The 57671-nt window shown below is 61.2% G+C and carries 51 protein-coding genes (2 of these 51 cut by a window edge); 29 read left to right on the top strand and 22 right to left on the bottom strand.

The window, feature by feature from the left end; all coding sequences use genetic code 11:
- The 6 genes from ACGK9R_RS11660 to hemE all read right to left on the bottom strand — a co-directional run.
- Positions 1–220, bottom strand: partial view of an amino acid ABC transporter permease gene (locus ACGK9R_RS11660; protein ID WP_394581421.1) — the 5' end (the start) only. It extends 881 nt beyond the left edge of the window; the window shows 220 of its 1101 coding nt (coding positions 1–220); it begins with the start codon at positions 218–220; its stop codon lies off the left edge, out of view.
- Positions 221–236: 16 nt separating this feature from the next.
- Positions 237–1427, bottom strand: a complete 1191-nt coding sequence (locus ACGK9R_RS11655; RefSeq protein WP_394581418.1) for an amino acid ABC transporter permease — start codon at positions 1425–1427, stop codon at positions 237–239.
- An 80-nt stretch (positions 1428–1507) separates the two neighbouring features.
- The gene (locus tag ACGK9R_RS11650; RefSeq protein WP_394581416.1) at positions 1508–2533 is read right to left on the bottom strand and encodes an amino acid ABC transporter substrate-binding protein; all 1026 of its coding nucleotides are present in this window, start codon (positions 2531–2533) and stop codon (positions 1508–1510) included.
- A 252-nt stretch (positions 2534–2785) separates the two neighbouring features.
- On the bottom strand, positions 2786–3811 hold the full coding sequence (locus ACGK9R_RS11645) for an amino acid ABC transporter substrate-binding protein (RefSeq protein ID WP_394581415.1): 1026 nt from the start codon (positions 3809–3811) through the stop codon (positions 2786–2788).
- A gap of 97 nt (positions 3812–3908) precedes the next feature.
- On the bottom strand, positions 3909–4769 hold the full coding sequence (gene speE, locus ACGK9R_RS11640; protein WP_394581414.1) for a polyamine aminopropyltransferase: 861 nt from the start codon (positions 4767–4769) through the stop codon (positions 3909–3911).
- Positions 4766–5887 carry a uroporphyrinogen decarboxylase gene (gene hemE / locus ACGK9R_RS11635; RefSeq protein ID WP_394581412.1) on the bottom strand — a complete coding sequence of 374 codons (1122 nt, stop codon included), beginning with the start codon at positions 5885–5887 and terminating at the stop codon, positions 4766–4768. The genes speE and hemE overlap by 4 nt, the downstream gene beginning before the upstream one ends.
- 161 nt (positions 5888–6048) lie before the next feature.
- Here hemE and ribA point away from each other — a divergent pair, with 161 nt between their 5' ends.
- Positions 6049–6684, top strand: a complete 636-nt coding sequence (gene ribA / locus ACGK9R_RS11630; RefSeq protein WP_394581410.1) for a GTP cyclohydrolase II — start codon at positions 6049–6051, stop codon at positions 6682–6684.
- 32 nt (positions 6685–6716) lie between these two features.
- On the opposite strand, the gene ACGK9R_RS11625 is transcribed toward ribA, so the two are convergent.
- From ACGK9R_RS11625 to djlA, 3 genes are all read right to left on the bottom strand, one after another.
- The gene (locus tag ACGK9R_RS11625) at positions 6717–7364 is read right to left on the bottom strand and encodes a glutathione S-transferase family protein (RefSeq protein WP_394581407.1); all 648 of its coding nucleotides are present in this window, start codon (positions 7362–7364) and stop codon (positions 6717–6719) included.
- Positions 7364–7765: a hypothetical protein gene (locus ACGK9R_RS11620; protein ID WP_394581405.1), complete on the bottom strand. Its 402-nt coding sequence runs from the start codon at positions 7763–7765 to the stop codon at positions 7364–7366. Before ACGK9R_RS11620 ends, ACGK9R_RS11625 begins: the two co-directional genes overlap by 1 nt.
- 100 nt (positions 7766–7865) lie before the next feature.
- Positions 7866–8639, bottom strand: coding sequence for a co-chaperone DjlA (djlA, locus tag ACGK9R_RS11615; RefSeq protein ID WP_394581404.1), 774 nt, complete (start codon positions 8637–8639; stop codon positions 7866–7868).
- 185 nt (positions 8640–8824) lie between these two features.
- Here djlA and ACGK9R_RS11610 point away from each other — a divergent pair, with 185 nt between their 5' ends.
- The 3 genes from ACGK9R_RS11610 to ACGK9R_RS11600 all read left to right on the top strand — a co-directional run bounded on the left by ACGK9R_RS11610 (position 8825) and on the right by ACGK9R_RS11600 (position 12549).
- On the top strand, positions 8825–11149 hold the full coding sequence (locus tag ACGK9R_RS11610) for an FdhF/YdeP family oxidoreductase (protein WP_394581402.1): 2325 nt from the start codon (positions 8825–8827) through the stop codon (positions 11147–11149).
- Positions 11142–11414 (top strand): MarR family transcriptional regulator, encoded by a 273-nt coding sequence (locus tag ACGK9R_RS11605; protein ID WP_394581400.1) that lies wholly within the window; start codon positions 11142–11144, stop codon positions 11412–11414. The genes ACGK9R_RS11610 and ACGK9R_RS11605 overlap by 8 nt, the downstream gene beginning before the upstream one ends.
- A gap of 193 nt (positions 11415–11607) precedes the next feature.
- The gene (locus ACGK9R_RS11600; RefSeq protein WP_394581398.1) at positions 11608–12549 is read left to right on the top strand and encodes an aldo/keto reductase; all 942 of its coding nucleotides are present in this window, start codon (positions 11608–11610) and stop codon (positions 12547–12549) included.
- 72 nt (positions 12550–12621) lie between these two features.
- On the opposite strand, the gene dxs is transcribed toward ACGK9R_RS11600, so the two are convergent.
- The 3 genes from dxs to ACGK9R_RS11585 are packed head-to-tail and all read right to left on the bottom strand — an operon-like array spanning position 12622 to position 15801.
- Positions 12622–14562 carry a 1-deoxy-D-xylulose-5-phosphate synthase gene (gene dxs, locus ACGK9R_RS11595; protein ID WP_394581396.1) on the bottom strand — a complete coding sequence of 647 codons (1941 nt, stop codon included), beginning with the start codon at positions 14560–14562 and terminating at the stop codon, positions 12622–12624.
- Between the two features lie 58 nt (positions 14563–14620).
- On the bottom strand, positions 14621–15511 hold the full coding sequence (locus ACGK9R_RS11590; protein ID WP_394581393.1) for a farnesyl diphosphate synthase: 891 nt from the start codon (positions 15509–15511) through the stop codon (positions 14621–14623).
- Positions 15505–15801 carry an exodeoxyribonuclease VII small subunit gene (locus ACGK9R_RS11585; protein ID WP_394581391.1) on the bottom strand — a complete coding sequence of 99 codons (297 nt, stop codon included), beginning with the start codon at positions 15799–15801 and terminating at the stop codon, positions 15505–15507. Before ACGK9R_RS11585 ends, ACGK9R_RS11590 begins: the two co-directional genes overlap by 7 nt.
- 261 nt (positions 15802–16062) lie before the next feature.
- On the opposite strand from ACGK9R_RS11585, the gene serA reads away from it, so the two are divergent.
- Positions 16063–17307 carry a phosphoglycerate dehydrogenase gene (gene serA, locus ACGK9R_RS11580; protein WP_394581390.1) on the top strand — a complete coding sequence of 415 codons (1245 nt, stop codon included), beginning with the start codon at positions 16063–16065 and terminating at the stop codon, positions 17305–17307.
- Positions 17308–17358: 51 nt separating this feature from the next.
- Here the strand turns inward: serA and ACGK9R_RS11575 are convergent, their stop codons facing one another.
- Entirely contained in the window at positions 17359–18045 is a 687-nt protein-coding gene (locus tag ACGK9R_RS11575) for a pirin family protein (RefSeq protein WP_394581388.1), read from the bottom strand.
- A 225-nt stretch (positions 18046–18270) separates the two neighbouring features.
- Between ACGK9R_RS11575 and ACGK9R_RS11570 the strand changes: the two genes are divergently transcribed.
- From ACGK9R_RS11570 to ACGK9R_RS11530, 9 genes are all read left to right on the top strand, one after another.
- Positions 18271–19218, top strand: a complete 948-nt coding sequence (locus tag ACGK9R_RS11570) for a rhodanese-related sulfurtransferase (protein ID WP_394581386.1) — start codon at positions 18271–18273, stop codon at positions 19216–19218.
- A 163-nt stretch (positions 19219–19381) separates the two neighbouring features.
- Positions 19382–20200 (top strand): IclR family transcriptional regulator, encoded by an 819-nt coding sequence (locus tag ACGK9R_RS11565; protein ID WP_394581384.1) that lies wholly within the window; start codon positions 19382–19384, stop codon positions 20198–20200.
- Between the two features lie 26 nt (positions 20201–20226).
- Positions 20227–20658, top strand: a complete 432-nt coding sequence (locus ACGK9R_RS11560) for a YqaA family protein (protein WP_394581382.1) — start codon at positions 20227–20229, stop codon at positions 20656–20658.
- 196 nt (positions 20659–20854) lie between these two features.
- A complete protein-coding gene (ybiO, locus tag ACGK9R_RS11555; RefSeq protein WP_394581381.1) occupies positions 20855–23242 on the top strand; it encodes a mechanosensitive channel protein in 2388 nt (795 codons plus the stop codon).
- 122 nt (positions 23243–23364) lie between these two features.
- On the top strand, positions 23365–24180 hold the full coding sequence (locus tag ACGK9R_RS11550; RefSeq protein ID WP_394581379.1) for a flagellin: 816 nt from the start codon (positions 23365–23367) through the stop codon (positions 24178–24180).
- 186 nt (positions 24181–24366) lie between these two features.
- Complete coding sequence (locus tag ACGK9R_RS11545; RefSeq protein ID WP_394581377.1) at positions 24367–25620, top strand: aspartate aminotransferase family protein; 1254 nt, start codon at positions 24367–24369, stop codon at positions 25618–25620.
- A complete protein-coding gene (locus ACGK9R_RS11540) occupies positions 25617–28703 on the top strand; it encodes an FAD-binding and (Fe-S)-binding domain-containing protein (RefSeq protein ID WP_394581375.1) in 3087 nt (1028 codons plus the stop codon). Before ACGK9R_RS11545 ends, ACGK9R_RS11540 begins: the two co-directional genes overlap by 4 nt.
- A gap of 37 nt (positions 28704–28740) precedes the next feature.
- The gene (locus tag ACGK9R_RS11535) at positions 28741–30090 is read left to right on the top strand and encodes a VOC family protein (RefSeq protein WP_394581373.1); all 1350 of its coding nucleotides are present in this window, start codon (positions 28741–28743) and stop codon (positions 30088–30090) included.
- A gap of 51 nt (positions 30091–30141) precedes the next feature.
- Positions 30142–31380: an NAD(P)/FAD-dependent oxidoreductase gene (locus tag ACGK9R_RS11530; RefSeq protein ID WP_394581372.1), complete on the top strand. Its 1239-nt coding sequence runs from the start codon at positions 30142–30144 to the stop codon at positions 31378–31380.
- Here ACGK9R_RS11530 and ACGK9R_RS11525 read toward each other — a convergent pair.
- Positions 31366–31779 (bottom strand): hypothetical protein, encoded by a 414-nt coding sequence (locus ACGK9R_RS11525; RefSeq protein ID WP_394581370.1) that lies wholly within the window; start codon positions 31777–31779, stop codon positions 31366–31368. The two genes, ACGK9R_RS11530 and ACGK9R_RS11525, sit on opposite strands and share 15 nt — an antisense overlap.
- Before the next feature lie 217 nt (positions 31780–31996).
- Entirely contained in the window at positions 31997–33694 is a 1698-nt protein-coding gene (locus tag ACGK9R_RS11520; protein WP_394581368.1) for a thiamine pyrophosphate-binding protein, read from the bottom strand.
- Between the two features lie 119 nt (positions 33695–33813).
- Between ACGK9R_RS11520 and ACGK9R_RS11515 the strand changes: the two genes are divergently transcribed.
- Positions 33814–34314: an Lrp/AsnC family transcriptional regulator gene (locus ACGK9R_RS11515; RefSeq protein ID WP_394581366.1), complete on the top strand. Its 501-nt coding sequence runs from the start codon at positions 33814–33816 to the stop codon at positions 34312–34314.
- 140 nt (positions 34315–34454) lie between these two features.
- On the opposite strand, the gene ACGK9R_RS11510 is transcribed toward ACGK9R_RS11515, so the two are convergent.
- From ACGK9R_RS11510 to ACGK9R_RS11490, 5 genes are all read right to left on the bottom strand, one after another.
- Positions 34455–35174 (bottom strand): hypothetical protein, encoded by a 720-nt coding sequence (locus tag ACGK9R_RS11510; RefSeq protein ID WP_394581365.1) that lies wholly within the window; start codon positions 35172–35174, stop codon positions 34455–34457.
- 60 nt (positions 35175–35234) lie between these two features.
- The gene (locus ACGK9R_RS11505; protein ID WP_394581364.1) at positions 35235–36536 is read right to left on the bottom strand and encodes a TRAP transporter large permease; all 1302 of its coding nucleotides are present in this window, start codon (positions 36534–36536) and stop codon (positions 35235–35237) included.
- A gap of 12 nt (positions 36537–36548) precedes the next feature.
- On the bottom strand, positions 36549–37052 hold the full coding sequence (locus ACGK9R_RS11500) for a TRAP transporter small permease subunit (RefSeq protein ID WP_394581362.1): 504 nt from the start codon (positions 37050–37052) through the stop codon (positions 36549–36551).
- Between the two features lie 66 nt (positions 37053–37118).
- Positions 37119–38111, bottom strand: coding sequence for a TRAP transporter substrate-binding protein (locus tag ACGK9R_RS11495; RefSeq protein WP_394581361.1), 993 nt, complete (start codon positions 38109–38111; stop codon positions 37119–37121).
- An 85-nt stretch (positions 38112–38196) separates the two neighbouring features.
- Entirely contained in the window at positions 38197–39690 is a 1494-nt protein-coding gene (locus ACGK9R_RS11490) for an aldehyde dehydrogenase family protein (RefSeq protein ID WP_394581359.1), read from the bottom strand.
- A gap of 120 nt (positions 39691–39810) precedes the next feature.
- Between ACGK9R_RS11490 and gcvA the strand changes: the two genes are divergently transcribed.
- A complete protein-coding gene (gcvA, locus tag ACGK9R_RS11485; protein ID WP_394581357.1) occupies positions 39811–40698 on the top strand; it encodes a transcriptional regulator GcvA in 888 nt (295 codons plus the stop codon).
- Positions 40699–40851: 153 nt separating this feature from the next.
- Here gcvA and ACGK9R_RS11480 read toward each other — a convergent pair whose 3' ends face one another.
- A complete protein-coding gene (locus ACGK9R_RS11480; RefSeq protein ID WP_394581355.1) occupies positions 40852–42405 on the bottom strand; it encodes a BCCT family transporter in 1554 nt (517 codons plus the stop codon).
- 309 nt (positions 42406–42714) lie between these two features.
- On the opposite strand from ACGK9R_RS11480, the gene ACGK9R_RS11475 reads away from it, so the two are divergent.
- Genes ACGK9R_RS11475 through ACGK9R_RS11465 form a run of 3 tightly spaced genes read left to right on the top strand, consistent with a single transcriptional unit; the run spans position 42715 to position 45334 of the window.
- A complete protein-coding gene (locus ACGK9R_RS11475) occupies positions 42715–43779 on the top strand; it encodes an ABC transporter substrate-binding protein (RefSeq protein WP_394581353.1) in 1065 nt (354 codons plus the stop codon).
- Positions 43779–44561 carry an ABC transporter ATP-binding protein gene (locus ACGK9R_RS11470; protein ID WP_394581351.1) on the top strand — a complete coding sequence of 261 codons (783 nt, stop codon included), beginning with the start codon at positions 43779–43781 and terminating at the stop codon, positions 44559–44561. Before ACGK9R_RS11475 ends, ACGK9R_RS11470 begins: the two co-directional genes overlap by 1 nt.
- Before the next feature lie 11 nt (positions 44562–44572).
- Positions 44573–45334: an ABC transporter permease gene (locus ACGK9R_RS11465; RefSeq protein ID WP_394581349.1), complete on the top strand. Its 762-nt coding sequence runs from the start codon at positions 44573–44575 to the stop codon at positions 45332–45334.
- A 15-nt stretch (positions 45335–45349) separates the two neighbouring features.
- On the opposite strand, the gene ACGK9R_RS11460 is transcribed toward ACGK9R_RS11465, so the two are convergent.
- Positions 45350–46096, bottom strand: coding sequence for a YdiY family protein (locus tag ACGK9R_RS11460; RefSeq protein WP_394581347.1), 747 nt, complete (start codon positions 46094–46096; stop codon positions 45350–45352).
- Positions 46097–46256: 160 nt separating this feature from the next.
- Here ACGK9R_RS11460 and ACGK9R_RS11455 point away from each other — a divergent pair, with 160 nt between their 5' ends.
- From ACGK9R_RS11455 to urtB, 10 genes are all read left to right on the top strand, one after another.
- Entirely contained in the window at positions 46257–47960 is a 1704-nt protein-coding gene (locus tag ACGK9R_RS11455) for an ATP-binding protein (protein ID WP_394581345.1), read from the top strand.
- A 67-nt stretch (positions 47961–48027) separates the two neighbouring features.
- Positions 48028–48741, top strand: a complete 714-nt coding sequence (locus ACGK9R_RS11450) for a response regulator (RefSeq protein WP_394581344.1) — start codon at positions 48028–48030, stop codon at positions 48739–48741.
- A 145-nt stretch (positions 48742–48886) separates the two neighbouring features.
- On the top strand, positions 48887–49882 hold the full coding sequence (locus ACGK9R_RS11445; RefSeq protein ID WP_394581342.1) for a Bug family tripartite tricarboxylate transporter substrate binding protein: 996 nt from the start codon (positions 48887–48889) through the stop codon (positions 49880–49882).
- 147 nt (positions 49883–50029) lie between these two features.
- A complete protein-coding gene (locus ACGK9R_RS11440; RefSeq protein ID WP_394581340.1) occupies positions 50030–50512 on the top strand; it encodes a tripartite tricarboxylate transporter TctB family protein in 483 nt (160 codons plus the stop codon).
- A gap of 59 nt (positions 50513–50571) precedes the next feature.
- Positions 50572–52059, top strand: a complete 1488-nt coding sequence (locus ACGK9R_RS11435; protein ID WP_394581338.1) for a tripartite tricarboxylate transporter permease — start codon at positions 50572–50574, stop codon at positions 52057–52059.
- Positions 52060–52327: 268 nt separating this feature from the next.
- Positions 52328–53329, top strand: coding sequence for a Bug family tripartite tricarboxylate transporter substrate binding protein (locus ACGK9R_RS11430; RefSeq protein ID WP_394581336.1), 1002 nt, complete (start codon positions 52328–52330; stop codon positions 53327–53329).
- Entirely contained in the window at positions 53329–53781 is a 453-nt protein-coding gene (locus ACGK9R_RS11425) for a tripartite tricarboxylate transporter TctB family protein (protein WP_394581333.1), read from the top strand. The genes ACGK9R_RS11430 and ACGK9R_RS11425 overlap by 1 nt, the downstream gene beginning before the upstream one ends.
- Positions 53781–55310, top strand: a complete 1530-nt coding sequence (locus ACGK9R_RS11420; protein WP_394581331.1) for a tripartite tricarboxylate transporter permease — start codon at positions 53781–53783, stop codon at positions 55308–55310. The genes ACGK9R_RS11425 and ACGK9R_RS11420 overlap by 1 nt, the downstream gene beginning before the upstream one ends.
- A 406-nt stretch (positions 55311–55716) precedes the next feature.
- Entirely contained in the window at positions 55717–56994 is a 1278-nt protein-coding gene (gene urtA / locus ACGK9R_RS11415; protein ID WP_394581635.1) for an urea ABC transporter substrate-binding protein, read from the top strand.
- Between the two features lie 74 nt (positions 56995–57068).
- A protein-coding gene (urtB, locus tag ACGK9R_RS11410; protein ID WP_394581329.1) for an urea ABC transporter permease subunit UrtB crosses the window boundary here: on the top strand, positions 57069–57671 show its 5' portion. 1005 nt of this gene lie beyond the right edge of the window; only the first 603 of its 1608 coding nucleotides appear in the window; it begins with the start codon at positions 57069–57071; its stop codon lies beyond the right edge, outside the window.

Raw genomic sequence — 57671 nt, 5'->3', positions numbered from 1 at the left:
CCTCGCGGGAGCAGTCTTCGCGCGTAGTGCCCACCCAGTCAGCGTCGATCAGCGCCCACTGCACGGTAGGCACCACCAACAGGTAGAGAACATAGAGGCCGACTAGCGTGAAGAGCGTATTGATGGGGCCATTAAAGAGGTTGGCGCGCAGCCACGCTACGGGGCCGATGGTATTTTTCGGCGCCGGGCGCTGCTCGATCATGGTTTTATTGTGAATCATGGAGTGTCATCCTCGCCTAGCGTTCGACCAGCGCCACGCGGGCGTTGAACCAGTTCATGAACAGCGATACCGTCAAGCTGATGCTCAGATAGACCGCCATGGTCATGGCGATGACCTCGATGGCCTGGCCGGTCTGGTTCAGCGTGGTGCCGGCGAACACCGACACCAGATCCGGGTAGCCGATCGCGGTCGCCAGCGACGAGTTCTTGATCAGGTTCAGGTACTGGCTGGTGAGAGGCGGAATGATCACCCGCATCGCCTGGGGAATGACCACTAGCCGCAGGATCAGGTTGCGCGGCAGGCTTAGCGCCTGGGCGGCTTCGGTCTGGCCGTGGGAGATCGCTTGGACGCCCGAGCGCACGATCTCGGCGATGAACGAGGCGGTGTAGATCGACAGCGCCAGCCACAGCGCCAGAAATTCCGGAATGACGGTGACGCCGCCCCGGAAGTTGAAGCCCCGCAGTTCCGGCACGTCCCAGGTGATCGGCACGCCGGTCGCCACCAGCACCAGAAGCGGCAGGCCGAGCAGAAGGCCGAAGGCGGTCCAGTAAGCGGGCAGGCGCTTACCGGTGGCCTCGTGGCGGCGCTTGTTCCAGACGATCAGCGCGATGCTGGCGATGAGTGCCACGATGAAGGCCACGGGAATCAGCCCGAAACCGGACTCGAACAGCGGGTCGGGCAGGTAGAGCCCACGCACGTTCAAGAAAATTATCTCGCCAAAGGCGTAGCTTTCGCGGGCGCTCGGGAGCGTACGTAGAACGGCGAAGTACCAGAAAAAGATCTGCAAAAGCAGCGGGATGTTGCGAAAAATCTCGATGTAGGCGGCGGCCAGCTTGGCGATCAGCCAGTTGGGTGAAAGCCTGGCGATGCCGACGATGAAGCCGATGATAGTCGCCGCGAGTACCCCCAGACCCCCCACCAGCAGGGTGTTGAGCAGGCCGACGAAAAAGGTGCGCCCGTAGGTGCTTTGCGAGGAGTAGTCGATCAGGCTTTGAACGATGCCGAAGCCTGCGGTGTTGTCGAGAAAGCCAAAGCCCGTGGTGATGCCCCGGGCGGCCAGGTTCTGCTGGGTGTTGCCCACGATATAGAGCAGAAAGGCGGCAACGGCGGCCACCACCAGCACCTGAAAAATGAGCGCGCGCTTGGCGCGGTCTCGCCAGAAGGGGGGCTTGTGGCCCACCGGGCGAGCGGTCGGTCTTGCTGACATGAATGCGTCTCCGCGGTACGGCAGAATCCATCAAACGGCCCGCCGGGCGGTGCGCGGCGGGCCGGGGTCATGCGAGACGCTTAGCGAATCGGCGGTGCGTAGTGAAAGCCACCCTGGTTCCAGAGCGCGTTGACGCCGCGCTCGATCTGAAGCGGCGAGTCCATACCCACGTTGCGATCAAAGCTTTCGGCGTAGTTACCCACCTGGCTGATGATGTTGTAGGCCCAATCGGCTTCCAGGCCCATGCCTTCACCGTAGTTGCCGTCCTGTCCCAGGATGCGCGCGACGTCCGGGTTTTCGCTGTCCATCATCTCGTCGACGTTCTCGGAGCTGATGCCGTACTCTTCGGCGTTGAGCATGGCGAACAGCGACCACTTGACGATGTTGAACCAGGTGTCGTCGCCCTGACGCACCACCGGGCCCAGCGGCTCCTTGGAGATGATCTCCGGCAGGATCACGGCGCCGTCCGGGTCGTCGAGCTGGATACGCAGCGCGGCGAGCTGCGAGGTATCGGAGGTCAGCACGTCGCAGCGCCCGGACTGGAAGCCGCCCACGGTCTGCTCGGAGGTATCGAAGACGATCGGATCGAAGGCCATGTCGTTGGCGCGGAAGTAGTCGGCCACGTTGAGCTCGGTAGTGGTGCCGGACTGGATACAGATCGCCGCGCCGTCGAGCTCGTCAGCGCCGCTAAGGCCCAGATCGCGGTTGACCATGAAGCCGATACCGTCGTAGAAGGTCACGCCGGTGAAATTGAGGCCCAGAGTGGTGTCGCGGGTGGTGGTCCAGGTGGTGTTGCGCGAAAGTACGTCGACTTCGCCGGACTGCAGCGCGGTGAAGCGCTCGACGGCGTTGAGCGAGATGTAGTTCACCGCGTCGGCATCGCCCAGCACTGCAGCGGCGACGGCGCGGCAGATGTCGACGTCGAGCCCCTGCCACTCGCCGCTGTCGTTTGGCGCGGAGAAGCCCGGCAGGCCGTCGCTCACGCCACACTGGACGGCGCCTCGTGAGCGCGTATCTTCCAATACGTCCGCCTGAACGCTCGCAACGCCGGATAGGGTGAGAGCGCCAGCGGAGGCCAGCAGTACCGCGTTTTTCTTGTTGAACATGGTGGTTTCCCGTCTTCGTTATTGGAATATCGTTACAGGTGTCGATATACGCCACCCTAACGCTAGCAAGGAAGATGCCAGAAAGGGCATGTTGGCTCATTCAGCGCTTTTCAACGCAAGTGCGCCTACGTTAGGACCAAAGTGGTGCTGTAAAACGGTGCGTAATCGGCTACGCGGCGCCCTCTTTTGGGGCGCCTTCCAAACAGCTGTTTGAAAATCGTTCAGCAAAAACAGGTAAATAGCGCAACGAGCCTAGCGAATCGGCGGCGCATACTGAACGCCACCCTCTTTCCACAGGGCGTTCAAGCCTCGGCCGATATTAAACGCTGAGCCCGCGCCGACGGTGCGCTCGAAGACCTCACCATAGTTACCGACCTGCTTGACGATCTGATACGCCCAGTCCGCCTCGAGCCCCATGCCCTCGCCGAACTCGCCGTCACGGCCCAGCAACCGCATGATTTCGGGATTTTCGTCCTCGAGCTTTTCATCCACGTTGGCCTGGGTGACGCCCAGCTCCTCGGCATTGAGCAGCGCAAAAAGCGACCACTTGACGATGTTGAACCACTGATCATCCCCCTGGCGCACCGCCGGACCCAGCGGCTCTTTCGAGATCACCTCGGGCAGTACCACCGCCATGTCCGGATCCGTAAGCTGCATCCGCTGGGCGTAGAGCTGCGAAGCATCCGAGCTCAGCACGTCGCAGCGCCCCTCTTCGAAGCCGATGATCGATTGCTCCGGGGCATCGAAGACCACCGCGTCGAATTCCATGCCGTGGCGGCGGAAGTAGTCGGCGAGGTTGAGCTCGCTGGTAGTGCCGGACTGGGTGCAGACCGCCGCACCGTCGAGCTCTCGGGCGCTTTGCACGTTCAGGTCGCTTGCCACCATGAACGCCTGGCCGTCGTAATAGCTAACGCCGGTGAAATGGATGCCCAGCGTGGTGTCGCGGGTGGAGGTCCAGGTGGTGGTGCGAGCGAGCACGTCGATTTCACCGGACTGCAATGCGGCGAAGCGCTCGACGGAGTCCAGCGGCACGAACTCCACCCGCGCGCCCTCACCCAGGGCCGCGGCGGCCACCGCCCGGCAGATGTCGGTATCGAGTCCCTGGTAGGTGTCCTCGTCGTCCAGCGCCGAGAAGCCGGGCTGAGCGGCGTTGACCCCGCAGCGAAGCGACCCGCGCTCCTTGACCGTCTCGAGAGTGCTGGCAAGCGAAAGCCCCGGCAAAAGAAGCGCCGCCGCCAGTACACCGGCTGCGCCGTTGAATCGATACACGTTGTTCATTGTTATTTCCCTTGTGAAGAGTTCGTGTGATCCGCGAAAAGGACAAAAAAAGACCGGGCAGTGCCCGGCCTCGTCAGCGTACTGGCGGCGCTCGATATCAGGCGAACGCGGCGCGCATGAACGGCGGCAGTGCCAGGGCGCCACGATGGGCGTCCACCGTATAGTACTGTAGCGGCATTTCGTGGTCGGCGGCGGCCTCCTCGCGAAAGCGTTCAACGCTCACACCTTTACCGGCGAGCGTCACGCTCCACCAGCCGGAGGGATACACCGGCTGCGGGAAGGGCAGTGTGGCTACGCTCTGAAAGCCCGCCGCCAGCATGTCGCCGCGCAGTTCGCGAATGATCGAGCTCGAGTGATAAAGCGGCGACTCGCTCTGCTGCACCAGCACGCCGCCGGGCTTGAGAATCCGGTGGCAGCGCTTGAGGAAGTCGGTCTTGAATAGCCCCTCCGCCGGGCCCACCGGGTCGGTGGAGTCGATGATCAGCACGTCGATACTCTCATCTGCTGCCTCGTCGACCCACTTCACCCCGTCGGCGAACACAAGCTCCGCGCGCGGGTCGTCATTGGACTCGACCAGCGCCGGAAAGAAGCGCCTGGAAGCTTTGGTGACTTCCTCGTCGATATCGATCTGGGTGACCTTCTCCACGCCTTCGTGGCGCAGCACCTCTTTCAGCGTGCCGCAGTCGCCGCCGCCGATGATCACCACGCGCTTCGGGTCTTCGTGGGTGAAGAGCGCCGGATGGGCGATCATCTCGTGGTAGAGGAAGTTGTCGCGGTCGGTGAGCATCACGCAGCCGTCGAGCACCATCAGGTTGCCGTAGGTCTCGGTGGCGTACACCTCGAGATGCTGATAATCGCTCTGCACGTCGAGCAGCTTCTCGCTGATTTTCAGCGCGAAGGCGCTGCCGTGGCTGTCGAACACTTCGGTAAACCACTGGTCCTGATTCAAATCGCTCATCGAGCCTCTCCGTCGCTCTGGTTCTGATTCTGATGCTGATTTTGATGATACTGCGGGCTCAGCTCGTGCAGCGCGTCCATGAAGGCGCTGACGTTGTCCGGATTGGTGAACTGGCTGATGCCGTGGCCCAGGTTGAAGACGTGGCCGGGGCCGTGCCCGTAGCTTTCCAGCACGCGAGCGACCTCGGCGCGAATCGCAGACGGGCGGGCGAACAGCACGTTGGGGTCCAGGTTGCCCTGCAGCGCCACCTTATGGCCCACGCGTGCGCGCGCATCACCGAGTTCGGTGGTCCAGTCGATGCCGAGAGCATCGGCGCCGGCGCAGGCGATATCCTCGAGCCACTGGCCGCCGTTCTTGGTGAACAGGATCACCGGCACGCGGCGCCCTTCATGCTCGCGAATGAGCCCCGAGACGATCTGCTCCATGTAGCGCAGCGAAAACTCCAGGTACGCCGGAGTGGAGAGCGAGCCCCCCCAGGTGTCGAAGATCTGCACCGCCTGGGCGCCGGCGCGAATCTGGGCGTTCAGGTAGTCGGTCACCGCCTGGGCCAGGGTATCGAGCAACTGGTGCATGGCGTCCGGGGTGTCGTAGAGCATGGTTTTCAGGTGGCGAAAATCCTTGCTCGAGCCGCCTTCGACCATGTAGGTGGCCAGCGTCCAGGGGCTGCCCGAGAAGCCGATCAGCGGCATGCGGCCGTTAAGCTCGCGGCGAATGGTGGAGACGGCGCGCATCACGTAGTCCAGATCGCGTTCGACATCGGGCACGGCAAGTGCTGCGACCTCTTCCGGCGTACGCACGGTCTTTCTGAACTTCGGCCCTTCGCCGGTCACGAAGTAGAGCCCCAGGCCCATGGCGTCGGGAATGGTCAGAATGTCAGAAAACAGGATCGCCGCGTCGAGCGGGAAGCGCTCAAGCGGTTGCAGGGTCACCTCGCAGGCGAAATCCTGATTGCGGCACAGATCCATGAAACTGCCCGCCTGGGCGCGGCGCTCGCGGTACTCCGGCAGATAGCGCCCGGCCTGGCGCATCATCCACACCGGTGTGCGATCCACCGGCTCCTTGGCCAGCGCGCGAAGAAAGCGGTCGTTGTGTAAGACGGGGGGCGTGACAGAAGACATGAAAGCCGGCTCTTGAGAAATTTGCCCCATTGTAGGCGAGCGGCGGGGCTCGGGATAGCCGCCCTTGCCGCGAGACCGTGAGACCGGCGCGCCTTTTTGCTAAACTGGCGCGCCTTTCTACTCACATCGTTGACGGCCCACGCCGATTTGCGAGGTAATCCGTGACCATTCGCTTCATTGCCGCCTGCCGGCTGCCCACCCCCTGGGCCACATTCACCATGCACGGCTTCGAAGACGATGCGACGGGCAAGGATCACGTCGCGCTCACGCTTGGCGATGTCGCAAGCGATGCGCCGGTGCTCGGGCGGGTCCACTCGGAGTGCCTGACCGGCGACGGGCTTTTCTCGATGCGCTGCGACTGCGGCTATCAGCTCCAGGAGGCGCTCAAGCGGATCGCCGAAGAGGGGCGCGGGGTACTCTTGTACCTGCGCCAGGAAGGGCGCGGCATCGGCCTTTTGAACAAGATTCGCGCCTACCAGCTCCAGGACCAGGGCGCCGACACCGTCGAGGCCAACGAGCGCCTCGGTTTCGGTGCCGACCTGCGCCGCTACGATCTCTGCGTGCCGATGCTCGAGCACCTGGGCATCCAGGCGCTCAAGCTCATGACCAACAACCCGCGCAAGGTGGCCGCCCTCACCGATGACGGCGTCAACGTCGTCGAGCGCCTGGCGATCACCACCGGCCTCAACCCGCACAACGAGCAGTACCTGGCCACCAAGGCGGGTAAGCTAGGCCACATGATGGCGCTGGACGACTTTACCCAGGCCGATGACGTGGATATCGAGCGCAAGGAGTAAACGGCGCTCGGGCGCGGCCCCGGGGCTTCGCTCTACTCGGCTGGGTTATTGCCCGAGGGGGCATCGGTGGCGGTTTTCTCGCGCGCCGTTGCACGCGCCATGGCCGGGCGCTGGCAATGGTGTTGCCGGTAGTCCTCGAGCGCCTCCGGCAGACGGTACTTCATGCTTTGCGCCCAACCCAGCGTATGGGTCAGGAACAGGTCCGCCAGGGTGAAGTGGGCGTCGACCAGAAAGCGCTGGCCCTGAAAGCGGCGCTCCAGCGCATCAAGCGCACGTTGAAACTCCCAGGCGCAAGTGGGAACGATGGCAGGCACTCGCTTGGCTTCGGGCAGCGCGAACGTGTGCTTGGCCTGCTGCCAAAGCGGTTGCTCGAGTTCGGTGGTCACGAACGCCAGCCATTGATCGACCAGGGCGCGCTTTTCCGGAGTATCGGGCAGAAGCTTTCCGTCACCGTAGCGCTCGGTTAAATAACGACAAATCGCCGCCGATTCGAACAGCGTCAGCTCACCATCTTCGATGACCGGCACCTTGCCGCCCGGGTGGCGCGCCAGGTGCGGATCGGAGCGCCCCTCACCCTTGTCCAGCGCTACGTGATGGTACTGGTAGTCAACGCCCAGCTCCTCCAGCGTCCAGGCGACGCGCAGCGAGCGGGAGTGGGGGAAGCCGTAAAGCGTGATCATCACTGTTCCCCGTGGGGAGTGGCGTCTGCGTTTGAAGGCGCGTCGCCAAGCTCACCGACGCCCGCCACCGAGTCGTCCTCGTCGATCCACTCGATTTGGCCCTCGTCGTCCAAGCGGACGCCGTAGCAGGTGGGTTCGCCGTCGCCGTAGTCGAAGCACATGGTGTCATCGACGATGCTGGCCTGACCGGAATACCCCTCGCCGACGATTTCGCCGTTGGGCAGATAGAGCTCGCTATAGGCCTGGTCGCCAGCCATCGTGCCCGCGACCTGATGGCCCCAGATCAGCTCACGAATCTCGTTGCCCGATAGGCGCTCGCCCTCGGTTTGCGCCAGCGCTGCACCGGTGCTCCCAAGCGCAAGGGCAAGCGTAACGGCGGTGATCGGTGTTGATAAACGCATGGTGACTCTCCTGTGATCGGCCCGTAGCGGGCCGGGAAATATGGCGCTCAGGTCGGCGCCGAGCGGCATGAAAACGGGCGAGCCTTGGCGCGAGATCGAATCAGCTCGCCTCGCGGGCGCTCTTGATACGATCGAAGGCGTTGCTGATTTCGCTGGTGCGCTGCTGGGCGACCTCGCGCATGCTCTCGGGCAGGCCCTTGCCGGCGAGCTTGTCCGGGTGATTCTGGCTCATCAGGCGGCGGTAAGCTTTTTTAACCTCGGCGTCGCTCGCCTCGTCGCTCACACCCAATACCCGGTAGGCATCTTTCAACGAGGCCTCACTGGTCGCTTGGCCGTTACTGGCGGCGCGATCGAGCATCGCCTCGATCTGCGCGAGCTCGGTGTCGCTACAGCCGATGCCGCGCGCTACGCGCATCAGCATATCGCGCTCGGCGTCGTGAATTTCGCCGTCGGCGGCAATGGCATTGAGCTGCACCTGCAGAAAGACCTGGCGCAGCATCGGCTGGCGTTGGGTCAACTGGCCCACGCGGGCAAGCTCGGCGTCGAGATCGAACGACTCGGCGCGGCCGCGCTCGAAGGCGGCGCGCGCTTCGGCGCGCTGTGAATCACTAAAGCGCATCTGGGTAAACAGTCGCTCGGCGATGTCGCGCTCACCGGCGCTGACGCGCCCATCGGCCTGGCAAAGGCATCCCATCACGGAAAAGACCGACTGCAAATAGCCCTGCTCGATCTGTGCGCGCGCCACTAACAGCCGCCGCCGGGCGCGCTGGGCGAGCCAGAAGCCGACCCCGCCGCCAAGCAGCAATCCCAACGGGCCGAACAGGGCCAGGCCCAGCAGTCCAAACAGCAATATCGAAATAGTCAAAAACGCCATGGTTCTCTCGAAGCGGATGAAAAAAAGCGCGTGGATGCGCCACTATGTTGGGCATTGAGAGTCAGTATAGAAGGATTGGTTTCCCTCGCTTGACCTGACCGGGCTTTTGCCCAAACTCTAATGTAATGAATCGACAGGCGACCGCCTTGGCTGGCCGCCAGACACGCCTTGCAAGGAGACGCGCCATGACCTCGCCCAGCAGCCAATACCCCGCCGCCAAAAAGGCCCGCGAACACGACCCGGAGGTCGGCGAGTACAAAAGCCCGGCGGGCGGATGGGGCGCGCTCAAGGCGGTGAGCCAGCACCTTCTGCACAGCCGCTCGCCCGCGAGCAACGCCCGCTCGCTTTTGAAACTCAACCAGCCCGACGGCTTCGACTGCCCCGGCTGCGCCTGGGGCGACCCGGAGCACGGCTCCTCCTTCGAGTTCTGCGAAAACGGTGTGAAAGCGGTGACCTGGGAGGCGACCGCCAAGCGGGTCAAGCGCGACTTTTTCGCCAAATACAGCGTCACCGAGCTCAAGAGCTGGGACGACTACCGCCTGGAGGACCAGGGCCGGCTGGTTGAGCCGATGGCCTACAACGCCGAGACCGACCATTATGAACCCATCGGCTGGGACGCTGCGCTCGATCTGATCGCCGCCGAGCTCAAGGCGCTGCCCACCCCGGATGACGCCATCTTCTACACCTCCGGCAAGGCGTGCAACGAGTCCGCCTACGTCTTTCAGCTTTTGGCGCGCCTTTATGGCACCAACAATCTGCCGGACTGTTCCAACATGTGCCACGAGGCGAGCGGCGTGGCGCTCAAGGCGGCGCTGGGCACCGGCAAGGGCAGCGTGCTGCTCGAGGATTTCGAACACGCCGAGGCGATCTTCGTGTTCGGCCAGAACCCGGGTACCAACCATCCGCGCATGCTGGGCACGCTGCGCGAAGCCGCCGAGCGCGGCGCGATCATCGCCAGCTTCAACCCGCTGCACGAGCGCGGCCTCGAGAAGTTTGCCGACCCGCAAAAGCCGCTGGAGATGCTCCACGGTGGCAGCCACCGCATTAGTTCGCACTACTTCTGCCCCAAGCTCGGCGGCGACATGGCGGCGGTGCGCGGCATCGCCAAGGCGCTGTTCGAGCGCGAAGCCGCTGGCGAGTCGGTGCTCGACCACGCCTTTCTGGCCGACTACACCGAACAGTTCGAGGCCTACCAGGCGCGGGTCGAGGGTACGAGTTGGGCGACGTTGGAAGCGCAGTCCGGCCTTAAGCGTGAAGAGATGACGCAGGCCGCCGAACTCTACGCCCGCTCGAAGGCGACCATCATCTGCTGGGCAATGGGTATCACCCAGCACGAGCACTCGGTGCCCACGGTGCGCGAGATCGTCAACCTGTTGATGCTGCGCGGTAACCTGGGCAAGCGCGGCGCCGGCACCTCGCCGGTGCGCGGCCACTCCAACGTGCAGGGCGACCGCACCATGGGTATCTTCGAGCAGCCCTCGGATGAGCTACTCGACGCGCTGGAAGCGCGCTATAAAACGCCCATGCCGCGCGAGCACGGCGTGGACTCCGTGGCCGCGGTGGCGGCGATGCGCGACGCCCCGGGCAAGGTGTTCGTGGGCCTGGCGGGCAACTTCACCCGGGCGGTGTCCGATACCTTCGTCGCCGAGGCGGCGATGCGCCAGTGCCGGCTGACCGCGTTCATCAGCACCAAGCTCAACCGCAGCCACCTGATCACCGGGGAAAAGGCGCTGATTCTGCCGTGCCTGGGTCGCAGCGAAATCGACAAGACCGGCGGCAAGACCCAGCTGATCACCGTCGAGGATTCGATGAGCATGGTGCACGGCTCCGCCGGCATCAACCGCCCGGCAAGCGCTGATCTACCCTCGGAAATCGCGCTGCTGACGAAGCTAGGCGAGAAGCTGGTGGGCAGCGACGCTGTCGACTGGGCGGCGATGCGCGACGATTACGACGTGATTCGCGACCACGTGGCCGAGGTGATCCCCGGGTTCGAGAACTTCAACGAGCGGGTGCGGGTGCCGCGCGGCTTCTGGCTGGGTAACCCCACCGCCGAGCGTGACTTCCCCACCGACAGCGGCAAGGCGGTGTTCTCGGATGAAGCGTTGCCCGACGAGGTAATGCACCAGCGTATGGCGGCGCGCGAGGGCTGGCTGACGCTGCAGACCCTGCGCTCCCACGATCAGTACAACACCACCATCTACGGCTACAACGACCGCTATCGCGGCATCGAGAACGGCCGCCAGGTGGTGTTTCTGAACCCGGCGGATATCGAGCGCCTCGGCGTCGAAGCCGGGCAGTGGGTCGATCTGGTGGGCGAGTCGGACGACGGCATCGCTCGTCGGGTCGAGGGCTTCAAGGTCGTGGCTTACGACACCCCCGCCGGCTGCGCGGCGGCCTATTACCCGGAAACCAACCCGCTGGTGCCGCTTTCCCATAAGGGCGAAGGCAGCCATACCCCGGCGTACAAATCGATCGCCATACGCCTCGAGCCCAACGCCCGCATTGCCTGATACCGCGACGCTCGAGCGCGCGCTGGCCGAGCTGCAAAAGGCGCACCCGGCGCTCGATGGGCTGAGCGCCCTGGTGCTGCTGGCCCTCGATGAGCAAAACGAGGCCGGGCTCTCGAGCGCCCGGCTGGCGCGTCGGCTGGGCATCGAGCATGCGCTTGTTCGCCGCGCGCTGGCCGAGCTTGAAGCGCTTGGCTGGGTGGCGCTCTCGCCCGCTGGCGGCGCCTCACCGGCGCTGCGCGTTCGGCGCCTGTACCCGCTGCCCTGACCTTTTCGGGTCGTGATGAAGACGTGAAAGAGGCACCTGAACGGGGTAGCCAAAGGCGCCACCTGGCAGTCGCTCTATTTCAGACTACCCTAATCAAGGGTCGGCGCTTTTCGGCCACCGCGGCGTACATGGAGTACCGCCCGGCCGGGTTCGAGACCGACTTCGACACCTATCCAGTTAGGGAGAGAGGATAATGCAAAAGTACGCACTGGGCCGTTCCGGCATCGACATCGCGCCGCTCGCCTTTGGTGGCAACGTTTTCGGCTGGACCGCCGATGAGAAGCGCTCTTTCGAGCTTTTGGACCGTTTCGTCGAGCGCGGCTTCAACGCCGTGGATACCGCCGATGTCTACTCCGCCTGGGCGTCGGGTCACGAAGGTGGCGAGTCCGAAAAAGTGCTCGGCAAGTGGCTCAAGCAGAGCGGCAAGCGCGACGACATCGTGCTGATGAGCAAGGTCGGCATGTGGGAGAAGCGCAAGGGCCTTTCCGCCGCCAACATCGAAGCGGCGGTCAACGACTCGCTCAAGCGCCTGAACACCGACTACCTCGACGTCTACTTCGCCCATATCGACGACAAGGACGTGCCGTTCGAGGAGACCCAGGGCGCCTTCGATAAGCTGATCAAGGCGGGCAAGGTGCGCACCATCGGCGCCTCCAACCACAGCGCCGAGCGCCTGAAGCAGGCCCTCGACGTAGCCAAGGAGCACAACCTGCCACGCTACGAGCTGATGCAGCCGCTTTATAACCTGGCCGAGCGCGAGGAGTACGAAAGCGGATTGAGCGAGCTGGCGAACAAGGAGTCGCTGGGCGTGGTGAGCTACTTTTCGCTCGCCAGCGGTTTTCTGACCGGCAAGTACAAGACGTTTGAAGACGCCAAGGGCAGCGCCCGCGAGCCGTTTCTCGAGAAGTACTTCGACGAGCGCGGCCAGCGCATACTCGACACGCTTTTGAGCGTTTCGAAGGACGTCGACGCCAAGCCCGCCCAAGTGGCGCTCGCTTGGCTGCGCGCCCGCGACGGCGTCACCGCGCCGATCGCCAGCGCCACCAAACTCGAGCAGCTCGACGATACCCTCGACGCGGTACAGATGACGCTGCCGGACGAAGCGGTCAAGCGCCTGAACGAGGCGGGCAAGTAAGCCTGGAATACGTTCCCCGCAAGTAAAACGGGCAGGCCCAAGGGCCTGCCCGTTTTGCGTCGAGACGTCCGGTCAGCCGCTGGCGTTTTCCAGCGTCGCCAGGCGCTTTTCGATCGCCGCCTGGATGCCGGCAGCATCCAGCCCGCAGTCACTCAAGAGCTCCGCCGGGGTGCCGTGCTCGACGAAGCTGTCGGGAAGCCCCAGCATCAGCACGTTGGCCGCAACGTTCTCGGCGTGTAGAAGCTCCGCCACGGCGCTTCCCGCGCCGCCGGCGACCACGTTCTCCTCCAGCGTCACCAGAAGGTTGTGCTCGGCGGCGGCCTCCAGTACCGCCTCGCGGTCCAGCGGTTTGATGGTGCGCATGTTGATATGGGTCGCATCGAGCGCCTCGGCGACCTCTTCTGCCGGGCCGTTCATGCTGCCAAAGGCGAGAAGCGCCACCTTAAGGCCATCCCCGCCGGCGCGGCGGCGAGTCTCGGCGCGGCCGATGGTCAACGGCTCCAGGTGCTCCGGGGTGGCCACACCCGGCCCGGTGCCGCGCGGGTAGCGCACTGCCGCCGGGCCTTCATGCTGGTAGGCGGCACTCAGCATGGCGCGGCACTCGGCTTCGTCCGCCGGCGCCAGAATCACCATGTTGGGCACGCAGCGCAGAAACGAGATGTCCATGCTGCCGTGGTGGGTCGGGCCGTCTTCGCCAACGAGCCCCGCGCGGTCGATGGCGAAGGTCACATCCAGCCCCTGCACCGCCACGTCGTGGATCAGCTGGTCGTAGCCGCGCTGCAGGAAGGTGGAGTAGATCGCCACCACCGGTTTCATACCCTCGCAGGCCATGCCGGCGGCGAGTGTGACCGCGTGCTGCTCGGCGATCGCCACGTCGAAATAGCGCGCCGGGTACTCCTTCGAGAAGCGGATCAAATCCGAGCCTTCGCGCATCGCCGGCGTAATGCCCATCAGCCGTTGGTCGACAGCGGCCATGTCGCAAAGCCAGTGGCCGAACACGTTGCAGTACTTCTGTTTGGGCGCGGCCGGGGCGGCGGCGGGCTTTTTCGCCTCGGCCTGGGCGGCGCGCGGTTTTTCCAGCTTGGTGATCGCGTGGTAGCCGATCTGGTCGGCTTCCGCCGGTAGAAAGCCCTTGCCCTTGACGGTCTTGATATGCAGAAACTGCGGGCCGCTCTGGTGGCGCAGCGCGCCGAGCGTATCGGTCAGCGCTTCGAGATCGTGGCCGTCGATGGGGCCGACGTAGTTGAAACCGAGCTCCTCGAAGAGCGTGGCGGGGCTGACGAAGCCCTTCATGTGCTCCTCGGTGCGCTTGGCGAGCTTGAGCGCGCCGGGCAGATGCGAGAGCACCTTCTTACCCTCTTCGCGCATCTTGAGATACGGCTTGCTGGCGAGCATCCGCGCCAGATACGTGGCCAGGCCGCCGACGTTTTCCGAAATCGACATCTCGTTGTCGTTGAGCACTACCAGCATGTTGGCGTTCATGTGACCGGCGTGAATCAGCGCCTCGAAGGCCATGCCGGCGGTCAGGGCGCCATCGCCGATGATCGCGCATACCTTGCGATCGTCGTTCTGCGCCCGGGCGGCCAGCGCCATGCCGAGGGCGGCGGAAATCGAGGTGCTCGAATGGCCCACGCCGAAGGTGTCGAACTCGGACTCGGCGCGGCGCGGAAAGGCGGCCAGGCCCCCGTGCTGGCGAATGCCGGTCATCGCCTCGCGCCGTCCGGTGAGGATCTTGTGTGGGTAGGCCTGGTGGCCCACGTCCCACACCAGCCGATCCCTGGGCGTATCGAAGACATGGTGCAGCGCCACGCTGAGCTCGACCACGCCCAGCCCCGCGCCGAAGTGGCCGCCGGAAACCCCCACGCTATAGAGCAGATAGGCGCGCAGCTCGTCGGCAAGCTGGGCAAGCTGAGCATCGTTCATGGCCCGCAGCGCGGCGGGGTGATCAAAGGAGTCGAGCAGCGGCGTGGCCGGGCGCTCGCGGGAAATCTCGTCGAACAGCTTCATGGGCATGGGGTCACGGTCTTTTTTTTGACAAGCAATATAGATACAGCAGACGCTCGGGCGGCGTCTAATGGTCGCGCTCGATCATGTATGCGGCAAGCTCTGCAAGCGGCGCGGCGGCGTCACCCAGCGGCGCCAGCGCCTCGATCGCCTCATCGGCCAGCTCCCGCGCCTTTTGCCGGGCGCCTTCGAGCCCCAGCAGGCTCGAGTAAGTCGGCTTGGCGCGGGCGGCATCGGCGCCGGAGATCTTGCCAAGCGTGGCGGTGTCGCCGGTCACGTCCAGTACGTCGTCGTGAATCTGGAAGGCTAGCCCAATGGCGCGCGCGTAGCGAGCCAGTAGCGCCAGGCGTGGGTCGTCTTCGTCTACCGCGGCAAGCCCGCCCAGGCGCACGGCGGCTTCGATCAGCGCGCCGGTCTTGTGCGCGTGCATGTGCGCAAGCGCCTCGACATCCGGTAGCCCACCCACCGCGGCCAGGTCCAGCGCCTGACCGGCTACCATCCCCTGGCGGCCCGAGGCGACGGCAAGCGTGGTTACCATGGCCGCCAGGCGCGGCGGGCGGGGCCTGGCCAGCACCTCGAAGGCCAGCGCCTGCAGCGCGTCGCCGGCAAGAATCGCGGTCGCTTCGTCATAAGCCTTGTGAACGGTGGGCTGGCCGCGGCGCAGGTCGTCGTCATCCATCGCCGGCAGGTCGTCGTGGATCAAGGAGTAGGCGTGAATCAGCTCGATGGCGGCGGCCGGGGCGTCCAGCGTTTGTTCCTCTGCCCCCAGCGCCTGGCCCGCCAGATAGACCAGCAGCGGGCGCAGGCGTTTGCCGCCCACCAGCAGGCCGTGGCGCATCGCCGCGTCCAGGCGCGCATCGACGCCGCCTTCGGTGAACAGCGCCTCGAGCGTCGCGCCGACCCGGGCGGTGCTGGTTTCGCGGTAGGCGCTCAGGCGCTGATGGCGGGGGCTTACCATGGGGGGGTGTCCTCGGCGTTATCGTCCTTTGGGGCGTCGCCTGGCGCCGTCTTGACGGGCTCAAAGGGGGCGACGCTGAGCTTGCCGCTAGCATCCTCGCTGAGCGCACGAACCTTGAGCTCGGCGCTGTCCAGGCGCTTTTGCGCGTCCCGGGTCAGCGTCACGCCCTCCTCGAACGCGGTCAGCGCCTCTTCCAGAGAGAGTTCGCCGGACTCGAGCCGTTCGACCAGCGTCTCCAGACGGGACACCGTGGCGGCAAAATCCTGTGAAGGGGAGGTGCTTTCGCTCATTGGCCCAGCCTACCTGTTGGCGCCCGTGGCGGGCGGCGTGTGTACCTGCGAGTGTGCCTTTCAACGTGACCGCACAGTATACACCCAGACCCGGGGGTGGCGTCTGCCACGGCTCATCGGCCAATGTGCGCCGGGTTCATTTTGAAAACGCACACTTTTCATTCGCGCAAGGCGCCGAGAGGCGGCGGCGTTGTGCTATCATGACGGCCCTTCCCGTTAACCGACAACGGCGCTTCGCCGAGCACAGAGGTTGATTCCGTCATGGCCAAAACGTCCCTGGACAAGAGCAAGATCAAAATCCTGCTGCTTGAGGGCGTCCACCAGAGCGCGGTGGACAATTTTCGCAACGCCGGCTACGAGAACATCGAGCACCTGCCCACGTCCCTGGACGAAGAGGCGCTGATCGAGAAGATCCGCGATGTTCACTTCATCGGTATCCGTTCGCGCACCCAGCTCAACGAGCGGGTGTTCGCCGCCGCCGAGAAGCTGGTGGCCGTTGGCTGTTTCTGTATCGGAACCAATCAGGTCGATTTGACCGCTGCGCTCAAGCGCGGGGTGGCGGTATTCAACGCGCCCTACTCCAATACCCGCTCGGTGGCGGAGCTGGTGCTGGCGGAAGCGATCATGCTGCTGCGCGGCATCCCGGAGAAGAACGCCCGCGCCCACCAGGGCGGCTGGCTGAAGTCGGCGAAAAACTCCCACGAGGCGCGCGGCAAGACTTTAGGGATCGTCGGCTACGGCAGCATCGGCGCGCAGCTTTCGGTGCTCGCCGAAGCGCTCGGGTTCAAGGTCATCTATTACGATGTCATCACCAAGCTCGGCATGGGCAATGCAAGCCAGGTGGGCAGCCTCGAGGAGCTTCTGAGCCGCTCGGATGTGATCAGCCTGCACGTGCCGGATCTGCCCTCGACCCGCTGGATGATCGGCGAGAAGGAGATCGCGGCGATGAAGCCCGGGGCGATCTTCATCAACGCCTCGCGCGGCAGCGTCGTCGAGATCGAGCCGCTGGCCGCGGCAATCAAGGCCGGCCAGCTCAACGGCGCGGCAGTGGACGTCTTCCCGGTCGAGCCCAAGGGCAACAACGAGGAGTTCGAAAGCCCGCTGCGCGGTCTCGAGAACGTGATTCTCACCCCGCACATCGGCGGCTCCACCCTCGAAGCTCAGGAGAACATCGGCATCGAGGTGGCGGAGAAGCTCACCACCTACTCCGACAACGGCACCACCATCACCTCGGTTAACTTCCCCGAGGTGGCGCTGCCCGCCCACCCGGACAAGCATCGCCTGCTGCACATTCACGAAAACGTGCCCGGCGTGATGTCCGAGATCAACCGCGTGCTGTCGGAAAACGGCATCAACATTTCCGGGCAGTACCTGCAGACCAACGAGCAGGTCGGCTACGTGGTGATCGACGTCGACAAGGCCTACGGCGCCCAGGCGCTCGAGGCCCTCAAGCAGGTCGAGCACACGCTGAAGATTCGCGTGCTCTACTCGGCGCACAACAGCTAAGCCGACGCGGTGACGTGTTCAAGGCGGCCTCCTTCGGGAGGCCGTTTTGGTTCAGGCCAGATCGAATAGCAGTACGTGGGCGCCTTTCGCCTGGGAGATCTCCAGCGTCTCGTCAGGGCCGAGGGCGGCGGCGTCACCTGTGGTTAACTGCTCGCCGTTGACCGTCAACTCGCCGCTGACCAGCTGCAGCCAGGCGTGGCGATGCGGCGGCGGGGTGGGCACCTCGCCCTCGAACAGGCCGGTGTAGAGGTTCACGTCCTGATGCAGGCTCACCGAATCCTCACGCCCGTCCGGCGAGACGATCAGCCGCCACTGGTTTGTGCGGGCCTCGCTTGAGAACGCCTTCTGCTCGTAGCTCGGCGTGATTCCGGTGGCAGCGGGCTCGATCCAGATCTGCAGAAAGTGCAGGCCTTCGGTGCTCGAGGCGTTGTACTCGCTGTGGCGCACGCCGGTGCCGGCAGACATGCGCTGCACGTCGCCGACGCGCATGGTTTCGCCGTTGCCGAGGCTATCCTCGTGGGCCATTTCGCCGTCGAGCACGTAGGAAATGATCTCCATGTCGCGGTGCGGATGGGTACCAAAGCCCCGGCCGGGGGCGACGCGGTCCTCGTTGATGACCCGCAGCGCGCGAAAGCCCATGTGCGCCGGGTCCATGTAGTGGGCGAACGAAAAGGTGTGATACGAGCGCAGCCAGCCGTGGTCGGCAAAGCCGCGCTCGTTGGAGCGGCGAAGTTTCATCAAGACTCTCCCGTTAAAGACGTTGGCGATCACTATAAGCCAACGCTCAGTATGAGAAAGTGAAGCTTTTGGCGCTCTATCGTCGATAAAATCGAGCGGTGGGCGCGCCCCTGGCGTGATCTGCGTCAATCCGCCAGGCTGCACGCGGGGCCGGCTTTGCGCTAGAATGAGCGCGTTTTTTTACCCCGGTCCGCCCTTTGCGAGGGCGACTACCAGGAGAGTTCGATGACCCAACCTTCCTCGACGGCCCCCATCGTGGTGGCCGCGCTGTACAAATTCGTCACCCTCAACGACTTCGAGGCGCTGCGCGAGCCGCTGAGACAGACCATGGTCGATCACGGCGTGAAAGGCACGCTGCTGCTTGCCCGTGAAGGCATCAACGGTACCGTGGCCGGCGCCCGCGAAGGTATCGATGCGCTGCTTGGCTGGCTGGCTGCCGACCCGCGCATGGCGGATCTCGATCACAAGGAGTCGTACTGCGACGAGATGCCGTTCTACCGCACCAAGGTGAAGCTCAAGCGCGAGATCGTCACCATGGGCGTCGAGGGCGTCGACCCCAACGACGCCGTGGGCACCTACGTCGAGCCGGAAGAGTGGAACGACGTGATCTCTGATCCGGAGGTGCTGGTCATCGATACCCGCAACGACTATGAAGTCGAAATCGGCAGCTTCGAAGGCGCCGTCGACCCGAAAACCGCGACCTTCCGCGAGTTTCCCGACTACGTGCGACAGCATTACGACCCGGCCAAACACAAGAAGGTGGCGATGTTCTGCACCGGCGGCATCCGCTGCGAAAAGGCCTCGAGCTTCATGCTGGGCGAAGGCTTCGAGGAGGTGTTTCACCTCAAGGGCGGGGTGCTGAACTATCTCGAGAAGGTGCCCAAGGAGCAGTCCCTTTGGCGCGGCGAGTGCTTCGTGTTCGACAACCGCGTCACCGTGCGCCACGACCTGAGCGAAGGCGCCTTCGAGCAGTGCCACGCCTGCCGCCGGCCGATTTCCGAAGAGGACATGCAGAGCGCGGCCTATGAACCCGGCATCAGCTGCCCGCACTGCATCGACTCGCTGCCGGAGAAAACCCGCGCCGCCGCCCGGGAGCGCCAGCGCCAGATCGAGCTGGCGAAAGCCCGGGGCGAACCCCATCCGCTGGGGCACGACCAGCGTAAGCGTGCTTGAAAGCGCCGCACACTTTTAACGTCTTGCTCTCTTTCGATAGCGCCCGCGGGCGCTATCGTCGTCTCGTTTCAGAATGGGATTTATTTCCGCAAACGCGACATTCACCTGCGCCTCGCGTTATCCTGCTCGCTTTGCGCGTCGAGCACGTTAAGGAGAAGGGACGGTGAGTGAGGGTAAGCGCCGATCGGTAGGGCGCCCGGCAGGGGCCACGAAGGCAAGCGGCGGGCACAGTCAATCGCTGGTGCGTGGGCTGACGCTGCTCGAGCATCTGGCGGCGAGCCCGCTGGGGCTCGCGCTTTCGGAGCTTGCCGAGCTTGCCGAGCTTGCGCCCTCCACCACCCACCGGCTGCTTCAGGCGCTGCAGAGCCAGGGCTTCATCGTTCAGGAGAGCGAGCAGGGGCTGTGGCGTATCGACGTCAAGACGTTTCGCATCGGCAATAGCTTTCTCGAGGCGCGGGACGTGGTGGCTACCAGCCGGCCGTTTCTGCGTCGGCTCACCCTGGACACCGGCGAAACCGCTAATCTTGGCATTCGCGATGGCGGAACAGCGGTATTTCTCGCCCAGCACGAATCGACCCAGATGATGCGCATGATCACCAAACTCGGCTCGCGGGCGCCGCTGCACGCCTCTGGCGTTGGCAAGGCGCTGCTGGCGGGCATGAGCGACGACGAGCGCGCCGAGCTGTTGAAAGGCGATACGCTCTCGCGGGTCACGCCCAACACCTTCTTCGACCCGGAGGCAATCGAGGCCGAGGTGCGCACCATTCGCGCTCAGGGCTTTGCCTGCGACCGCGAGGAGCACGCCATTGGCCTGCACTGCGTAGCGGCGTGCATCTTCGACGAGCGGCGCATGCCGCTGGCGGCGATCTCCGTCTCCGGGCCCATGGCGCGCATTCCCGAAGAGCGCCTGACAAGCCTTGGTCAGCTCGTGCTTGATGCGGCGAACAACATCACCGCTCGGCTCGGCGGCCGGCTGCCCTGAGCCTCTTGAGCCGGTAGCGTCGCGCCATGATCAGCCTGTTCTGGATTGCGCTATTGAGCGCGACGCTACTGCCCGGCGGCTCCGAGGTGTGGCTTGCCCGCCAGTGGTGTCAGGGCGAGCCCGCGGCCGCGCTCTGGCTGGTTGCCACGCTTGGCAATACGCTGGGAAGTTTGATCAACGTGGTACTCGGGCGCTACGCCCGCCGGTTCCAGCACCGGCGCTGGTTTCCTGCCACACCGGCGCAGCTCGAACGCGCCAGCCGCTGGTACCGGCGCTTCGGCGCCTACAGCCTGCTCTTGAGCTGGGTGCCGGTGGTCGGCGACCCGCTCACCGTGGCCGCTGGGCTGTTCCGCCTGGGCTGGTGGCGGGCGGTGGCGCTGATCGCACTGGCCAAGGGCGCGCGCTACGCTGTCGTACTCGCGCTGGCCACTCAGTGGCTGGCGTCCTACTGCGTTTGACCAGCCGGCTTTGAGCAGTCGTTTTTGAGCCGCTTGGCGGATGACGCGCCCCGCTCGTGTTATCCTGAGCGGTTTTTCGCGAACCGCGTCACTGGACGGCGTGGGGCTCAAGGCTATGATTTGCATAACGCGGTTTAGCCGTTAGATTGAATACACTACATCACCCAACGTACATCAACCCAAGGGAGACTCCGGTGTGACGCCATCACGTTTATTACCCTGGCTGGGCGTTTGGCTGCTGGCGCTGTTTGCCGCCATCAGCCCGGCGCTGGCGCAGACGACGCTCAGTGCCGACGACGAAACCGCCAACGCCACGACCCAGGCACCACCCTCCTATGAAGCGCTGGCGGATCTGCTCGAGAACGACCAGGCGCGCGAGCAGCTCATCGAGCGCCTGCGTAGCGAGGCCACGACGCTGCCCGGTGAGCTTGAAAGCGAGCTTTCGCCGCAAGCCGCCGCCGAGGGCGGCAATCTCGCCCCGGAGGACGTGTCGCTTCCACGCCAGCTCGCCGAGCTGACCAGTCGGGTCGTGGGCGATATCGGCACCCAGCTCGATCAGGCGGCCGGCATCGTCACCGGGCTGTTCAACGGCCAAGGCGACGGCATGTTCGACAGCGCGGCGTTTATCAGCGCGGCGATCAATCTGGGTATCGTGATCGCGTCCACCTTCGTGGTCTTTTTCATTTTTCGTCGGCTGGCGAAGTCGTTGTTCACCAAGCTCAGCGGCTGGTCGCAAGGCGGTGAAAGTGCCACTTCGATTCTGCGTCTGGTGGCTTGCGTCGCCATTGCGGCGGTCATCGACGCTCTGATCGTCGGTGCGGCTTACGTCGTCGGTAATTTGATCGCCACTTTTGCCGTGGGCGAAACCGGCGAGCTCTCTACCCGTGCCTCGCTTTTCCTGAACGCGTTTCTGGTCATCGAACTGATCAAGGCGGCGTTTCGCATGCTGTTCTCCTCGAGCTACGAGGGGCTGCGGCTGCTGCCCATTTCCGCCACGGAGGCGGGCTACTGGAACCGCTGGATCGCGCGGCTGGTGGGCATGGTCGGTTACGGTCTGATGGTCGTGGTACCGCTGACTAACTTCTACATCACCCCGGCGCTCGGCCAGGCGGTGGGCACCCTGATCATGATTCTGGCGTTCATCTACGCCGTGGGCGTGGTGCTGAGAAACCGCGTTCGCCTGCGCGATAACCTGCAGGACATGGGCCGACGCAGCACGATGACGGCGAGCCGCATTTCGCTGAACCTGTTCGCCCGCACCTGGCACCTGTTCGCGCTGCTCTATTTCCTGATCGTGTTCGTGCTCGTTCTGGTGCGCCCGGGCGACGCGCTGCCCTTCGTGCTGTTCGCCACGCTCAAGACACTGGTGGCGGTGGTGGTTGGCATTCTGCTTTCCAGCTTCCTGACCCAGACCATCGGTCGTCGCATTACGCTCTCCGATGACGTGCGCCGTAAGCTGCCGATGCTCGAGCACCGGCTCAATAGCTACGTGCCCAACGCGCTGCGCGTCATTCGAACCATCATCCTGGTCGCCGTGGTCATGGTCGTGCTGGACGCCTGGGGCGCCTTCAACCTGGCGAGCTGGTACGCTTCCGAGCGTGGCGGTCTGATCGTCGGGCGTTTGATCAGCATCGCGGTGATTCTGATCGTCTCGCTGGGCATCTGGCTGGGGCTGGCAAGCCTGATCGAGCACAAGCTCAACCCGGAAACCGGCGGCGGCGAGCCCTCGGCGCGGGCCAAAACGCTCTTGAGCCTGTTCCGTAACGCTCTGGCGATCGCCATGGTGACGATCACCGGCATGATTCTGCTCTCCGAGATCGGCATCAACATCGGCCCGCTGATCGCCGGTGCCGGTGTGCTGGGTCTGGCGATCGGTTTCGGTGCCCAGAAGCTCGTGCAGGACGTGATCACCGGCGTGTTCATCCAGATCGAGAACGCCATGAACACCGGCGACGTGGTCACCGTGGGCGGCATCACCGGCACCGCCGAGCGCCTGAGCATCCGCTCGGTGGCGATTCGTGATCTCTCCGGCACCTACCACATCGTGCCGTTCTCGAGCGTGGACACCGTCTCGAACTACATGCGCGAGTACGGTAACCACGTGGGCGAGTACGGTATCGCTTACCGTGAGAGCATCGACGATGCGATCGATCAGCTGAAGCTCGCTTTCGAGGATTTGAAGGCCAGCGAAGAGCACGGCTTCAAACTGCTGGCGGACATGACCGTTGCCGGTGTGACCGCGCTTGCCGACAGCTCGGTGAACATCCGCGTGGTGATCAAGACCACGCCGGGCGATCAGTGGGGCGTCGGCCGGGCCTTCAACCGTCTGGTCAAGCTGCGCTTCGATCAGGCCGGTATCGAGATTCCGTTCCCGCATACCACGCTCTACTTCGGCCAGGACAAGACCGGCTCCGCGCCGCCCGCGAACCTGCGCGTCATGCAACAGAACTTCACCATCGACGGCAGCCCCGCCGGCCAGCCGAAGAAGGGGGACAGCGCGGTGGACGACCGCTTCGATCCACGCCGCAAGTTGAACGCTCCGGAAGTGGATGGGCACAATCTGCCCGACGAAGACGACGTTTAACCCTCGATCGTCATCCAGCAAGGCCGCCTTCGGGCGGCCTTGCTGCGTCGGGCTCATGTTTTTTCGCGCCGCGCCGATAATGCTATCGAGCGTTTATCATCGCGAGCGGCCCACGCCACCCCATGTACAGCCTCAGAACCAATCTCACCTCGCTGATGGTGCAAAGTAATCTGCGCACCAGCCAGCAGGCCATCCAGACCTCCATGCAGCGGCTCTCCTCGGGGCTGCGGATCAATAGCGCCAAGGACGACCCGGCAGGACAGGCGATCGCCAACCGTATGGGCGCGCAGATTCGCGGCATGCACCAGGCCATTCGTAACACCAACGACGGCATCTCGATGGTGCAGACCGCCGAAGGCACCCTCGATCAGATCAACGACAACCTGCAGCGCATCCGCGAGCTCAGCGTGCAGGCGGGCAACGGCACCTACAATGCCCGGGACCGGCGTTCGATCCAGGACGAGATCGACCAGCGCCTCGAGGAAATCGACCGGCTCGCCGGGCAAAGCCGCTTCAACGGCGTGGGATTGATGGAGGAGAAGACCCTCAACATCCAGGTCGGCGCCAACGACGGCGATACTATCGGCGTGCGCCTGACCTCCATGGACATCGAGGCGCTGGGGCTCACCGGTTTCAGCGTGCTTGAAGGAAGTGCCACCGAAAAGCCTACCGACCTGCTCGACGGCGCCATCAACACCCTTGATCGCCAGCGAAGCTACTTCGGCGCGGTGCAGAACCGCTTCGAGAGCGTGATCGATGGGCTGGACAACGCCGTCGTCAATCTCTCTGCCGCCCAGTCACGCATTCAGGATACCGACTACGCCCGCGAAATCTCGAACCTGATTCGCGCCCAGCTCCTCCAGCAAGTGGGTATCGCCATCCTCGCCCAGGCCAACCAGCAGCCGAGTCTCGTTTTGCGGTTGCTCGAGGGGTTGTGAGTCACCTTCCATGTCGGCACATTCCCTCCGGGCTTTAGTTCGCTATACATCGCGATTTTTCGGGCTTCCTGGGCGCCCTTCATTCCTTACGGGAATGCATTAAGCGTTTTTTTTCGTTTGTGAGCCAAGCCATGAATTTGCTTTGATAAGCCCATTCAACTCGCAACGACAAAAGAGGCGACGACGATGGATCTCCCCCACGTAAGTGCTGCACTGGGCGTTCTGCATCCGATCTGCATTGCTCGCGGGCGCAATGCGGAAGTCTGGGACGAAGCGGGTCAGCGCTATATCGATTTCATCGGTGGCATCGGGGTGCTTAATTTGGGTCACTGCCATCCTGCCGTTGTGCAAGCCGTTCAGTCCCAGGTGGGGCGCCTGATGCACACGGCATTCAATGCGGTTCCCCATCGGGGTTATCTGAAGGTGGTTGAGGCGCTGAATCGGTTCGTGCCGGTGTCCTACCCGCTCTCGTGCATGCTGACCAACAGCGGGGCGGAAGCGACCGAAAACGCGCTGAAAGTTGCCCGGGGGGTGACCGGTCGCCAGGCCGTGATCGCCTTTGACGATGCCTTTCATGGCCGCACCCTGGCGGCGCTGAATCTGAACGGCAAGGTGAAGCCGTACAAATCCGGTCTCGGCGCCTTACCCGGCCCGGTCTACCATCTGCCGTTTCCCAGCCGCGATAGCGGGGTGACGGCAGAGCAGGCCCTGGCGGCGCTCGAACGGCTGTTCGAAGTCGAGATCCCGGCCGAGGAAGTGGCGTGCATGGTGGTGGAGCCGATTCAGGGGGAAGGCGGCTTTCGTCTACTCTCTCCCGAGTTTGCCAGGGCGATGCGCGACATCTGTCGTCGCCATGGAATTCTGCTGATTTTTGACGAAATCCAGTCCGGATTCGGGCGCAGCGGAAAACGCTTTGGCTTTAGTCATCTGGACGTCGAGCCCGACCTTCTATTGATAGGCAAGAGTATCGCGTCGGGCTTGCCGCTAGCGGCACTGGCCGGGCGCGCATCGCTGATGGACGCGCTGCCCAAGGGCGCCCTGGGCGGCACCTATTCGGGCAATGCCGTTGCCTGCGCGGCGGCCCTGGCGGTCATGGACGTCATGCAGGAAGAGACCCTGGCAGCGTGGGGGCAACAACTGGAGACGCTGATCGTCAAGGCCCACCAGGCTTGGCGCGACAGCGGCCGCTTCCCCATGTTGGGGGCCATGACCGGCGTGGGCGCCATGCGCGGTATCGTTTTCGAGGATACCCCAAACGCCACTGGCGCCGAGCACCTGGCGGCGCTACTGGCGGCCGGGCGTGAGGCCGGCGTGCTGTTGATGCCCAGCGGGCGCAAGCGCAACGTGCTGCGCCTGTTGCCTCCCTTGACGACGGAGCCCGAGATTCTGCAAGAGGGCTTGAACCTTATCGAGCAGGCGCTGGAGACGCTAAAAGCATGATGGCATCGGTGGCCGGGCAAGGCAGTAGCGCTTTATATCGGCAGTTTCTCGACGACCTGAACGCCGACTGCTTCGAGGGCGAGATCGCCCTCGATCACGCCCAGCGTACCGTGCTGGCCACCGATAACTCGATCTATCAACGCTTGCCCCAGGCGGCGGTATTTCCACGCCGCGTCGAGGATCTCGAGTGCCTTGCTCGGCTGGCGAGCGCGCCTGCCTACCGTAACGTAGTGCTGACCGCCCGTGGCGGCGGGACCGGCACCAACGGCCAGTCGTTGACCGACGGCATCGTCGTGGACGTCTCGCGCCACATGAATCGAATTCTGGATATCGACGTGGAAAACCGCCGCGTGCGTGTTCAGGCCGGGGTGGTCAAGGACCAGCTCAACGCCGCGCTGAAGCCTCATGGGTTGTTCTTTGCGCCGGAGCTCTCGACCTCCAACCGGGCCACCATTGGCGGCATGATCTCGACGGATGCCAGCGGCCAGGGCAGCTGCACTTACGGTAAAACCCGGGACCACGTGATCGAACTCGATACGGTGCTGCTCGGCGGCCAGCGTTTGCACAGCCGGGCGCTTAGCGCTGAAGAAGAGCGAACTGAGTGCCAACGGGAAGGCACTATTGGCCGCGTGCACGCCACCGCGGCAAGGATCATCGATCAGCAGCGCGAGCTGATTGAAGCAACCTTTCCTCCGCTCAACCGCTGTTTGACGGGCTACGACCTGGCGCACCTGCGGGAAGCGCAAGGCCAACTGAATCTGAACAGCTTGTTGTGTGGTTCGGAAGGCTCATTGGGTTTTTTGAATGAAGCCGTACTCAATGTGCTACCGATCCCCGGGTACGCCACCCTGGTCAACGTGCGCTATGCCAGTTTCATGGACGCGCTGCGCGATGCCAAGGCACTGATGTCTTCAAGCGCGCGCCCTACCTCGATTGAAACCATCGATGACACCGTGCTGCAGTTGGCCATGGAGGACTTTGTATGGGATGGCATGGCTGCGTTTTTCCCCGCCAACGGTAATTCGCCGATTCGTGGCATTAATCTGATCGAATTTAACGATGACGATCCCGAGCGCTTGGCCAAGCGGGTTCGCTCCTTTACCGAGCACCTCGGGCGCGATGTAACCGTCGAGCGTTCGGGTTACACCCTGGCGGAAGGTCGTTCACAAATCCAGAAAGTTTATGCCATGCGCAAACGCTCGGTGGGATTGCTGGGCAATGTGAAGGGCGAGAAACGTCCGATTGCCTTTGTAGAAGATACCGCTGTGCCACCAGAGCATTTGGCTGATTTCATTACGGAGTTTCGCGCTGCGCTGGATGCCCGCAAGCTCTCCTACGGCATGTTTGGCCATGTGGATGCGGGCGTACTGCACGTGCGCCCGGCACTGGATATGAAAGATCCTGAACAGGAAAAACTGATTCGTGAGATTTCTGATGAAGTGGTGGCCCTGACTCACAAGTACGGCGGGCTGTTATGGGGGGAGCACGGGAAAGGCATGCGTTCGGAGTATGCTCCCAGGTTCTTTGGTGAAATGTATCCCAGCCTGCAGCGCATCAAAGCCGCGTTTGACCCGCATAACCAGCTGAACCCGGGCAAGATAGCGTCTCCCCTTGAACACCATGAATTGATCGCTAAAGAGAGTGATCCAGCGCTGTTAACGGTCGATGGTGTCACCACGCGCGGTCAGTTGGATCGCACCATCGATGAACGGGCGTGGCAGGCCTATGACGCTGCGGTGCATTGCAACGGCAACGGTGCCTGTTACAACTACGATGTCGACGACCCCATGTGTCCTTCCTGGAAAGCGACGCGCGATCGTGCCCACTCACCCAAGGGGCGCGCCAGCCTGATTCGTGAGTGGCTGCGCCTGCAGTCCCGGGCGGGTATCGACGTGGTCGAAGAGGCTCGCCGGCAGCGAACCGAGCGGCCCTGGGGTTTCGTCAGGCGTTTGCCCCGGCGGGCGCTCAACACCTGGCTGCGCCCACCCTCCGAGGATTTTAGCCACCAGGTGTACGATGCCATGGCGGGGTGCCTTGCGTGCAAGGCGTGTGCCGGACAGTGCCCGATCAAGGTCAACGTGCCTCAGTTTCGTTCGCAGTTTCTGGAGGTCTACCACGGCCGATATCTGCGCCCCCTGCGCGATTACGTGCTTGGCGGGGCGGAGCGAATGCTGCCTGTATTGAGCAGCTTCGCGCCGCTCTACAACGCCATGATCGCGTCCTCGTGGGTGGAGGGGTTTTTGTGCAAGGGGCTTGGCATCAGCGATTCGCCGCTGCTCTCCCGCCCCGGGGCGCAGAAACGGCTGCGAAAGTGGGGCGCGCGAGTAGCCACCCCGGATGCGCTGGCCGGGCTCAGTCAAGCGCAGCGTGACCAGAGCGTGATCCTGGTACAAGATGCGTTCACCACGCACTTTGAAGCCGCGCTGGTGCAAGACGTCGTGGAGTTGCTTTCGCGTTTGGGCCTACAGGTGTTCATCATGCCGTTTGGCGCCAACGGTAAGCCGCTCCACGTGCAAGGATTTCTGGGCGCCTTCGAGCGCACGGCGCAGCGCCAGGCCAAGCGGTTGAAGGCCCTGGCAGGGTTTGGTGTGCCTCTGATTGGCGTCGACCCCGCCATGACGCTGACCTACCGTCAGGAGTACGTCAAAACGCTGGGCCGCGAGGCGGTACCGGAGGTAGTGATGCTGCAAGAGTGGCTGCTCACCCGAAAGGCGATACTCGCCGCTTACGCAGGGCAAAGGCGCGATCCCGGTTTCAAGCTGCTTTCCCACTGTACCGAAAAGAGCAGCGTGCCGAAGGCCCCTGGGGCTTGGCAGCAGGTATTCGAAGCCGCCGGGCTGACGCTCGAACTGGTGGCGACCGGCTGCTGCGGAATGGCCGGAACCTACGGCCATGAAACCCGCAACACGGCGACCTCCCGAACCATCTACGCACAGACCTGGCAGCCTCGGGTCGATGCCGAGCCGCGTAAAGAGCGGCTTCTGGCCACCGGATACTCCTGTCGAAGCCAGGTCAAACGTTACTCGAACCAGACATTGATGCACCCGCTTCAAGCGCTACTGGCGCATCTGAAAGCAGCATGAGATTGATATTTCAACAACACGCAGTGAGAGCCAGGATATGACCCAGACACCCTTTGTTTCTACCCATGATGTGCGCGATCGCTTCTCGAAGGCGATGTCGGTGATGTATCAGACCGAGGTGCCGCAGTACGGCACCTTGCTTGAACTGGTCGCGCAGGTGAATCAGGAGACCCTCGATCAGAATCCCGCGCTCTTTCGTCAGCTGGAAGTCCAGGGCGAACTCGAGCGTCTGAGCGTCGAGCGTCATGGCGCGATACGCGTTGGCACGGCCGAGGAGCTTGCCATGCTGCGTCGTCTGTTTGCCGTCATGGGCATGTACCCGGTGGGCTATTATGACCTGTCCGAAGCGGGGGTGCCGGTTCACTCCACCGCGTTTCGGCCTATCGAGGATGAGGCGCTGGCGCGCAACCCGTTCCGGGTCTTTACCTCGCTTTTGCGTCTGGAGCTCATCGAAAGCGCGGCGCTGCGTGAGCGTGCCGAAGAGATCCTCAGTCAGCGCGACATCTTTGCACCCGAGGCGCGCGAGCTGATCGAGCGCTTCGAGCGTCAGGGCGGGCTGACTGCCGAAGAGGCGGATCGCTTCGTCGAGGCGGCACTGGAGACCTTCCGCTGGCATCAGGCGTCGACGGTCGATCTGAAGACCTACCAGGCGCTGCACGATGAGCACCGCCTGATCGCCGATGTAGTGTGTTTCCGTGGCCCGCATATCAACCACCTGACGCCTCGTACGCTGGATATCGACGAAGTACAGCGGCGCATGCCGGAGATGGGCATGAACCCCAAAGCTGTCATTGAAGGACCGCCGCGTCGTGAATGCCCCATTTTGCTGCGCCAAACCAGTTTTAAAGCGTTGGAAGAAGCAATCCGCTTTTCCGGTGACACGCAAGGTACCCACACCGCTCGCTTTGGAGAGATCGAGCAGCGCGGCGTGGCGCTGACGCCCAAGGGGCGGGCACTCTACGATCAACTGCTGGCCGAAGGGCGCAAGCAGAGCGCGGGCAAGGAGAGCGAGGCCCATCAACAGGTCATGTCGCGAGTCTTCGAGGCGTTTCCTGACGACGAGACGACGCTGCGCCGAGAAGGGCTGGCCTATTTTCACTATCGCTCAGCGCAGAAGGAGCGCCGTCCTGAGGGCGGGGAAGCGGATCTCGAGCGCTTGATCGAGCAGGGCCTGGTAGAGGCGAGCCCGATGACCTATGAAGACTTTCTACCGGTCAGCGCCGCCGGCATCTTTCAGTCCAACTTGGGCGGAGCCGAGAACGACGCCTACGCGGGCAATGCCAACCAGGACGCCTTCGAAGCGGCTCTCGGCGCTACGGTGAGCGATGAATTAAAGCTCTATGCTGACCGCGAAGCGCATTCGATCCAAGCGCTTTTCAATACTTGATCCAGCGGGGCGAGATGTTGCACTGACATTATGAGTGAGGGGAGGTCTGTCTTGAGAGATATTGTGATCATCGGTGGTGGAATGGTAGGCGTATCCTGTGCGCTCAACTTGCAGGAGAGAGGGTATGCGCCCACCATCATCGAACAGAACAGAATTGGCGGTGAGACCTCGTACGGAAATGCCGGCGTCATCACACGCAGCTCGATCATACCGCTGAACAACCCGGCGCTGATCAAGAAACTGTATCGCTATGTTGGCAATCAGAATGTCGCCATTCGCTATAACCTCTCCTATGCGGTGAAGAATAGCCTTTCGATCACGAGGTTTCTTCTCAACTCGCTGGATAAGAAAGCGGTGGCGAACATGCACGCGCTGGATCAGCTGATCTCTCACTCTCTAGGCGAGCACGAGAAGTGGATGGCGCTTGCCGGGGCAAGTCAACACTTGAGGAAGACCGGCTTTTTAAAGCTCTTTAGAAGTCAGGCCTCTTTCGAGGCCTCGGCTTTCGAGCGGCGGTTATTGACACAGTTTGGCGTCAAGTACCGGGTCGTGGATGACGCCGAAATAAAGCGCCTAGAGCCGCACCTGAAGGATATCTTCTACAACGGCGTTTTGATCGAGGATGCGGCCTCCGTGGACAATCCCGGCCAGGTCGTGGAGCGTTACGGTACGCTTTTCGAAGAGCGGGGCGGAGAGGTGTTGAACGCAAGCGTACGGGAGGTGAAAAACGTCGAAGGCGGCTTTCTCATCAGTACGTCTCATGGGAGTATCGAAGCTGAACGGGTCGTGGTCTCTGCTGGCCCCTGGTCTCAGGAGATTCTGAAGAGTGTCGGCTTCAAGCTCCCGATGTTTCTGGAGCGTGGCTATCACTACCACTTCGAAAGAAACGATCACAACGGGATTTCAAGGCCAATCCTCGATGCCGAGGGGGGGTATGTCATGACGCCGACCAGTATGGGCATCCGCGTCAGCTCTGGCAGTGAACTCAATGACCGGGATCAGCCCAGCAACGAGAGCCAGATCGACCGGGCGATCAAATCCGCCATGATGGCGCTGGATATCGACAAGAAGATCGATAAAGTGGCGTGGCGCGGTAGTCGGCCGACGCTTCCGGATTCACTGCCCGCGATTGGCCCCGTACCCGGCAAAGAGAACCTATGGGTAGCCTGCGGTCATCAGCACATAGGGTTCAGCACCGGGCCGGCAACGGGGCGATTGATTGCTGACATGGTGAGCGGGGGCGAGTCTTTTGTACCGGCGGCCCCTTATCTGGCATCACGCTTTCAATGAAGCTTCGCTTAGCCAAACAGTGTCGCGTTTTCGATCGGGATGAGTCGTCGCCATCGTATAGCCAGACGCCGTTATCAGCGAGGTTGCATCGTTGGCTTCCTGCTGGGAAAGATCCATCCAGGGCGCCAAGGGCTCGCTGCAAAATACAATGGCGTCATAAAGTCGATGTGTCAGGGCTTTACAAATCTGGCGCTGTAACTCGGCGTTTCGAACCCAGTGGGTATCGATATGATCGATCGCGCCGGCGTGTGATCTAAAGAGGGCCCACTTCCTATGGCAGGGTGCGGCAATAAGAAGAATGTCGCTACACGCCTTCGATTCCTGTCGAAGAGTTGAAGGCTTGTCGTTTTGAGCGGTGGTCAACGTGAACGCTGGCACGAAAAGCTTCGAGATGGCCACGATTGCCTCCATAGTGTTATGACTCGTACAGTTTTGAAAAGCTAACGCCGGTACTCTCTCTCTTTTTTGAGGACTTTACGGTCAGAGCGCTGCGATATGCCGGTTGGGGCACTGCCCCTTTGACGAGACGTTGAGCTCTGACATAGGGAAGTTTGCTTTTTTTCAACATGATTGCCTCCTTCAGCACCGGGGCATTTCGCCCCGGTGTAATGACGGTTTAACCGAGGAACGCCGTGACCGGTACTTCGCTCTCTTCGAGTTTCATCGTATGAATATCCACCAACGTTGGCCCATCATGACTCAGCGCTTCACGCACCGTGCTTTCGATATCAGCGGGATCGTGCACACTCCATGACTTGATGCCGTAGGCTTGGGCCACGGTGGCATGGTTGGTCTGCGAGAAATCCGTGCTGTAATAACGACCGCCGTAAGAGCGGTCCTGGCCCGCCTTGATCCAGCCAAATTCGGAATTGTTCAACACGATCAAGGTAGCGGGGATATTGAGGCGGCAAATGGTTTCGAGCTCGCTCGATGAGAAACCGAAGCTCCCATCCCCCATGATGCCGATCAGCTTTCGACCCGTTTCTGCGTAGTGCGCACCAATGACGCCAGGCAGGGCAAACCCCAGACCGCCATGGTAGCGATGGAAAATGAACGACCGTCTGGACTGCTGGGTCTCGTAGAAAGCGCACAAGAAGGGCGTCGGTGTACCGGGGTCGGAGACGACGATGGCATCGTCCGGGATCACCTTCTGCAGCTCTGCAACCAGTCGCTCTCCGCGAATGGGCACTTCATCTGATGCCGAGTAGCGATCAAAGCGCTCTTTTTTCTGAGTCTTGGCCGACGCCGCAGAGCGTGTACCCCACTCATCGCTGAAAGAGGTGCCATTGGACTTCAACTTGTCGATCAGTAGTTTGAGGGTTTCCCTTGCATCGCCGACCAGCGCAACATCGGTGCTGTAGTTGGCACCGATACAGGCGGGGTCGATATCGATATGCAGGATGGATTTCTCAAAGTTATTCGGGTTGGTGCGCTTTTCGCTCGTCACCGATCCCACCCGGCAACCGATATAGATAACCAGATCACTCTCTCTGATGACCTCTCTGGAGCCGGCGGTAGAGCCGTTCGTACCGATGGTGCCCAGTGACAAAGGGTGGGTTTCGGCCAGTGTTCCCTTGGCCGAGATGGTGGTACCCACCGGCGCGCCGATTTGCTTGGCCAGTATTTCGAGTTCTGCTACCGCTTGGGAGTGAAGCACACCGCCGCCACAAATGATGACCGGTCGCTGTTTGCTCTCGATAAGATCCGTGGCGCTCTGGATATCCATCGAGTTGGGAACAGCTCTTTGAGCCGGGTAAACGCTGTACTTCTCCTCAGCCCAGATATCACCGTTATCCATTTGGCTCTTCATGACGTCGTAGGGAAGGCCAATGTGAGCGGTGCCTGGCGTACCTGACGTCATGGCATTGAAGGCGCGACGTACAATGGTGGGAACGTTTTCAGGAATTTCAGCGACCCGGGTATACTTGGTGAAGGGCTTGAAGAGTGCTTCCTGGTCGCATTCGGTCAAGATGTATTTGTCACGCCCGGCAACAGGAATATCGGAGGTAATCGCCAGCACCGGAATGGTGGTTCCATTGGCTTCAGCAATACCCGGAATCATGTAGGTCGCGCCAGCGCCGCTTGGGCCTTCGACCACGCCCACGCGATGCGTCAGCCGTGCGTATACATCGGCCATGTAGGCAGCGGTTCTTTCGTCCCTGGCAAGGATATGCGTAATACCGTCACCCAACTTCCATAGGCTGTCGTAAAAAGGAAGACTGGTATCACCACAAACACCGAAAATATGCTTAACGCCAAACTTCTTTAACATGAGTACTAATGCGTCAGCACCCGAAATGGTTTCTTTATTCATGGTACGTATCCTGCCCTGAATGTTATTTCTGAAACCTTGATTATGGTATTCTGTTTGTACGAAAAGAAGCCGCTGTTTTGTTGGATATCAGTCTATTGTCGTCAAAATGAGGGGGCGTAATGTCAAAATGGTTCAGGGATGACGTGGATAGAAAATTGGTTGCCATGTTGCAAGCCAATGCTAGAGAGTCCACGTCGAGTATTGCCAAGCGGTTAAACGTTGCGCGCTCAACCATCAATGAGCGGATCAATAGGCTTGAAAAGAGTGGGGTCATCACGGGTTACTCGGTCGTGCTGAGCAAGAACCCGTCAGAAGGCAATGTGCAGGCGTTGGTCATGATTGCGGTTGACCAGAAGAAAGGCAGAAAAGTCGTCGAAGAGCTGAATAAATTTCCCGCTGTAAAAGTGTGCTTGGCCATTAACGGTGATTTCGACTACTTCATGAGCATCGAGCTCCCTACCCTCGAAGAGCTGGATGCCATGCTCGATGAAATTGCAGAAATGGATGGTGTGTCGCGATCGACCTCTTCGATCGTACTATCCAGGAAGTTTGATAGACGATACAAGGAAGTACTGAGTATGGTGCAGGCGCAAATGGGCAGCGCCGAACAGGGTGAGTAGCCTGGCCAGGAGAAGCAGAGTGCCAACCGCTGCCAACCTGAGGCAGGATATTGGTCGGCTTTTGGCAAGACTACGTTTGTTCTCGAAACGGCTATGCGATGGGGATTTTTTAATTCCGCGTGATGTCAAGAAGCGAGCGGCTAACCATCACTACTTGCCTTGAAAAGCCAGTCAAGTATTTCCACAATATCAAATACGGGCTTTTGAGTTATTCTTTTTATTTCGTTTTTATAAGGCGATAAGTTGGTGCACTCAAGAATAATGCACGAGAGATTTTTATGCTTATCTACCAGTTTTTTAGCTGAGTTCAAGACGTCATTTTCAGCCTCCTGGTAGGATAGTTCCCTTTTGTCGAATTTGATCGCTTGGTAGAAAGCTCCCTCTTTGTCAATATCCTGAATATGCAGCCCAGTGCGATAGTGGCCATTAAAGTGTAGTGGAGAGAGCTTGCTCTGATCGAATGTCAGAATGCCGATGTCGTTGTGGATACCAAAGATGGTATTCATCAGGGGTATAATATTGAGTGAGCTGGCAACAAACGGCGTCTTTATTTGATCTTGTATTCTAGCCTGAATAGGAGCGAGAAAACCGCAGGAGGTTGCGATTGCCTTCACGCCGCGGCATTCCAGCCGCTTGGCCGCGGCGACTATCCCCTCGAAAACCGCCTCATCGATCTTGCTGGATGTCACGACTGAATCGACCGTTGCCAAGTCGACGACTTCATATTGAGCCTTGTAGCGGAAGGTTTCCGGATTACCAATATCCCCTTTCAATCTGGGAAAGGAGGTCTTGAGCATGATGATGCCTACCGAAAACTCGCTATGGTGGGCGTTACCGGAAATGGCAATGGTCGAATTCATTGTCGCTGAGCTCCAAAGGGCAATGTGAGCGTTGGGTTTAGGAGGCCACCGTTGTCATCGCTACATGTTATTAGGCAAGAACATGACGATAGACGGAAAGGCGACGAGAATAAAAACGCCCAGCAGCATGATCAGGAACATGGGAATGCTCGCTTTGGCGATATATCCCAAGCCTTTATCTGTCATGGACTGGAGAACGAACAGATTGAACCCTACAGGAGGCGTTATTTGCGCCATCTCGATCACAACGATCAGGTATATCCCGAACCAGATCATGTCGAATCCTGCCTGTCTGACGATCGGATCAATCACCGCCATGGTGAGAACGATCGATGAGAGGCCGTCCAAAAAACATCCCAGAATGATATAGAACGCGGTCAGGGCAGCGATGAGATAGAAGGGGGTCAAGTTCATGTCGGCGATGTTCTCCGCGAGTATACGTGGAAGACCGGTAAACCCCATGGCCAGTGTCAAGGCTTTGGCACCTAGCAGTATGAGTGCGATCATGCTCGAGGTCTTCATCGTGCCAATGAGTGATTCCTTGAAAGCCTCTCGGGTCAGGGTTTTTTGAACCAGGGCAATACCAATGGAACCAACGACCCCCAAAACGGCAGCCTCGGTTGGCGTTGCAAAACCCACATAGATCGAACCAATAACGGCGGCGATGAGGCCCACGACAGGGAATAAAAGCTTGATGCTCTTGAACTTGGCTTTCCAACTACCTTCGCTGTCCGAGATAACCTGTTCATAGCGCTCTTTTTTAAAGATCGAATATAGAACGATATAGAGCATAAACATCAGCGCCAGCATGATCCCTGGAGCGATACCTGCAATGAACAGTTTGGAGATCGACTCGTTGACGGTAACGCCATAAACGATCAAGGCGATCGAAGGTGGAATCAGCAGCCCCAGCGTACTGGCGCCCGCCAGAGTGCCGATAACGATCGAGTCAGGATAGTTGCGCCGTTTGAGCTCCGGAATCGACATCTTGCCCACGATGGCGGCGGTGGCCGCCGAGGACCCTGAAATCGCAGCAAAGAACGTCGAGCCAACCACGTTGATATGGACCAGACCGCCGGGAAGATTCTTTGTCCAGGGGGAGAGACCCTTGAAAAGTAGCTCCGACAGCTTAGTTCTTAAAAGTATCTCTCCCATCAGTATAAAAAGCGGTAGGGACGTTAGGTTCCATGACGATATAGAATCCCAGATTGCCATGGCGATCGCATCACCGGTAGGCCTGTTGGTAAATAGCTCCATTCCTATAATAGAGGCTGCAACAAGGCTGATACCTACCCATACGCCGCCGCCGAGCAGGAGGAGTATCGAGGCGACAAAAATGGATATCAATATGACTTCGTTCATAAAGGTGTCTCTTTAACTTGTCAGATCCGGCTTGGCATAAAAATTCTTGTCAAAAAGGGTATGTGCCAAGGATATCGCCAGAAGCATCACGCCACAGGCGGAGAAGAACTGCGGCACCCATACCTTGACGTACCGTGCACCCGCGCTGACTTCCTGAAAGTCCCAAGCATAGTAGGAGATTTTAAACATGTAATAAGCCAAGTAGGATGCGATAAAAAGTGAAATGGCTATCGCCGCCTTATCGAATATCAACCGCTTGCTTGTTGATAGTCTCGATATCAGTATTTCAATTCTGATATGCGCCCCTTTTCTTAACGTATATGCCAAGGCAAGACAGTTGCCGACCGCCATGAAGTAACCGGCCAAATGCGCTAACCCGGAAATATAGATATCGAAAAAGCGTGCGATAATACTGGTGATGGTCAAGGCTGCCATGATGACAATGCACGAAGCACCAAGGTAGGCAAATACCCCATATACCTTGTTTAGGCTTTCGTTAAGGCCTGGTTTTTTCATGCTGATCCTACCTGATAAAGTGGAGCGACAGTGAGAAAAAGGGTCACTTGCGTGACCCCTTATACGTTACTCGTTTGCTTGCGACCGGTAGGTATTTATAATGTTCTCTCCCACAGTGCCGGTTTCTTCGATCCATTCCGCGATGAGCTGCTGTCCCAAGTCATTGAACTCGCTCATCAGGTTTTCGTCCGGCTCAATAATCTCCATCCCTTCGGCTTGAAGTTGCTCCTTGTACCAGTCGGCTAGCTCTTCAGCGCGAGCCCAGCCCGCCTCTTCGGCCATTTGGGCAGCGCTTTCGATGGTCTCCTGCTGTTCCGGTGTCAGCTCTTCCCAATAATCGCGATTGATGAATACCATGCCGCGAGGTAGCCAAGCTTGGGTGTCGTACCAGTAGTCGATATGTTCCCAGAGCCTTGAGTCGTACCCCGTTGAGCCTGAGGAGAACATCGCTTCCGCAACGCCAGTTGCAAATGCCTGAGGAACATCCGCTGCTTCCACCGACGTGGGGACGGCGCCCATGAGTTCCGCGACTCTTTCTGTGGTGGGGCTGTAAGCCCTAAACTTCACTCCGCGAAAGTCAGCGATACTATCTACTTGCTTATTGGTATAGATACCCTGAGGCGGCCACGCGAAACTGTACAAGAGTTTCAATCCATCCGACTCGAGTTTGCTTTCGAGTTCGGGCTTTGACGCTACATAAAGCGCTTTCGAGTCTTCGAACGTCGTGGCAAGGAAAGGCAAACTATCGAGCCCAAAGAGGGGGTCCTCGTTTTCAAGCGCGGCAATCAGGCGTTCACCGATCTGGACCAGCCCCCTGCGAGTACTGGGATAGATCCTTTCACCACTATAAAGCGAACCATTGGTATGTAGCGTTATGGTGATATCGCCGTTGGTGTTTTCGCGTACCTGATCTGCGAACTGCTGAGCAATCTCCGAATGATAGTTGCTGGAGGGATAGGCGATGGCCATGTCCCAGTTTTGGTCTGCATACAGGGCCGGGGAAAGCAAAGTACCGATACCGAGAGAGGTCACGCAGGCGGCCAAGGCTGTCTTTTTCATGATGCTACTCCAGATGAATTCGCTATATTGTTATGAGTGGCGCAGCTTCTTTGGTTTGTTATTGGTTAAAAAATATCGAGTTAAATCAATCGAATTTGATACCCTGGGCCAAAGGAAGCTCTGTCGAGTAGTTTACTGTGTTGGTCTGGCGGCGCATATAGCTTTTCCAGACATCCGAACCGGATTCGCGACCACCGCCGGTTTCTTTCTCGCCACCGAAGGCACCCCCGATTTCGGCGCCACTCGGGCCGATATTGACGTTGGCAATGCCGCAATCGCTACCGACCGCTGAAACGAACGTCTCGGCTTCGCGAACGTCGGTGGTGAAGATGCACGATGAGAGCCCTTGGGGCACATCGTTGTTCTTATCGATCGCTTCTTCCAGCGTCTTATAGGTCATGACGTAGAGAATCGGCGCGAAGGTTTCGTGCTTGACCAGGGCGTTCTGCTCTTCCAGCTCGACGATCGCCGGGTTCACGTAATAGCCTTCGTCACAGTCGGCAATGGCCACGCGATCGCCGCCAAAAACGTTCGCGCCGTGCTCGCGCGCCTTGGAAAGAACGCTCTGCATCGCATCGAACGCTTGATGATCGATGAGAGGCCCTACCAGATGGCCTTCAAGCGGATTGCCAAGCGTGACACCGCTATAGGACTTCTTGAGTCGGGTCAGTACTTCGTCCTTGAGCGACTCATGCACGAAGAGGCGGCGCAGGGTGGTGCAGCGCTGCCCGGCGGTGCCGACCGCGGAGAACAGAATGGCGCGGATAGCCATATCGAGATCGGCGCTGGGAGCCAGAATCATGGCATTGTTGCCACCCAGTTCCAGGATACTGCGTCCGAAGCGAGCAGCAACGCTAGGTCCGACTTCACGGCCCATGCGAGTACTGCCGGTCGCGCTGATGAGCGCTACGCGCGAATCGTCGACCAGCTGTTCACCCGCAGCACGCTCTCCAATGATGACCTGACTAAGATGCGCAGGCGCTTCGTCGCCGAACTGCTCGATGGCGCGATCCAGCAGCGCCTGACAGGCAAGAGCAGTCAGCGGCGTTTTCTCGGAGGGCTTCCACAACAGGCTATTGCCGCATACCAGCGCCAGCGCCGCGTTCCAAGCCCAGGGGGCGACCGGGAAGTTGAAGGCGGTGATAAGACCGATGGGCCCCAGTGGATGCCAGCTCTCACGCATGTGGTGGCCAGGGCGCTCGGAGGCGATGGTCAAGCCAAACAACTGACGCGATTGACCGACGGCGAGGTCGCAAATATCGATCATCTCCTGAACTTCGCCCAGCCCTTCCTGAAGGATCTTACCGCACTCCCGGGTCACCAACTCTCCCAGCGACTCCTTGTGTGCGCGTAGCTGCTCGCCAAACAGGCGAACCAGCTCACCACGGCGGGGCGCAGGTACTTTCTTCCACTGCTCGAAAGCCGCGACCGAGCGCGCAATGGCGGTGTCGGTGTCGCTTTGGGAGGCGATTTTCAAGCGGCCGATCTCGCTACCATCAATGGGAGTGGTCACCGAAAGCTCGCCTCCCTGATACGCGTCGCTTGCCACGCCCAATTTTTCCATAAGAGAATGAACCATTCTTTTTCCTCGCATTGTGTGTTCAAAACGGGTGTGAACGCAGTATCGCGACGCTAAAGGCAGGCGCACAAACGATGAATGGGAAGAACATCATTCCTTTTTTTCATTTACGGAGATCCCATGCGGCGTAACCACTTACCTTCTCTGATGGCGCTGAACTGTTTTGAAACGGCTGCCAGGCACCTGAGTTTCACCCGCGCCGCTGACGAGTTGAGCCTGACTCAGAGCGCCGTCAGCAAGCAGGTGGCGCAGCTGGAGGCGACGCTCTTACACCCCCTGTTTCGCAGGGTCAAAAAGCGCTTGCACTTGACGCCAGAGGGCGCCGTGTATCTCGGGGAAGCGCGTAAGATTCTGGCGCAGGTAGAGATGTCGACGCGCTACATGCAGTCTTACGGGGTGGCCTCTGACGTACTCAACGTTGCGACGCTGCCGACCTTCGGCGCGCGTTGGCTAATACCTCGTTTGAACGGTTTTCGCCATAAGCACCCCTCCATCAACCTGAATATTTCAAACCGCTCCGAGCCGTTTGATATGCAGCATGAGCGCATCGATGTGGCTTTTTTTTTCGGTCACGGCGCTTGGCCCAAAGCTGAGTGCGTGGAGCTACTGCATGAAGAGATCGTGCCCGTTTGTGCGCCTTCCACGTTGAGCCGACGGAATATCCGAACACCTCTGGACCTGACCGACCTGGTGTTGTTGCAAGTATCGACTCGCCCGGAAGCGTGGCACGAATGGTTTGAAGCGCAGTCGCTCTATACCGAGCACAGCTATCATGGTCCGCGGTTCGATACCTTTTACATGGCGCTGTGCGCGGCCGAAGCAGGATGCGGCGTCGCGTTGGTGCCCGGGTTTCTGGCACAGAAGGAGATAGAGGAGGGCAAGCTGGTGATTGCTTGGCCGTTCAAGCTAAAAAGTAGCGATGCCTACTATATGGCGTATCCCGAACACATGGCCGAGCTCTACAAGGTGAACGCCTTCATAGAGTGGATTCGCGAGCGCCTGGACTGAGGCAGAAATGCCTGTCCCTGTCGGGCAATAACGACTGATTGACGTCAAGGCCGCAGCGCTATGGAGCAGTGACGATGGTGGGGGGCAAAAAAACGGCTTACCGAGCGCCCCATGAAAAAAGCGCCCGGTAAAACCCCGACGACATGACTAGGACTACTCGATAATGCCCTGCTCCCGCGCCATCGCAAACGCCGCTTGGGGGCCGTTCCACAGCGATGGCAGTAGAAACAGCGAGACCGGCACGGCGGTGATGACGATGAACTGCTGGAGTGCGGCGATCTGGCCTTCGCGCATGGTCAGCAGCACCGCGGCCATGATCGCCATGATTACGCCCCAGAAGGCGCGCAAAAAGCGGCTGGGTTCGTCGTGGCCGGCGCCGACCATGGCGATCGAGTAGCTCATCGAGTCGCCGGTGGTGGCAACGAAGATAGTCGTGAGCAGCAGCACTGCCAGCGCCATCCAGGTGCCGCCGGGCAGGGCCTGGGCGACGGTGAGCGTGGCGATATCGAACTGGAAGTTGGTCAGCGCTTCGCTCAGGTCGATGGCGCCGGTCAGCTGGTAGTAGATACCCGAGCCGCCGAGCAGGGTGAACCACACCGTGGTGGCGATCGGCGCGATGACCGACACCGCCACGATCATCTCGCGAATGGTGCGCCCGCGGGAAATACGCGCGACGAAGATCGCCATCAGCGGCGCAAAGGCGATGAACCAGGCGTAGAAGAACACGATCCACCACTGCATCCATTCGGCGGGCGCGGTCTCGGCGGTCATGGTGACCATGGTGAAGAACTCGCCCAGGTACGTGCCCATGCCGGTGAAGTAGCTGTTGAAGAGAAACAGCGTCGGGCCGAAGACGAAGATAATAGCGCCGATGGCGAGCGCCAGCATGACGTTGAAGCGGCTGAGAAGCTGCATGCCCTTTTGTACGCCGCTGACCGACGACAGCACGTACACCACGCCGAGCGCAACGAGCACTAAAAGGCGAGTAAGGAAGTTATTGGGCAGCCCGAACAGATCGTGCAGCCCGTAGCCGACCTGGGTGGCCAGAAAGCCGATCGGCCCCACGGTACCGGCGACGACCGCGATCACGCAGCAGGAGTCGATCAGCCCGCCGAGCGGGCCGCGCAACAGGCGCTCGCCCAGCACCGGGTAGAGCAGGGTACGCGGCTGTAAGGGCTGACCTTTCACGTAGTGGGCGTGGGCCAGCACGATCGCGGTCAGCGAGCCCAGAATCGCCCAGCCGACGAACCCCCAGTGGGTGAACGACTGGGCCAGCGCGCCGGGCACCGCCGCGGGCACGCCGGGGTCGGTATCGAAGGCCGGCGGCACGTTGACGAAGTGGTAGATCGGCTCACCGGCGGCGAAAAACACCCCGCCCCCGGCCAGCAGCGTACACAGGATGATCGATATCCACTTGAACGTGCTCAATTCTGGTGCATCCAGACCGCCGATTTTGGCCTTGCCCGCTGGCGAGAGCACAAGCCCGATGGCGATGAAAAAGGTCACCAGCATGAGAAACTGGAAGTAGGTGCCGAACATCAGCGCGCTCCAGGCGAAGCCCGTGGCGATCGAGTCGGCGACCAGGTTCAGGTCATAAAACGAGAGTGCGAGAAAAGCGACGATAAAACCGATGCTTAGCGTTAGTACAACGGGGTCGCCGAGCGTTGAACGACTGCGGCTTTCACCGTCTTGGTCCGATGAATTCATCAAGAAGAACACCTTTGGTGGGACGAGAATGAAGTCGCGTCAGTGCGTAAATCGCGGGTAAAAAAAAGCGCCATTGGGGAAATGGCGCGAGGACAGGAAACAGTGTTCAGTATACAAGCCGACTAGACAAAAGTCTAATATGTTTTTCATTGGTGCGCAGGATTTGTCAAGACGCACCATCATGGAGCGCCGCTGAGCTTTTGGCTATTTTGGCTCTTTCGTAAGCCCATGAATTAAATGACATTAACGGCGACTGGCAGCGTTGCTGCAACGCATCGAGCATCTTCATTTGTATACAAGGTGCTCTTCATGGCTCATGTTGCCGGTACGTTCGACACAACATCACAGCGCTTTGGACGATACGCGGGCGCGCTGCTGGCGGGCGCGGTAGCGCTGGTGCCGGCCGCCGCCCTGGCCGATACGCCGATCCGCTTTCAGCTCGACTGGCGCTTCGAGGGGCCGTCCGCGCCGTTTCTGATGGCCCAGCAGAAGGGCTACTTCGCCGAGGAGGGGCTGGACGTCCAGATCGACTCCGGCAGTGGCTCCGCCGGGGCGATCAACCGGGTTGCCTCCGGCGCCTACGAGATGGGTTTTGGCGATCTCAACGCGGTGGTGGAGTTTCTGGCCGAGAACCCGGACGCCCCCGGGGTCAGCGGCGTCTACGTGCTCTACGACGGTACGCCGGCGGCGGTGCTCGCCCGCAAGGATCGGGGCATCGAGACCCCGGCGGATCTCGCCGGTAAGCGCATTGCTGCGCCCGCCTTCGATACCGGCTACCGTGCCTGGCCCGCCTTCGCTGCCGCCAATGGCCTGGCGGCCGATGCGGTGGAGTGGCAGAACGTCGACCCGACCCTGCGCGAGACGCTTCTGGCGCGCGGCGACGTGGACGCCATTACCGGCTTCTCCTTCACCAGCCTGCTCAATCTGGAGGAGCGAGGACTGGGGGAAGACGCGCTGACCATCATGGCGTTTCCCGAGTACGGCGTGCCGCTCTACGGCAACGCCATCATCGCAAGCGACGCCTTCGCCGAGGCGCACCCGGAAGCGGTAGAGGGCTTTCTGCGCGCCTTCAACCGCGCGTTGAAGGAGACCTTTGCCGACCCGGCGGCGGCGGTGGCCTTCGTAGCCGAGCGCGACGGTTTGATCGATACCGCCATGGAAACGCGCCGCCTCGAACTCGCCCTCGATAGCGTGGTGGACACTCCCTACACCCGCGAGCACGGCGTGGGCGGAGTGGACGAGGCGCGTCTCGAGCAGGCGATCGCGCTGGTCGCCGAGGTCTTCGAGCTACCGACGGTGCCCACGGCCGAGCAGGTGTTCACCGCGCGGTTTCTGCCGCCGGTGGAGGAACGCCTGCTGCCGGAGGCGCCCTGATGGCCTCGGCGTTCGTCGACTTCGAGGAGGTCGCGCTCTCGTATGATGGGCAGACCAACGCCATCGAAGGTATCGATCTGTCGATTGCACAAGGCGAGTTCGTCGCCTTCGTCGGGCCGTCCGGCTGCGGCAAGTCGACCTTCATGAAGCTCTGCACCGGGCTCAAAGCCCCAAGCCACGGCACGGTGAGCGTCGATGGTCACACCGTGACCGGGCCGCTCAAGATCTCGGGCATGGCGTTTCAGAACGCCAACCTGCTGCCCTGGCGCACCACCCTCGACAACGTGCTGTTGCCGCTGGAGATTGTCGAGCCCTACCGGCGCGAGTTTCGCCGCCGCCGCGAGGAGTTCGTCGGCTGGGCGCGTGAGCTGCTGGACACCGTGGGGCTGGCCGGCTACGAAGACAAATATCCGTGGCAGCTCTCCGGCGGCATGCAGCAGCGCGCCTCGATCTGTCGGGCGCTGATTCACCGGCCCAGGCTTTTGATGCTCGACGAGCCCTTCGGCGCGCTCGACGCCTTCACCCGCGAGGAGCTGTGGTGCGTGCTGCGCGATCTGTGGCAGGTGCAGCGCTTCACCGTGGTGCTGGTGACCCACGACCTGCGCGAGGCGGCGTTTCTCGCCGATACCGTCTACGTGATGAGCGCGCGCCCGGGCCGGGTGATCGAAAAGCGGTCGATCGAGCTTTCGCGCCCGCGCTCGATCGAGTCCACTTACGAGAAACCCTTCATCGACCTGGTCCACGCGCTGCGCGCCCGGATCGGCGACGTGCGCGAAGGCTAAAAGGGCATTCCATGAAACAACCGAGTAAAACCCTTGAGCGCCTCGCGCCCTGGATCGCCCTCGCGGCGCTGGTGTTGATCTGGGAGGCGGCGGTGCGCCTTTTCGCCGTGCCGAGCTTCATCTTCCCAAGCGCGCTGGACACCTTTCAGGCGCTGATCACCTACGCCGGACCCATCGGCCGCCACTCCTGGCAGACCTTCTGGACCACGCTGATCGGCTTCGGCCTTGGGGTGGCGGTGGGGCTGGTGCTGGGCTTTATCATCGGCTCGTCGCGCTTTCTCTACAACGCCTGCTACCCGCTATTGGTAGGGTTCAACGCCATTCCCAAGGTCGCCTTCGTGCCGATTCTGGTGGTGTGGTTCGGCATCGGTTCGGTGCCGGCGATACTGACGGCGTTTCTGATCTGCTTCTTCCCCATCGTGGTCAACGTGGCCACGGGACTTGCGACGCTGGAGCCGGAAATGGAGGATGTGCTGCGGGTTCTTGGTGCGCGGCGCCTGGACGTGCTGTTGAAGGTGGGGCTGCCGCGCTCGTTGCCCTACTTCTTCGCTTCGCTGAAGATCGCGATCACGCTGGCCTTCGTGGGCACCGTGGTCTCGGAAACCGTGGCCTCGAACCAGGGGATCGGTTATCTGATGATGAGCGCCGGCTCGCAGATGCGCATGGGGCTGGTGTTCGCCGGACTGATCGTCATCAGCGCCATGGCGATGGTGATGTACGAGTTTTTCTCGGTGCTCGAAAAGCGCATGACCGGCTGGGCCCACCGGGGGTAGTGAAGCGGCCCACCGCTACCAGCGATAGAGCAGCGAGGCACTGGTCGTGTTGTCGGTGCGCTCGCTGGCGTCCGGCGGCGGCTGCGAGTTGTGCTTGATCTCATGAGACAGGCGCATCGAAATGCGCGAGCTGACGCGGGCGGTCAGCGCGGTGAAGGAGCGCGACGTCGTGTTCTGGTCGGTATACTCGACGGACATCTCCTGCTCGAATTCGGTCTCCTCGGAAAACCCGAAACGATACGCCATGGCGCTGTAGGCCACCGCCAGCTGCTCGTTACCGTGCTCGCGTAGCCGGTCGTTGCGATAGCCCGGACCCGCCTCGAGCGACAGCGAATGGCGCTCGCCGGTAAGAAGCTGGCGACCGTAGCCGCCAATGACCGACAGCTGCTGGTCGTAGCCCGCGAAGCGGTCCTTTTCCCAACGGGCGAAGCCAAACAGATAGTGCGGACCGCTGAAGTCGTAACGCTCACGCCCGGCCAGCAGATACTGCTCGGCGCTGGTTTCGCCATCCTTGGTGACGTTGCGTACCTCACCGCGCAGCGAATGGGTCAAATCCCCGGTCAGCCACGTGAGCCGCGTCTTGCCGATCAGCGTCTGGCTGTCGGTATTGCCGGAAAGGTGGGTAAAGCCGAGCTCGGCGTCGCCGGTGAAGTTCGGCGAACCGTCGTCCGGTGGCGGCGGGGCGTAGAACGGGTTCGCCAGCGCCGCACCGGCCAACAGCGGCCAGCTCACCAGTACACTGCTTCTCAGTAAAGTAAGCACGATACCTTCTTGTGTGAAATCAACCAAAGCGGACCACCCACGATAGCGCCATAGATTACCGTGGCTCGGGTCTGCGTGCCATAATGACGCCACCGGGCACGTTGAGTTCCTTTGTGTCGATCTTTTCCATGCCGATTTCCCTCTATGCCGATTTCCCCCTATGCCGATTTCCCGACTCCGCTCGCTGGCTGACCTGAAACCCGGTCAGCGCCCGCGCTCCACCAGGCGCTGGTACAAACGCAGTTTTCGCTTGCAAGTGATGCTGCTGGTGGGCTTTCTGCTCGCCGGTATGCTTCTGGCCCAGGGCTCATACCTCAATCACCGCACGGCGGATATCGTCAGTGCGCAGATGGGCGAGCGCGCACTAGCGGTAGCGAAAACCGTGGCGGCGATGCCCAATATCGTCGCCGCTTTCAATACCGATGATCCGTCTCGCATCATCCAGCCACTGGCCGAGCAGGTACGCCACGAAACCGGCGCGCGCTATGTCGTGGTGGGCAATGCTCAGTCGATTCGCTACTCGCATCCGCTGGTCGAGCGGCTGGGCGAAAGGATGGTCGGTGGCGACAACGATCAGGCGCTGATCTATGGCCAGTCCTATGTCTCTCGGGCCACCGGAACGCTGGGTACCGCTATGCGTGGCAAGACCCCCATTCGGGACGAGGAGGGTAACATCATTGGTTTGGTCTCGGTGGGCTTTTTGGCCGATCGTGTTGCCGCGGATGCGGCGCGTTATACGCTTCTGGGCTGGTCGTTGGTGGGCTTGATGATCGTACTTGGCTTCGCCGGGGCGTACTGGCTTTCGCAGCATCTCAAGAAAGTCATTCTGGGGCTTGAGCCTTATGAGATCGCACGCTTGGCCATGGAGAAAGAGGCGATCCTGCAGTCCATCCATGAGGGAATTCTCGCGATTAATCGGGAAGGACAGATCACGCTGGTGAATCAGCAAGCACGCCGGCTGATGGGGCTTGCCGACGATCACGTGCTGTTGGGCCGGCCAATTCGTGACGTCGTGCCCAACTCCCGGCTATTGGAGGTGTTGAAGCGCGGTGAGCAGGAGTTCGACCAGCAGATGTGGCTTGGCGATCATCCTGTGGTGGTCAACCGCGTGCCGATCGTCGACGATGGCGAAGTCGATGGCGCGGTGGCCACGTTTCGCAGTCGGCGTGAGATCGTCGATCTTTCCGAGGCGCTCACTCAGGCGAGTCGCGACGTGGATATGCTGCGCGCCCAGGCCCATGAGTTTTCCAACAAGCTCTACACCATTTCCGGGCTTTTGCAGTTGGGGCGCGTCGAGCAGGCGCTCAAGCTGATCCACCAGGAGAGCGAGCGGGCGCAAAAGCAGATGAGCTTTCTGATGAGCCACGTGGCCGACACCGTATTGAGCGGAACGTTACTCGGCAAGCTGACCCGGGCGCGGGAGCTGGGGGTAACACTGACGATCGACGAGCAGAGCTCGCTTTCGCAGCCGCTGGCGCCAAGCGTTCAGGAAGTGATCATGAGCGTGGTGGGCAATCTGCTCGATAACGCCTTTTTTGCCGCCTTGAACGGTCCAAACGCGCAGGCGCCCAGGGTACGGCTCTTTTTCACCGACCTGGGCGATCAGCTGCTGGTGGAAGTCGAGGATAACGGGGCCGGCGTCGCACCGGAGCACGCCAGCGCCATTTTCGAGGAGGGCTTCTCGACCAAGCGCGGCAAGCACCAGGGCATCGGGCTTGCGCTGGTGATGCGGCTTTGCCGCCAGCACGATGGCACGGTCACCCTCGATGAGAGCGAGCTGGGCGGCGCCTGCTTCATCGCCGTATTAAGCAACACGCTCACAAGCCGCTCTTCATACACGGCCCACGGCAACCATTCACGATAACCATTCACGATAACAATTCATGATAACAACACAGACCGGAGTACGCGGGCTAGAGGGGAGATGAGAGATGAACGACAGGCAGTATGGCATCGTGATTGTCGAGGATGACTTTCGCATTGCTGACATTCACAAGGCGTTCATCGAGCAAAGCGATGGCTTTTGCGTTTTGGGGGTAGCGCGCAATGCCGCCGAGGCGAGGGCGCTAATAGCGACCTGCGCCGAGGCGGTGGATCTGGTGCTGCTGGATGCCTACCTGCCGGACGTGGAGGGGCTCGAGCTTCTATGGGCGATTCGCCAGCGCCATACCCGGGTGGACATCGTCATGATCACCGCCGCCCGTGAAATGGACACCATCGCCGAGGCGCTGCGCGGCGGCGTGTTCGATTACCTGATCAAGCCCGTCGAGGCCGCGCGCATGACGCAGATGCTCAGTCGTTTTCGCCGCGAGCGCGGGGCGCTGGCCCAGCAAGGCGAAATGAGCCAGGAGGAGCTTGATCGGGTACTTGCGCGCCAGCAACCTGACCCGATAGCGCCGATGACGGGCTCGAGCGGTTTGCCCAAGGGCATTGACCGGCTCACTCTCGATCGGGTAATCGACGTACTGACGGAGAAAAACGCTGCACAAACGGCGATGCAGGTGGCCCGTTCGCTGGGGGCGAGCCGTTCGACTGCCCGGCGCTATCTCGAGTTTATGGTCGCCGAGAAGCGCGTGGATGCGGAACTGGGTTACGGCGACGTCGGGCGTCCGGAGAGACGCTATCGGCTGATCGAGCCTCGCTAGCTGCTGATTTGAACATAATGAACAAAATGCACAGAAAGGCTTTTTTGCCGTTTATAGCTAAAAACTTGTTTGGGCTAGCGTCCGTCTTCTAACGTCCGCAGCGTAACGACGTTATAACAACTCACATAAATGAGTGGAGACGCCAATGAGCACTTCCCTGAAACGCCTCATCCTGCTGGCCATGCCCGCTGCGTTGCTCGTGGGCGCTAGCGCCAGTGCCCAAGCGCAAGAGTGGACACCGAGCAAGTCGATCGAGTTCATCGCCCCGGCCAACCCGGGCGGCGGTTGGGATACGCTGGTACGCACCATGTCCCGCGTTATCCAGCAAGAAGGCCTGGCCGATGAGAGTTTCGCCGCGATCAACGTGCCCGGCGGCGGCGGCGCGGTCGCCTGGGCGCAGGTCGCGCGTGATACCGGCAACCCACACAAGCTGTTCGCCACCAGCCCGCCGATGATTCTGGTGCCGCTGGCTGGCGCCTCGCGCTATGACCATACCGACTTCACGCCGATCGCGCGGGTGATCACCGACTACTCGATCATTCTGGTGACTGCGGACTCCGAGTATCAGACCGTCAACGACCTGTTCGACGCGCTCAAGGAGAACCCGCAGCTCTCCGTGGGTGGTGGCAGCGCGCCGGGCTCGATGGACCATATCTCCATGGCCGGCGTGGCGGCGGCCGCCGGGCTCGATGCGGCAAGCATCAACTATATTCCGTTCTCCGGCGGCGGCGACGCCATGACCAACCTGATGGGTGGCCATATCGAAGCGGTGATCACCGGCGCCGGCGAGTCCGTCGGCCAGCTTGGCGAAGGCAGCCAGCTCAGGGCGCTGGGCGTTTCTTCACCGGAGCGCCTGGAAGGCGGCCTTGCGGACGTGCCGACCTACCAGGAGCAGGGCATCGACTACACCTTCGACATCTGGCGCGGCGTGATGGGCGCTCCGGACATGCCCGAAGAGGCGGTGGCCTACTACGAGGAGCTGTTCGCCGAGATGCTCGAAACCGATGGCTGGCAAGCCGCGCGCGACCAGCTCGGCTGGATCGACGCCTACCAGAATAGCGAAGAATTCGGCGCTTTCCTTGACGAGCAGCAGGAGCAGTTCAGCAGCGTGCTGAGCGACCTGGGGCTGCTGCGTCAATAACCAGCGTTTGCTGGTTCGCCCATAACGACGCTGATAACGGCTACGTCAATCATTATCGTGGAGCGCAGCGGCTATACGCCCCGCCAGCCCCAAGGCTGGCGCGGTCGCCTGTCCGTGACGGTCGGTGCGTGCGCTCGGAGAATTTCCATGACTAAACTCAATACCAACCAGTGGCTAGGGGTGATTCTGGCCCTCGTTGCGGCGGCTTACTTGGCCATGGCCTGGCAGGTGCCGACGTTCCCTCTGCCGCGTCCGGTCGATTCCGACCTGTTTCCTAAAGTGCTGGGGAGCACGCTTTTACTCCTGTCGATTCTCTTGTTTTTCGAAAAGCCGGGCACCATTGCCGGGGCCGACGAGATCGATGACGAAGCAACCCGCGGGCCGCTGCTGCTGACCCCCTGGGCGCGCGTCGTGATCACGGCCATTGCCATTGCGGCCTACGCGCTCTTGCTGGTGCCGCTGGGTTTCGTGCTGGCATCGGGACTGCTTTGTGTGGGGCTGACCGCGTACTACGGTTACCGCCGACATGCCATCAACGTGGCAACATCGCTTGGCGTAGTGTTGGCGCTTTATCTGACCATGACGCGAGTAATGGACGTCTATCTGCCGACCGGCGTATTGCCTTTTTAAGGTAGTCGACCCGTTCACCGATACGCTTCATTACGCTAGCCTTCTAGAGGAACATTCCCATGGATGCCTTGAACAATCTGATGTACGGCTTTGGCATCGCGCTGGAGCCGATCAATATCGCTTACGTTTTTGCCGGTGTGTTTGCCGGCACGATCATCGGCATGTTGCCGGGCCTTGGGCCGATCAGCGCGCTGGCGCTGATGATTCCGATCACCTTCGCCATGGAGCCCTCTTCGGGCCTGATCCTGATGGCCGGGGTCTATTATGGCGCCATTTTCGGCGGCTCCACGTCGTCTATCCTGCTCAATGCGCCGGGTATCGCCGGCACCGTGGCCACATCGTTTGATGGCTACCCGATGGCGAAAAAGGGAATGGCGGGCAAGGCGCTGGCCATTGCCGCCTACTCGTCGTTCGTGGGCGGCACGGTCTCGGTCATCTTTCTGATGCTGGTGGCGCCGCTACTTTCCAAGGTGGCGGTGAGCTTTGGCCCGGCGGAGTACTTCGCGCTGATGGTGCTGGGGCTGACCGCCGTGGTGTCGCTTTCCGATAAATCGCTGGTCAAGGGGCTGATCGCCGCCGTGGTCGGGGTCATGGTCTCGATCGTGGGTATCGACATGCAGACCGGAACCGAGCGCTTTACCTTCAACTCAATCAACCTGCTCGATGGTATCGACTTTCTGGTCGTAGCGCTGGGTATCTTCGCGCTCGCCGAAGTGTTCTACATGTTGCTGCGCGGCGGCGGTGGCAAGGAAGCACCGCGCAACGCGATCGGCTCGCTGAAACTGAGCCGCTCCGAGGTCAAACAGATTGCCGGACCCGTAGGCCGTGGTTCGGTACTGGGCTTTTTCACCGGCGTACTGCCCGGTGCCGGCGCGACCATCGGCTCGTTTCTGGGTTACGGCCTGGAAAAGCGCATCGCTAAAGATGGTGATACCTTCGGCAAGGGCAACATCAAGGGCGTAGCGGCCCCGGAAGCGGCAAACAACGCCGCCTGTACCGGTTCTTTCGTGCCGCTTCTGACGCTGGGTGTGCCAGGTTCTGGTACCACGGCGGTACTGCTGGGCGCGCTTCTGGTGATGGGAGTGACCCCGGGGCCGATGATGCTCGAGCAGCGCCCGGACGTGTTCTGGGGCGTGGTGGCGAGTATGTACGTAGGTAATATCTTCCTGCTGGTGCTCAACCTGCCGCTGATTCCGTTGATCGCCAAAATCCTGGATATGCCCAAGCCGCTGCTGCTCTCGTTGATCCTGATCTTTTGCATGATCGGCGTGTACGGTATGAGCTTTAGCGTATTCGACCTGCTTTTGCTGCTCGGCTTTGGCCTGCTGGGTCTGGGCATGCGTCTGTTCGGCTTCCCGGCGGCACCGCTTATTCTGGCGCTGATTCTTGGCAATATCATGGAAGAGTCCATGCGCCGGGCGCTACAGATCTCCGGGGGCGACTGGATGACGTTCATCGACAAGCCGATCTCGCTAACGCTTTTGTTGATCGCGCTACTGTCGCTGGGCCTGCCACTTTTGAAAAAGCGCCGCAAACGCGTAGCGTAAGCTTTTACCCAGGCTTTGCCGCCACGCCCGTCGGTTCGCCTGACGGGCGTGGCGTCGTTTTGAGGGTCGACGAACGCGCGCAGCGAGGGACATTGCGTGGGAAATCATCGACAAAAGGAGTGGACAAAAAGGACAAAATACACATAAAGAACCTTATGTTCTTTATGTGCAAAAGTATTGTTTACGGGGGGAAGGAGGTCCTACTGTTCGCGATGTGGAGTCTAACAAAAAGACGTACCACCCAACAACACTGACACCCGAGAACGCCATGACCCTCACGCCTTCCTTCAAGCATTTAACGCTGTTGGCTCTTCCTCTAACGGCGATCGTTACTTTCAGCAGTACGGCTTTGGCCTTTGAGCCCAGCGGCAAGGTGGAGTGCATCGCACCCTCTGACCCGGGCGGCGGCTGGGACTTTACCTGTCGCAGCGTGGGTAATGTCATGCAGGAACTCGACCTCGTACCAGGCAACGTGCAAACCATTAACATGCCCGGCGCCGGTGGCGGTGTCGCGTTTGCGCATACCGTGAGCCGGCGCGCCGGTAACGAACAAGTGCTGATAGCGGCCTCCACGGCCACCACCACGCGCCTGGCCCAGGGGCAGTTTCCGGGCTTGACGGCGGATCAGGTCAACTGGATCGGCGCGCTGGGGGCGGATTACGGCGTGATCGCCGTGGCCGCCGATTCCGAGTTCAATGATCTCACCGAGCTGATGGATGCGCTCAAGGAGGACCCGCGCAGCGTCAAGTTTGCCGGCGGCAGCGCCAAGGGCGGCTGGGATCATCTCAAGGTGCTGATCGCCGCTCAGGCCGCCGGCATCGAAGACCTTCCCCGCATTGCCTATCTCTCGTACAACAACGGCGGCGAGGCGTTGATTCAGGTGATCGGTGGTCATGTGGACGCCTTTACCGGTGATATTACCGAGGCTCAGGGGTTCATGGAGTCTGGCGACCTGCGCGTTCTGGCGGTGCTTTCGGAAGAGCGCCTGCCCGGCGCCATGGCCGACGTGCCCACTGCCCGAGAGCAGGGCGTCGATGCCGTTGGCCCCAACTGGCGCGGCTTCTACATGCCGGCGGATATCTCCGACGACGCCAAAACGTACTGGACCGATGCCATGGACACGATCTACGAAAGTGAAGAGTGGCAGAACGTCATGGCTCAGAACGGCTTGATGCCTTTTCACATGACCGCCGACGAGTTCGACGCGTTCGTGATGAACCAGATCAGTGAAATCGAACAGCTCTCCAAAGATATCGGGTTGATCCAATAATGACCTTCAACGACCGCATATTCGGGGTCCTGCTGGTCGTGCTGGCCGTCGCGTACGGTTGGGCCGCGACCCGGTTTCCGGAGCCTTTTGGTGGGTCCGAAGCCGTCGGCCCCGATACGTTCCCGACGCTTTTGTCCGTGGTACTGGCGGCGTCCAGCCTGTATCTGATCCTGCGGCCTGATCCGGACAATGCCTGGCCGTGGAGCCGGACCGGTGTCGAGCTGGTCGTTGCCGTCGTGGTGCTGATCTTTTACGCCATGCTCCTCGAGCCGCTGGGCTTCATCATCAGCACGACGCTGGCGGTGGGCACCCTTTGCTGGCGAATGGGCGCTCGCCCGGTCAAGGCCTACCTCACCGGGGCCATGGCCGGCGTGGTGGTGTATTTCTTGTTCAACTTCGCACTGGATCTGGCCTTGCCGCTGGGTCTGTTGTCCTTTTTCGAGGCAAGCTGATGGACACATTGGGTTACCTGATGGATGGGTTTGGCGTTGCCCTGCAGCCCCATAACCTGATGTTTGCCTTGCTGGGGGCCTTTCTGGGCACCTTGATCGGGGCGCTGCCGGGCCTTGGTCCGGCCAACGGAGTGGCTATTCTCATTCCGCTGGCGTTCAGCCTGGGGCTTGCACCGGAAACGGCGCTGATCATGCTGACCTCGGTGTATGCCGGCGCCATGTACGGCGGGCGTATTTCCTCGATACTACTCAATATTCCCGGCGACGAACCGGCCATGATGACGTGTCTTGACGGTTATCCCATGGCGCAAAACGGCAAGGCGTCCGAGGCGCTGGCGATCTCTGCCATCGCCTCCTTCATGGGCAGCCTGCTGGCCACGATCGGGTTGATCTTGCTGGCGCCGCTGCTGGCTAGCTTCGCCTTGACCTTCGGTCCGGCCGAGTACTTCGCGCTCTTCATGCTGGCGTTTGCCACGCTGGGTGGCATTACCGGCAAGAACCCGATCAAGACGGTGGTCGCCGCCTGTCTCGGTCTGATGATCGCCACCGTCGGGATCGATAGTACCGGCGTTCAGCGCTACACCTTTGGCGTTCTCGAGCTCTTTGAAGGCGTCGACTTCATCATTGCGATCGTTGGTCTGTTTGCGATATCCGAGCTGCTGTTCTTCATTGAAGAGCGCGCCGGTCGCGGTAATGAAAAGATGAATATCAACAAGCTGTCGCTGTCCTGGAAGGACATTCGCGGCATTCTGCCCACCAGCGTTCGGGGTGGGTTACTCGGCTTTATCGCAGGCGTGCTGCCGGGGGCCGGTGCCTCGCTGGGAAGTTTCATCAGCTATACCTTCGAAAAGCGCTTGCTGGGCAGCAAGGGATATTTCGGCAAAGGCGACCCGCGCGGTGTGGCCGCGCCCGAAGCCGGTAACAACGGTGCCTCCAGCGGTGCGCTGGTGCCCATGCTGACCCTTGGCGTGCCGGGAAGCGGTACCACCGCGGTATTGCTTGCGATGTTGATCTCGCTGAACGTGACGCCGGGCCCGCTGATGTTCACCCAGAACGCGGACATCGTCTGGGGCGTCATCGCTGCGCTCTTGATCGGTAACTTCCTGCTGCTGATTCTCAATATTCCGCTGGTAGGCATCTTCGTCAAGCTGCTCTCCGTTCCTCCGATGTATCTGCTGCCGATCGTCACCATGGTGGCCTTCGTGGGAATTTACTCGATCAGCAACACCACCTTTGATCTGTACTTCATGGTGGCTTTTGGCGTGGCGGGCTATATCCTGCGTAAGCTCGAAATTCCGCTGGTACCGGTGATTCTGGGTCTATTGCTGGGCCCGGAGATGGAGAAGAACCTGCGCCATGCCATGGAAATTTCCGATGGCGACTGGATGATTCTGTGGGATAGCGGCCTGGCGATCGGCCTGTGGGCGTTTGCCGGTTTGGGGTTGATTCTGCCCTACGTGCTGGGTCCGCTGCTGCGTCGCGGAATGAGTAAAAAGCCGCCGACCGAGGGTACGCCGGAAAGCGATTGATTCTTTCGTTCGAAAGGCCAGACAAGCGGGGCGTCGATACCAGTCGGCGCCCCGCTTGTTTATGGCGCCGTATTTTGAAAGTAAATGCATGCTAATGGTGCGCGTGATCGTATTAGTGCAGGCTACTTGCCCGTCGCGGCAAAAACCTCGCGCGCTTTTAGTGCGCAGGCGCCGTTCACCATTTCAAGGATGTTTTTTAACTCTTTGATTTATAAATTATAAAAATTGGATGTTCCAGAGTGGCGCAATACTTGCTGAATCATTGAGCTAGTGGTCATCGGGCTCCAGCGCTCGATAGGGCTCAATAACAATCCCCGCGCAAGGGGGCAAGGAGATTCACGTGGTCCATCCAACGTACAATGCGCTCTCCCGCCGTTTCGTCACCGCCCTTATCGCCGCCGCCGTGATGGGCGTGGGCACCCAGGCCGTCGCCCAGGAGAACGATCCCATCAAGGTCGGCATTCTCCACTCGCTTTCAGGCACCATGGCGATCAGCGAGTCGACACTCAAGGACACCGTCGAGATGCTCATCGCCCAGCAGAACGAAGCGGGTGGTCTGTTGGGCCGTGACCTGGAAGCGGTAGTGGTCGACCCGGCCTCCAACTGGCCGCTGTTCGCCGAGCGCGCCCGGGAGCTGCTCGCCCAGGAAGAGGTGGACGTGGTGTTCGGCAACTGGACCTCGGTGTCGCGCAAGGCGGTGCTGCCGGTGTTCGAGGAGCTCAACGGCCTGCTCTTCTACCCGGTGCAGTACGAAGGCGAGGAGTCCTCCGAGAACGTCTTCTACACCGGGGCGGCGCCCAACCAGCAGGCGATTCCGGCGGTGGATTATCTGGCCAACGAGGTCGGCATCGAGCGCTTTGCGCTGATCGGTACCGACTACGTCTATCCGCGCACCACCAACCGCATTCTCGAGGCTTACCTCAAGGATGAGTACGGCGTGACGGAAGAGGACATCATGGTCAACTACACCCCCTTCGGCCACTCGGACTGGCAGAACATCGTCTCGGAAATCCGCCGCTTCGGCGAAGAGGGCAAGCCCACGGCGGTGGTCTCGACCATCAACGGCGACGCCAACGTGCCGTTCTACCGCGAGCTTGCCAACCAGGGGATCGACGCCGCGGACATTCCGGTCATCGCTTTCTCGGTGGGCGAGCAGGAGCTTTCCGGTATCGACACCGGTCCGCTGGTCGGTCACCTGGCCGCCTGGAACTACTTCATGAGCGTGGACACCGACGAGAACTACGACTTCATCGACGCCTGGCTCGACTGGACCGGCGACGAAGAGGCGGTGACCAACGACCCGATGGAGGCCCATTTTATTGGCTTCAACATGTGGGCGGAAGCGGTGCGCAAGGCGGGCACCACGGACGTCGACGCGGTGAAGGACGCGATCATCGGCGTCACCGTGCCGAACCTTTCCGGCGGCTATGCGGCGATGATGCCTAATCATCACATCACCAAGCCGGTGCTGATCGGCGAGGTGCAGGACAACGGCCAGTTCGACATCGTCTGGCAGACGCCCTCGACGGTCGCCGGCGACGCCTGGTCCGACTTCCTGCCCGGCTCGCGCGATCTGATCGCGGACTGGCGCAAGCCCATGGAGTGCGGCAACTTCAACGTCGTCAACGGCTCGTGTGGTGGTAGCACCGCAGTAGAAGAAGCCGAAGCGGCACTCGCCGAGTAACGCTCCACCCCTTGCCGCCGCCCGGCGGCAAGGGAGCACGCTGTCTCTTCACCTCTTTTCAAAGGAACAACCCCATGAGGCGCTTCCTTTCCAAGGCATTCGTGTGCGCGCTCCTGCTGGGCCTGCTGCCCGCAGCACTAGCCCAGACCGACGCTCCGCCGACCGAGGATGCGGGCTATTCATTGCTCGACACTCTGGACGCCGACTCCTACCGCGACAAGGGCGAAGCGATCACCGCCATTTTGCAAAGCGACGACGACCGCGCCCGTGAGTGGCTCCAGGCGCTGCTCGACGGCCGCCTGCAGCGCACGGACGACGGCCGCTTCGTGGTCGTGCTGAACAATACCGGGCGCCACTGGCCCGTCGAGGACGCGCTGAGCGGCGAGCCGCTGGGCGAAATGTCGCGCCGCGAACTCGACCGCATCGGCATCAACAACGCGCTGCGAAACCAGCTGCGAAGCGCCATCGCCGTGGTGGATCTCTACTCACCCAACGTCGAGCGCCGGCGCACCTCCGCCGACCGGCTGCTGGGCGAGGTGGACGACGAGCTCTTCGACACACTGGCGCCCGTCATCGAGGACGCCGAGGACGACTACGTGCGCCGGCGCCTTGAGCAGGCGGTGGCGATCTACCAGGCGGAAAACGGCGAGATGGATGGCGTCGAGGCGCTCCGGGGT

This window comes from Halomonas sp. HNIBRBA4712, assembly GCF_043558675.1.
Lineage (GTDB): Bacteria > Pseudomonadota > Gammaproteobacteria > Pseudomonadales > Halomonadaceae > Vreelandella.
The sequence above is the reverse complement of the archived record's forward strand: the minus strand, read 5'-3'. Positions and strand labels throughout refer to the sequence as shown.

Coding starts and splice junctions, on each gene's coding strand:
- gcvA (WP_394581357.1), top strand. CDS start 39,811: ATGCGGCGTAACCACTTACCTTCTCTGATGGCGCTGAACTGTTTTGAA.
- ACGK9R_RS11655 (WP_394581418.1), bottom strand. CDS start 1,427: ATGTCAGCAAGACCGACCGCTCGCCCGGTGGGCCACAAGCCCCCCTTC.
- ACGK9R_RS11545 (WP_394581377.1), top strand. CDS start 24,367: ATGGATCTCCCCCACGTAAGTGCTGCACTGGGCGTTCTGCATCCGATC.
- ACGK9R_RS11430 (WP_394581336.1), top strand. CDS start 52,328: ATGACCCTCACGCCTTCCTTCAAGCATTTAACGCTGTTGGCTCTTCCT.
- ACGK9R_RS11535 (WP_394581373.1), top strand. CDS start 28,741: ATGACCCAGACACCCTTTGTTTCTACCCATGATGTGCGCGATCGCTTC.
- ACGK9R_RS11420 (WP_394581331.1), top strand. CDS start 53,781: ATGGACACATTGGGTTACCTGATGGATGGGTTTGGCGTTGCCCTGCAG.
- ACGK9R_RS11560 (WP_394581382.1), top strand. CDS start 20,227: ATGATCAGCCTGTTCTGGATTGCGCTATTGAGCGCGACGCTACTGCCC.
- ACGK9R_RS11450 (WP_394581344.1), top strand. CDS start 48,028: ATGAACGACAGGCAGTATGGCATCGTGATTGTCGAGGATGACTTTCGC.
- speE (WP_394581414.1), bottom strand. CDS start 4,769: ATGAGCGATTTGAATCAGGACCAGTGGTTTACCGAAGTGTTCGACAGC.
- ACGK9R_RS11505 (WP_394581364.1), bottom strand. CDS start 36,536: ATGAACGAAGTCATATTGATATCCATTTTTGTCGCCTCGATACTCCTC.
- hemE (WP_394581412.1), bottom strand. CDS start 5,887: ATGTCTTCTGTCACGCCCCCCGTCTTACACAACGACCGCTTTCTTCGC.
- ACGK9R_RS11625 (WP_394581407.1), bottom strand. CDS start 7,364: ATGATCACGCTTTACGGCTTCCCCCACTCCCGCTCGCTGCGCGTCGCC.
- ACGK9R_RS11645 (WP_394581415.1), bottom strand. CDS start 3,811: ATGAACAACGTGTATCGATTCAACGGCGCAGCCGGTGTACTGGCGGCG.
- ACGK9R_RS11480 (WP_394581355.1), bottom strand. CDS start 42,405: ATGAATTCATCGGACCAAGACGGTGAAAGCCGCAGTCGTTCAACGCTC.
- ACGK9R_RS11600 (WP_394581398.1), top strand. CDS start 11,608: ATGCAAAAGTACGCACTGGGCCGTTCCGGCATCGACATCGCGCCGCTC.
- ACGK9R_RS11590 (WP_394581393.1), bottom strand. CDS start 15,511: ATGGTAAGCCCCCGCCATCAGCGCCTGAGCGCCTACCGCGAAACCAGC.
- ACGK9R_RS11435 (WP_394581338.1), top strand. CDS start 50,572: ATGGATGCCTTGAACAATCTGATGTACGGCTTTGGCATCGCGCTGGAG.
- ACGK9R_RS11510 (WP_394581365.1), bottom strand. CDS start 35,174: ATGAATTCGACCATTGCCATTTCCGGTAACGCCCACCATAGCGAGTTT.
- ACGK9R_RS11515 (WP_394581366.1), top strand. CDS start 33,814: ATGTCAAAATGGTTCAGGGATGACGTGGATAGAAAATTGGTTGCCATG.
- dxs (WP_394581396.1), bottom strand. CDS start 14,562: ATGCCCATGAAGCTGTTCGACGAGATTTCCCGCGAGCGCCCGGCCACG.
- ACGK9R_RS11465 (WP_394581349.1), top strand. CDS start 44,573: ATGAAACAACCGAGTAAAACCCTTGAGCGCCTCGCGCCCTGGATCGCC.
- ACGK9R_RS11490 (WP_394581359.1), bottom strand. CDS start 39,690: ATGGTTCATTCTCTTATGGAAAAATTGGGCGTGGCAAGCGACGCGTAT.
- ACGK9R_RS11520 (WP_394581368.1), bottom strand. CDS start 33,694: ATGAATAAAGAAACCATTTCGGGTGCTGACGCATTAGTACTCATGTTA.
- ACGK9R_RS11585 (WP_394581391.1), bottom strand. CDS start 15,801: ATGAGCGAAAGCACCTCCCCTTCACAGGATTTTGCCGCCACGGTGTCC.
- ACGK9R_RS11495 (WP_394581361.1), bottom strand. CDS start 38,111: ATGAAAAAGACAGCCTTGGCCGCCTGCGTGACCTCTCTCGGTATCGGT.
- ACGK9R_RS11650 (WP_394581416.1), bottom strand. CDS start 2,533: ATGTTCAACAAGAAAAACGCGGTACTGCTGGCCTCCGCTGGCGCTCTC.
- urtA (WP_394581635.1), top strand. CDS start 55,717: ATGGGCGTGGGCACCCAGGCCGTCGCCCAGGAGAACGATCCCATCAAG.
- ACGK9R_RS11550 (WP_394581379.1), top strand. CDS start 23,365: ATGTACAGCCTCAGAACCAATCTCACCTCGCTGATGGTGCAAAGTAAT.
- ACGK9R_RS11440 (WP_394581340.1), top strand. CDS start 50,030: ATGACTAAACTCAATACCAACCAGTGGCTAGGGGTGATTCTGGCCCTC.
- ACGK9R_RS11455 (WP_394581345.1), top strand. CDS start 46,257: ATGCCGATTTCCCGACTCCGCTCGCTGGCTGACCTGAAACCCGGTCAG.
- ACGK9R_RS11425 (WP_394581333.1), top strand. CDS start 53,329: ATGACCTTCAACGACCGCATATTCGGGGTCCTGCTGGTCGTGCTGGCC.
- ACGK9R_RS11475 (WP_394581353.1), top strand. CDS start 42,715: ATGGCTCATGTTGCCGGTACGTTCGACACAACATCACAGCGCTTTGGA.
- serA (WP_394581390.1), top strand. CDS start 16,063: ATGGCCAAAACGTCCCTGGACAAGAGCAAGATCAAAATCCTGCTGCTT.
- ACGK9R_RS11620 (WP_394581405.1), bottom strand. CDS start 7,765: ATGCGTTTATCAACACCGATCACCGCCGTTACGCTTGCCCTTGCGCTT.
- djlA (WP_394581404.1), bottom strand. CDS start 8,639: ATGGCGTTTTTGACTATTTCGATATTGCTGTTTGGACTGCTGGGCCTG.
- ACGK9R_RS11570 (WP_394581386.1), top strand. CDS start 18,271: ATGACCCAACCTTCCTCGACGGCCCCCATCGTGGTGGCCGCGCTGTAC.
- ACGK9R_RS11610 (WP_394581402.1), top strand. CDS start 8,825: ATGACCTCGCCCAGCAGCCAATACCCCGCCGCCAAAAAGGCCCGCGAA.
- ACGK9R_RS11540 (WP_394581375.1), top strand. CDS start 25,617: ATGATGGCATCGGTGGCCGGGCAAGGCAGTAGCGCTTTATATCGGCAG.
- ACGK9R_RS11445 (WP_394581342.1), top strand. CDS start 48,887: ATGAGCACTTCCCTGAAACGCCTCATCCTGCTGGCCATGCCCGCTGCG.
- ACGK9R_RS11500 (WP_394581362.1), bottom strand. CDS start 37,052: ATGAAAAAACCAGGCCTTAACGAAAGCCTAAACAAGGTATATGGGGTA.
- ACGK9R_RS11575 (WP_394581388.1), bottom strand. CDS start 18,045: ATGAAACTTCGCCGCTCCAACGAGCGCGGCTTTGCCGACCACGGCTGG.
- ACGK9R_RS11470 (WP_394581351.1), top strand. CDS start 43,779: ATGGCCTCGGCGTTCGTCGACTTCGAGGAGGTCGCGCTCTCGTATGAT.